Source organism: Micromonospora matsumotoense (genome assembly GCF_900091525.1).
Lineage (GTDB): Bacteria > Actinomycetota > Actinomycetes > Mycobacteriales > Micromonosporaceae > Micromonospora > Micromonospora matsumotoensis.
Genome location: NZ_FMCU01000018.1, coordinates 1 through 57,671, shown reverse-complemented (window position 1 = coordinate 57,671; position 57,671 = coordinate 1). Strand labels below are relative to the sequence as shown.

The window sequence follows — 57,671 nt, the reverse complement described above, 5'->3', positions numbered from 1 at the left end:
TCGCGGCGCAGTGTGTGGCGGAGGCCCCGCAACCTGCGGACCTGGCCGAGGCGGGTGAGGCCGTGCTGCGCCAGGTCGTGCTGCTGGTCGAACACGGCATCTCCGCCGACGATCCCCAGCTGGTGGAGCTCACCGAGCAGGAGCTGCTCTCCTCGATCCGGGCGCTGGGGCCGGACTGGCCCGGCCGGACGACCTTCCTGCACTGGTACCGCCGCCGTGGGATTCGTACCAGTTGGCGCACCGGCTCCGCGTTCGCCACCCGGATCGCCGCCGCGCTCTCCACCGCCGACGAACGGCTGGAGGACCTCCTCCTCGTGGAGCTGGGTCAGGGCACCGAGCGGCACGCCCACCTCACCCTGGTCGCCGGGCTCGCCGAGGCCGCCGCCGCCCGGATGGACTCCACCGGTCGCCGCCGGTACCGGGACCTCCTGCTCGCCCATGCCCGGGCCGAGGTCTCCACCGCGGTGCGCCAGGCCGCGGTGCGGGCCCTGGTCACCCACTTCGGTGCCGACCCCGACCTGCCGGACGTGCTGCGTGAACTCGTCGACTCCGCCGACCTCGCGGTACGCGCGCTGGCCGTACAATCCCTCGGCGGTCGCACCGGACTGTCCGACGACGTCCGCCAGATGGTGGTCCGGGCCACCATGGACCCCGCCGCCACGGTCCGCCGGGCCGCCGTCGGAGTGCTCACCGCGCGCCTGACCGAGGTGCCGGACGCCGCCGGGGCGCTCCGGCGACTGCTCGACACCGACCCCGACCCGGGGGTGGCGCAGCGGGCGCTGGAGGGCCTGCTGGCCCTGCCCGAACAGGCCGCAGCAGCCCGCGCCCGCGCGCTGCTGCGGGTGGACGGGGATGCCCCGGACGAGGTACGGCGCTGTCTGTTGACCACCCTGCTGCCGGGTCCACCGGGCCCGGACGACATGGACCTGCTGCTGAAGCTGGTCGGCTCGGACAGCTCCGCGCGACTGCGCACGGCGGCGGTGCGGCTGCTGGCCTCCGGACCTGATCCGGAGGGGCGGTGCCGGTCCCGGCTGGTCGAACTGATCGGACAGGACGAGGAGCCGTCCGTGCGGGCTGCCGCCGTGACCGCGCTGATTGACCGGGACCGGGCCGAGGAGACCGGGCGGACCGTGGTGGCGAAGGCGGCCCGGGAGGACGAGGACGCGACGGTACGCCTGGCGGCGGTGCGTGCCCTGGTCGACGCGTACCCGGACCACCGCACCGGGGAACTGCTGCTGGAAAGCGCCCGCCGCGACCCGACGGCGAGTGTCCGACTGGCCGCCGTCGACCTGCTCACCGGGCGGCTGCCGATCGGCCTCGCCACCCGTACCCTGCTGATCGGCCGGGCCTCCGAGGAGCGGGACGCGCTCGTCCGGTTGCGGGTCACCCGGAGCCTGGCCGGCCTCGCCGACCCGCCCGAGCCGGCGGTGCGGGAGTGCCTGGCCGAACAGGTCAACAGGGACCCCGATCCGACGGTGCTGCGCGCGGCGGCCGAGCCGCTCGCCCGGCACGACGGCTCCGACGGCCTGCTGGAGACGCTGTGCCGGCGGGCGCGGCGGGACAGCTACGGCGGCATCCGGCTGGCCGCCGTGCAGATGCTCGGTCGGTACGGCGGCTCCGACGCGGTGACCGACGTGCTGTTGGAGTGCATCGACCTGGACACCGACCCGGCCGTGTTCGACGCGGCGGTGTGCTGCCTGACCGGGCAGAGCCCGACGTCCATGGCGGTGACGCTGCGGCTCATGCGTCGTCTGGCGGACCCGGATCCGGCGATCCGCGCCCGGGTGGCCGCCGCGCTCGGCGAGCACTTCGGCGCCGACCCCGAGGTGCAGGTGCTGCTGGTCGGTCTCGTCCGCGACGACCCGTCCCTCGAGGTCCGGCGTCGGGCGGCCGAACAGCTGGGTGCGAGCCTGGCCGGCCGGGTGGAGGTGCCGGAACTGCTGCTGCGCCTGGTGGACGACGACGACTGGGAGATCCGCCGGACCGTGCTGCTCGCGTTGACCCGGCATCACTGGCGGGACCCACGGACCCGGGAGTTGCTCGTGCGGCTCACCCGCCGGGGGGAGGACGACAGCACCCGCCGGCTGGCCGGTCAGCTGCTGGCCACCCTGCCCGCAACCAGGCCCGACGACTTCCTGTGACCGGCCCATGGGCGGCGCTTCGCGACGGCTTCTGATCGACCTCGTCAAATACCATGGGCCCCATGACGGACCCGGTCGTCGGCTCGCCCCGCCGGGCTGGCTGGTGGCTGCGAGGGCTGTTCGGTGTCATCGGCGTGGCTGCGCTGATTCTCGGTTACGTCGGCTTCGAGAGCCTGCTGCGGACCCGGCCGGAGACCGTACACGACCGGTTCGACGTGCTCTACTACGATCTGCAGCTCTTCGTGTTCGGTGCCGAACCGTTCCAGAACCCCGGCCCCTATCCGTGGCAGTTGCAGGTCGCCCGGTTCGCCGCCCCGTTGTTCACCCTCCTCGCCGTGGCCGAGGCCAGCCGGTTGCTGCTGGCCGCCGAGAGCCGCCGCCTGCGTGCCCGACGAGCCCATGACCATGTCCTCGTCTGCGGTGATTCCCAGTTCGCCCACATGCTCGCCGATCGGCTCTTCGCCGACGGAGAACGGGTGATCGTGGTGCGTTCCACCCCGTTCGGCCCGTTGGAGTACCGCCGCCGCCGGTATCTCGGCGTCATCGGTGATCCGACCAGCGCGGAGGTGCTGCGCGGCGCCGGTCTGCCCCGGGCGCACACCATCTACGCCTGTGCCGAGGACGACGACCGCAACCACGCCATCGCCAACACCGCCAGCCGGCTCGTCCGGGGTGGACGGCAACCACCACGGGTCTACGTACTGGTCAACGACTCCGAGATGTGCCTGTCCCTACAGGCGCGGCGGCTCGGCGCGGCCGGCTCCAGCCGGCTGCGGCTGGACTACTTCCACGTCGACGACGTCGCCGCCCGCGCGCTGTACCGGCACCATCCCCTGGCCGGCGTGGCCGACCGACCCACCCGGCTGCTCATCGCCGGCACCGGCGGCTTCCGCCGCGCCCTGCTGACCGAGACCGCCCGGCACTGGCGGGCGTGCCGGGCGCAGGCACCTGCCGGTGTCGTCCTCCCACCGCTGCGGGTGGACCTCGTGGCCCCCGACGCCAGCGCGGAACTGGAGGTCGTGACGTCCCGCTACCCGTTCATGGGCACCGTCTGTGAGCTGACCGCGTACGACGGGGACCTCGACGGCGTCGCGCTCGGCCGGCTCGGCTCCGGCCGTTACGATCGGATCTACGTCTGTGCACCGGAGGAGATCAGCGGCTTGCAGTTCGTGCTGGACTCGCCCGGTCTCTGGCAGGGCGTCGAGAGCTGCGTGTTCGTGCCGGTCTACCGGCAGGCGGCGTTGGCCGCGGCCTTCCACGGTGACTCCCGCCATGACCTGCTCGACGAGGTGCACGGCAAGCTCCGCCTGTATCCGGTGCTGACCCGCGCCTGTGACGCCCGGCTGATCGGCGACGACCTCACCGAGCGGCTGGCCCGCCTGATCCACGAGCGCTACCTCGACGCGCAGCAACGAGCCGGGCTGCGTCTCGGCGACACTCCGGCGATGGTCGACTGGTCGCGACTGCCCGAGTCGCTGCGGCGGGCCAACCGGGCCCACGTCCAGGACATCGCCGCCAAGCTGCTGAACCTCGGGTGCGTGGTCGCGCCTCGGCGTGGCGGCACCGGTGACGTCTCCGCCGGGGAGGCCATCGACGACCGGATCGAGGTGCTCGCCCGGCTCGAGCACGAACGGTGGTGCCGGGAACGGCGGGGGGAGGGCTGGACGTACGGCGAGTCCCGCGACGACCTCCAGCAGCGGCATCCCGTCCTGCGACCGTGGGACGAACTCCCCGCCGAGGTCCAGGAACGCAACCGCGAGGAGATCCGGGCGCTGCCCGAGGTGCTGTCCGACAGCGGCTTCGAGCTGATCCGGCTGGTGACCGGGGTGCCCGCACCGCGGAGAGGACCGGCGGATGTCAACTGATGCCGTGCTGGAACGTATCGGCGTGACCGGGCACATCCACCTGACCCACGACACCGAGGTGCTCGTCGCCGCCGCGCTCCGTGCCGAGCTGCACCGCATCGGCGACCAACCGGTGCGTGGCGTCACCTGCCTGGCCGGTGGCACGGATCAGATCTTCGCGCGTACGGTCCTGGACCTGGGCGGCACGTACGAGGTGATCCTGCCGGCCCGGGACTACCGGGAGGCGGTCATCGCCCCGGGGCAGCGGGCGAGCTTCGACGAGTTGCTCGACCGGGCGGTGGCGGTCGTGCACACCGGTCACGACCGGTCGGGCACCGCCGCCTTCGTCGCCGCCAACCGGGAACTGGTCCGACGGGTGCAGCGGCTCGTGGCGGTCTGGGACGGCGAGCCGGGCTGCCACGCGGCGTCGACGGACCGGACCATCGACCGGGCCCGGCGTCGGGGCATCCCGATCTCGGTCCTCTGGCCCGCCGGTGCCCGTCGGACGCTCCCCGGGGCGTACTGAACCGGGGATCCACTACCTGTCCACTGGGGCGACCTACCCTGCCTGGCAGGACATCGAAGCGTTTCGAGTTTCGGCGGGTGCCGGCGGCGGCCGTCGCGTCGGTCGTGGCGCCGACGACGCCCGCCTCGGCCTCCACCATCCGTGCCGGGTGGGTGCAGCTCTGCCCCTGGGCCCGGTCCTCGACCCGGGTGCCGACTGCTGGTGGGGGCCGGTGCCGACCGGCAGCGAGACCACCCTGATCTCGGTCGTCGGGCACTTCAACACCAGCACCGACACCTTCGCGGTGATCGGCCCGAACCGGAAGTACGAGACGGTCTACAACGGCGTCACCGGGATCGGCATCGCCGCCGAGGGCACGACCGCCTCCGGTGGCCGCAAGGACGCGCACTACTACCGGTACTGACCACCCGGAACAGGGGAGACGTTCATGGTCCGCGCTGCCCGTGTACTGCTGGGGCGGTTGCTCATCTCGACGGTCGCCGTGCCCCCGCCGTCGTCGGCGCAGGCGGCGGCACGGCCGGCGGGGGTGCCGCCGTCGACAGACGGGGCGGCGTCGATCGTGGCGAGCATCCTGCTGTACGGCCTCCGACATGTCCTCGGTGACCGGTACGTGCCGTTCGACGCCGGTACCTGACAGCGCCCTGCGGCAGCGCCGGCTTGACAAGCTGCCCCGTCCGGAGTGGACGATGGGACGTGAGAATTCTTGTGGTGGGCGGCAGCGGCCTGATCGGCACCCATGTGGTCGGGGTGCTGCGCGGGCGGGGCCACCCGGTGACCACGGTGGCCCGTACCGCCCAGCCGGGCGTCGACCACCTGCTCGATCTGGAGTCCGCCGCGATCGACGACCTCCGGCCGTTGCTCGCCGGCCACGACGGGGTCGTCCTCGCCACCCGGGCGGACGAGCAGCGGGTGTTGCGCCGGCCGGCCCACCCGCTTCTGCGCCGGGAACTCGTCGAGCCGGTGGTGCGCCTGTTCACCGCCGCCCGCCAGGAGGGGCTCACCCGGGGGGTCGTCATGGGCTCCTACTACACCCACTTCGACCGGTCGCATCCCCAGTGGGGTCTCGCCGCCCGCCACTCGTACATCCGGTGTCGGTGGGAACAGGCCCGGGAGGGACGGGCCGCCGCCGGTCCGGATCTGCCGGTCGCCGTGCTGGAGTTGCCGTTCGTCTTCGGTCGGGTCGGCGACCGGCTGCCCAACTGGGCCGGTCCGCTGGACCGGTGGGCACGGTCCCGGGCACCCCTGGTCGTCCCCGCCGGCGGGACCGCCACCGTCTCGGCGCACAGCGTGGCCGACATCGCGGCCGACGCGCTCGAACAGGCGCGTGGCGGCGACATCCCGGTCGCCGACGAGAACCTGAGCTGGGTGGAGATGATGACCCGTATCGCCGAGGCGGTCGGCCGCCCCCGTCGGGTCGGTCGTCTGCCCGCCGCAGCCGTCCGGGCCTCGCTGCGCTGCGGCGGTCTGCTGCACGGTCTCGCGGGCCGGGAGGCCGGGATCAACCCCACCCACTTCGCCGACCTCCTGCTCGCCGAGTTGTTCCTCACCCCGACCACCGGCCGGTCGCTGGACCCGGCGCTGCGCGACACCTTCACCGCACCGGCGTCGGCGGTCGGCGGAACCCACCCGTGACCGTCGCCCCGCCCCGTTCGTCACTGCGCAGTCCCGTCGGGCTCGCGGCGGTGTCCCTGATGATCGCGGCGGTCATCGGCGTCGCTCCGGACCTGCCGTCCGAGCCCTCCGGTGTCTGGCAGCCACCCTCCGGCTATGTCGATGCCGCCACGGTCACCCTGGACAACGGTCGTACGCTGCGGCTCTGGACGGGATCGTCGGGTTACTACGTGGAGAGTCTCGTCGCCGGTCGTTCCGCGGCGGCGGTCGGCGTCAGCGGCGGCGGCCCGGAGTACGCGGTCAGCGAGATCCTGGGTGGCCTGGTGGGCTACCAGCCCCTTCAGGATGCGCGGACGGTCCTGGTCGGGTCGTCACCGGGTGTCCGGGCGGACGTCCACGCCCAGCAGTTCCTGGTCGCCGCCACCGCCGTCGACGTCGCCGATCAGCACGTCCGGCTGACCGTTCTGGACGGGACGGGCAGGACGCTCGCCCGCACCACGGTGGAGATCGCCGGACGCGGGTGACGCCGCTGGTCGGGTCGGCGGGCCCGGCCCCACCTCCGGTGCCGACCCGGACCGCAGCGGCGACGCGCCGCGCGGGTCGTGCCCGCAGCGGCGCGTCGCCGAGACCCGCTGTGCCGGTCGTCGGGCGGGACGGGTCAGCTGCGGCTCCACCGTTGGCTGGCGGCACCGTTGCAGTCCCAGATCTGGGTACGCGTGCCGTTGGCGGTGCCGTTGCCCACCAGGTCCAGGCAGCGGCCCGAGCCGACCGCGGTGACGGTGCCGTCGGCGTTGAAGCGCCACTTCTGGTTGGACTGGCCGTTGCAGTCCCAGATGATCACGGAGGTGCCGTTGGCGGTGCCGGCGTTGTTGACGTCCAGACACTTCGTGCCATAGACCCGCAGCTCCTGGCTGCTGGTCGACGTCCACGACTGGTTGGTCTGGCCGTGACAGTCCCAGACGATGGCGGTCGCGCCGTTGGTCTGCGCCGCGCCGTTGACGTCCAGGCACCGGCCGGCGGAGACGCTGCGCACGGCCGAGGTCGTGCCCGGCGGGGGCGTCGTCGGTGGGGGGGTGGTCGGCGGTGGGGTGGTCGGGGGCGGCGTCGTCGGGGGCGGGGTGGTGGTCGGGGGCGTGCCACCGCCGGTGACCAGGAACATCGCCGCGCCGTGCGCCGGCACCGAGGCGCTGATCGTGCCGGTCGACGTCGAGTTGCTGTGCGCCCACAGGTCCCGCACCGCGTAGGACGACGCGCTGCCGAGGCCGAGCGCGCTGGCCGTGGTGGAGACCGTGGCCGTGCCGCCGCCCCGGTTGAGCAGCACCGTGGCCACCCCGCCGGAGGACATCGGCTTGCGCCAGACCTCCAGGTCCCCGCTGTCGCTGATCTTGTAGCCCTGCCGGCCGCCCCAGTCCTGGTTGACCGCGATGACCTCGGTGTTGGTCAGGATCGTCCGGGTGGCCGCCGACATGGTGCGCAGGTCGTTGCCGGCCAGCAGCGGGGCGTTCAGCAGCGCCCAGAGGCTGAAGTGGGCCCGCGACTCGGTCTCGGTGGGGCCGTTGCCGACCTCCAGCATGTCCGGGTCGTTCCAGGCGCCGGGGCGGGCGTACGACTCCTTGCCGACCTGCTGGTCGAGGATGCCCATGATGGAGTTCCAGTTGCCACCGATGTCACCGGTGTTGCGCCAGGAGTTGCCCACCGCCGCGCCCCAGGTCCAGACGCTGTCCTGGCCCCAGTTGCACAGGCTGTAGAGGATGTTGCGGCCGGTGGCCGCCAGCGCGTCCCGCATCGCGGTGTAGCGCTGCTGCCCGCTGCGACCGAGGTGGTCGCCGCAGTTGTCGTACTTGAGGTAGTCGACGCCCCAGGACGCCCAGAGGTTGGCGTCGCGTTGCTCGTAGTTGATGCTGGCCGGGTAACCGGCACAGGTGGTGGTCCCGGCCGAGGAGTAGATGCCCAGCTTGAGACCCTTGCCGTGGACGTAGTCGGCGAGCGCCTTCATGCCGCTGGGGAACTTCGCCGGGTCGGCGACCAGGTCGCCGCTGGCGTTGCGCTGCCTGGTCGACCAGCAGTCGTCGATGTTGACGTACTCGTAGCCGGCCGCCGCCATGCCGCTGGAGACCAGGGTGTCGGCGGTCTGCCGGATGAGCGTCTCGTTGATGTTGCACCCGAACGAGTTCCAGTCGTTCCAGCCCATCTGCGGGGTCCGGGCCAGGCCGTTCTCCAACGCCTGCGCGGGCGGGGCGGTGCCGAGCACCACCGTGCCGGTGACCACCGCCGTCCCGAGGGTCGCCGCCAGCAGTACGGGGGACAGCAGGGCGACTTTTCGTCTGAACATGTGCACGCTCCTCGCCGGGGTGCAGGCTACGGGCCAAAATGCATCGACGATTGCCAACGTAATTCGTCTGACATATCGCGTCAACACGTGACGGGCGACCCGGCCGGTCCGCGCGGCCGGGGCCGGAGGGGCGGGAACGTGGCGCGCTGTCGTCGCCGGAAGCGGGGGGTCACGGCACCTCGGGGCTGCACACCTTCCAGACGCCGTCCTGCCGCGCGACGGACAGGTGCACCGTCCGGGGCGCCCGGTCCGGGTAGTCGACCTCGGCGACCACCGTACGCAGGGTCGGCGTCTCGCTCGGACGCTCGATGGTCACGTCGGTGATCCGGAACCCGGTCGGCCCGGACCCGGGCGTCGCGCGGTCCACCCAGGCCGCCCGCGACTGCCGCCGCCGGTCCGCCGCGCACAACAGGTCGTACGCGCCGCCGAAGTCACGCCGGACCACGGCGGACAGGTAGGCGTCGCCGGCCGCGCGCATGGCGGGCTCGTCCCTGCTGTCCTTGCGGTAGAGGTAGAAGCCGCTGGCCGGCACGCCGCAGCAGAGCAGCGCGGCGACGCCGAAGATCGTGATCAGGAAACCGCGGGTGGAGATGTCCGCCTCGGTGGCCACCGCACCGACGGTACGGGCCACCGGCAACCCCGGTCACCGACGCATCCTCCGGCCGGCGGGGAGGCGCGCAGACATCGACGGGGGCGTCCGGTGCGGACACCCCCGTCGACGAGCCTGCGGTCAGGAGACCGAGGCGGGGAACCGCTCCCAGACCCGGTGCGCGGCCATCAGGCGCTGCGCGTCGGCGAGCACCCCGGCCCCGGAGTCCCCGGTCACCACGCCGGGAGCGCCGGCCACCCCGGCCAGCTCCAGCACCCGTACGCCCGCGCCCCAGCCGCCGATCACCTTGGCGTGCCGCCAACACTCCTGCACCAGCAGCAGCACCCGGGGGTCCACCACGGTGGCGTCCGCCGCGCCCGCCTTGGCGTCCCGCGCCGGCAACGCGTCGGGGGCCGGCGCGGGTGCCCCGGCCAGCAACAGCGCGTCCAACTCGACCGACCGGCCGGTGGCGAAGGTCCGCTGCACCGTCAGGCCGCCCACCGTGCCGCCGTGCGCGGCGATCACCAGCGGCACCATGCCGGCGGCGGACACCTCCCGGCGTACCTGCTCGACGCCGTCGGGGTCGGTGTCCGCATCGACCACGATGCCGACCGTCCGGCCGTCGGCCGGCCAGGTGCGGCCGAGCTGGGACAGGGCCGGGCTGGGCGTGACGTCGGCGAGCGGCACGGTCGGCGCAGGCGTCGGCAGGCCCAGGCCGGTGGCCACCTCCGCGCAGAGCACCGGGTCGATGTTGGCCAGGCACTGCAACTGCCGTTCCCGGATCGCCTGGTGGTAGCACTTGCCCAGCTCGAAGGTGTAGGCCCGGATGATGTGCTCCCGCTCCACCGGCGACATGCTCCGCCAGAACAGCCGGGTCTGGCTGAAGTGGTCGTCGAAGGAGGCCGGGTTGGCCCGGACCTTGGGGGCCTCGGCCACCGTGACCGGCACGTCGACGAACGCGTTCTCGGCGTCCCCGGCCGGGAACGGGTTGCCCCCGTCGAGGGAGTTCGGTCGGTAGGGCGCCACCCCGGCGTGCACGGCGTGCTGGTGGAATCCGTCGCGGAGCATGTCGTTGACCGGCGCGTGCGGCCGGTTGATCGGGAGCTGCGAGAAGTTGGGCCCGCCCAACCGGGTGAGCTGCGTGTCGACGTACGAGAAGAGCCGCCCCTGCAGCAGCGGGTCGTTGGTGACGTCGATGCCGGGGACCAGGTGGCCGAGGTGGAAGGCGACCTGCTCGGTCTCGGCGAAGAAGTTCGTCGGCGTCCGGTTGAGCACCAACCGCCCGACCGGCTGCACCGGTGCCAGCTCCTCGGGGACGATCTTGGTGGGGTCGAGCAGGTCGATGCCGGCGAAGGTCTCCTCCGGGGTGTCCGGGAAGACCTGGAGGCCGAGTTCCCACTCCGGGTACGCGCCCGCCTCGATGGCGTCGTAGAGGTCACGGCGGTGGAAGTCGGGGTCGATGCCGCTGAGCAGTTGCGCCTCCTCCCAGTCCAGGGAGTGCACGCCCAGCTTCGGCTTCCAGTGGAACTTCGCCAGCACCGTCGCCCCGGCCTCGTCGACCAGGCGGAAGGTGTGCACCCCGAAACCCTCCATCGTCCGGTAGGAGCGCGGGATGCCCCGGTCGGACATGTTCCACATGGTGTGGTGCTGCGCCTCGGTGTGCAGCGAGACGAAGTCCCAGAAGGTGTCGTGCGCGCTCTGCGCCTGCGGGATCTCCCGGTCCGGGTGCGGCTTGCCGGCGTGGATGATGTCGGGGAACTTGATCGCGTCCTGGATGAAGAAGACCGGCATGTTGTTGCCGACCAGGTCGAAGGTGCCCTCGTCGGTGTAGAACTTGGTGGCGAACCCCCGGGTGTCCCGGACGGTGTCGGCCGAGCCCCGGGACCCCAGGACGGTGGAGAACCGGACGAAGACCGGGGTCTCCTTGCCCTTGCGCAGGAAGCCGGCCCGGGTGACCTCCTCGGCGCCGTACCCGGTGAAGACGCCGTGCGCGCCCGCGCCCCGGGCGTGCACCACCCGCTCGGGGATGCGCTCGTGGTCGAAGTGGGTGATCTTCTCGCGGAAGTGGTGGTCCTGGAGCAGCGTCGGGCCGCGCGAGCCGGCCTTCAGGGAGTGGTCGGTGTCGCGCAGCCTGGCCCCCTGCGAGGTGGTCAGGAACTCGCCCTGCTGGCCGTTGGCGCCGGTCGGCGCGCCGGTGGCCGCGCCGGTCGGGGTACGGGTCTGCGGTGCGCCCTGCTCCTTCCTGGGCGGCAGCGGACCGTGCGGGGTGGTGGGCTCCTCGACGGTCGGCGGGGCGCTGCCCGGCGCGCCGGGCACCTCGGGGGTCATCAGGTGGGACACCTTCTCGGCCGCGGCGTCCACCACGTCCTTGACGACCTCGGTCGGCTTGCGGGATTCCATCTGGGTGGCACCTCTTTGCGGAGCGGGGAACGGGTGTTCTTCCCCTACCCGGGCATCCCCCCGCAAAACGCGCCGATGTCACCCGAGGTTTCCACCGTCGGACCCAGTCGCCGTCGCCGTGTCGTGCGCCTCGGCGCACGGCGGCCGCGTGGCGCGGCGCGAGGCGGTCGCGTGGCTCAGCGCAGGGCGCGCAGGGTGACGGCGGTGACCGCGCCGTACGCCAGGTGCGGGACCAGGTCGGTGATCCAGTCGGTGGCCGACCAGGTGCGTGGATCGGTGACCCGCAGGACGGTCAGCGGGCCGTTGGACCCGATCATCGCCAGGCCGGTCAGCGCCAGGACGGACCCGACGGTGGGCAGCCGACGACCGCCCGCCGCGGCGTAGCCGGCGGCGGCGGCCACCGAGGTGACGTAGCCGAGCAGCGGCCCGAGCCCGGACCGCCGGTTCGGGGCGGTCCGCTGGTCACCGAGGTCGACGTGGGCCAGTTCGGCCAGCCGGCCGGCGCTGTCCTCGGCGGCGCTGCTGGCCGGTCGGGCCCGGATCGCCATGTCGAGGTAGGTGACGGCGTTGAGGGCGGACGCACCCGCCGCGCCGGCGATCAGGGCTCTGCTGGTCGGCGTCATCCTCGCCGGGTACCCGCCGGCGTGGCGATGACACCCGCCGGTGCCGCCGTGCCGGGGCGGGCCGACGGAGGGCCGCCCCGGCACGGGTCAGGAGATCGCCGCCGTCACCAGTTCCCGGACCCGCTTCTCCACCGTGGGGCTCCAGGTCCGCAGCGCGTACGACACCGGCCAGAGGTCACCGTCGTCGAGGTGCGCCGCCTCCTGGAAGCCCAGGGTCGAGTACCGGTAGTTGAACTTGCCGGCGTCCTGGAAGAAGACGACGATCTTGCCGTCCTCGTTCGCGTACGCGGGCATCCCGTACCAGGTCTTCGGGGACAGCTGCGGAGCCGCCGTGACCACCGTCAGGTGCACGCGCTCGGCGAGCGCCCGGTCCGCCGGGGCCATCTGGGCGATCCGGTCCAGCACCGCCTGCATCCCGTCGGCCTTCTTGGCGCCCTTCTTCCCCTCGGCGCGCACCTCGGCGGCGCGTTCCTGCATCGCGGCGCGCTCCTCGGCGCTGAACCCGCCGGCATCGGACCCGGCGGCCTCCCCGGCGCTGTCGCCGCCGGACGCGGTGGTCGGTTTCTTCGTGGACACGCGGGCTCCCTCACTGGGTGGACGAGGCGCGGCGTCCTGCCGGCCACCTGGATAGAGGCTATGACCAGGTGACGGCGGTGGCTTCTCGATTCCTGACCGGCCGGGGCCGGCCGGTCACAGGTCCTCGATCCGGTGGGTGGACGTGCCGGCGGTGTGGTGCACCAGCACCGTGATGCTGCCGATCTCCCCACCCTCCGGGCCCGGCCACCACGCGGCCCACCAGCCACCCCTGGTGCTGGTCTGGACGGTCCTGCCGTCGGCGAGGACCAGGTCGACGCCGGTGACCGACGGGCCGACCAGGCCCACGACGTTCGAGTACTGGTCATCACCGTCACCGACCGAGCTGCGCGTCTCCACGTTGACGGTGCCGGCGGCGGGCGGCGGCAGGGGACCGTCCGCCAACGCCAGCGCGGCGGGCCGACCCCCGTCCACGCTCATGCACTCGATCACGCCCGCGCCACGCTGCTGGATCAGCAGGGTGGCCGCCCCCCGCTGTTCGGCCAGGAGCACGTCGGACGGGCTGACCGGCGCCGCCGGGTCGCTGCCCACCCCGCTCTCGGCGCACCGACGGGCCTGCGGCATGACCTGCTCGCCGGTGAGCGAACCGGGCACCGGGGTCCAGGAGGCGAGGGCCCGGTCCATGGACCCCGGCAGCAGCGACGGGACCGTGACCGCCCCGACCACCGCAGCCGCCCCGGCGGCGACCAGGCCGACCGCCCAGCGCCGGGTCGCCGGCCGGCGGGCCGGCGCGGCGTGGGCGGTCGCCCCGCCCTCGACGATCCGATCGACGAGCGCGTTCGCCCGGGCCCACTCGGCCGGAGTCGGCTCGTGTCCACCGGCCGGGTCGAGCGCGGCGAGCTGTTCCAGATCCTTCATGACTGCTGCTCCTTGAGTACGGCGAGGGCATGCGGGCGAACGGCGGCGGGTTCGAGCGCGGCGCGGAGACGTTCCCGGGCCCGACTCAGCCGCATGACGAACGTCGAGCGGCGACACCCCAGCACGGTGGCAGCCTGCCCGGCGGTCAGCCCGTCGAACGCCACCAGCGCCAGCACCTCCCGGTCGTCGGGCCGCAGACTCCGCCAGGCCCGATCGAGGTCGATCCGGGCAGCGGCGTCGACCGTGCCGTCGCCGTACGCGGGCTCGTCCTGGGCCACCAGCCGTACGTCCAGCGCCTGCCGACGCAGCCAGCTGCGCGTCTGGTTCGCCATCGTCCGGCGGGCCACCGCGAACAACCAGGGCCGGGCGTCCTCGGGCACGTCGTCGAGTCGACGCCAGGCGGTGAGGAAGACCGTCGACACGATGTCCTCGGCCTCGCTGGGCGGGACCCGCCGCTGTACGAACCGCAGCAGGTCCGGGTACGTCGCGGCGTGCACGCCACGGAACCGCCGCTCCCGGGCACCGTCGTCACCACTGCTCATGTCTGCCTCTCGATCGCCGTCACACCCCCTACCTGTCCGCCTCCACCACAACTGTCACACCGGATTCCGCCGTGCCACCCGGCGGGACGGCTGACCGGCCGATTCGTCACGGCGACGACAACTGGCCCGGTGCCGTCGGCCGGCCCGGTCGTGGACACGTCACCGTCGATGCGTCTATGGTCACCGCATCCTCCGCCCTTGCACGTCGTCCGAGGAGCGCCATGGGTTTCTCCGTATCCCTCGACGACCTGCTCGGCGACGAGGTGCGCCGCGATCCGTACCCGTACTACGCCCGGCTGCACGAGCTGGGGGAGGCGGTCGCGCTCGCCCCGACGGCCCCGTACGCCGCGGTGGTGCACGGGTACGACGCCGCCCACCGGGTCCTGCGTGATCCGGTGTTCCGGGTGCTTGACGCGGACCACCTGGACCGGGCCGGCCTACGCTGGCGCGACCACGCGGTGATCCGGACCCTACAGGCCAGCATGTTCAACGCCCCGCCCGACGACCACGCCCGGGTCCGCCAGTTGTTCGGCCAGGCGCTGACCGCCCGCCGGGTCACCGCGCTGGAGCCGGCGATCCTGCGCATCGCCGACCGGCTCCTCGACGGGCTCGCCGACGCGGGCGCGGACGGTCGACCGGTGGACTTCATGGCCGAGTTCGCGTTGCCGCTGCCCAGCGACGTCGTCGGCGAGCTGCTGGGGGTGCCCGAGCGGGACCGGGGGTGGTTCCCGTCCCGGGTGCGGGCGTTCGACGCGGTGCTGGAGATCGGGCCGCGCTCGTTCCGGGAGATCCGGGCCGCCAACGTCGCCGCCGAGGAGCTGACCGCCTACTTCACCGACCTGCTGGCCGTACGCCGGGCGGAGCCCCGCGACGACCTCGTCTCGGCCCTCGCGGGCATCCGGGACGAGCGCCCCGACCAGTTGTCGGAGACCGAGCTGCTGGCCAACCTGATCGTCATGTACAACGCGGGGTTCCGGACCACCGCGAACCTGTTCGGCAACGGGCTGACCCTGCTCCTGGCCCGCCCCGACGCGTTGGCCGCGCTGCGCGCCGACCCTCGCCTCGCCCCGGCCTACGTCGAGGAGATCCTGCGGTACGAGCCGCCGGTGCACTTCGCGGTGCGGTACGCCGCGCAGGACACCGAGATCGCCGGACTGTCCATCCCTCGTGGACGGTCGGTGCTGGTGCTGACCGGCGCGGCCAACCGCGACCCCCGGCGGTTCACCGATCCGGACTCCTTCGACCCCTCCCGCCCGGACAACCGGCACCTGGCGTTCAGCGCCGGGCCGCACTACTGCGTCGGCGCAGCGCTCGGCCGGGCGGAGGGGCGGCTCGTGCTGCCCCGGCTGCTGGACCGGTTCCCGGCGCTGGCGCTCGCGGCGGAGCCCGGCGAGCGGCGTCATTTCATGCTGCGGGGCCACGACCGGCTCCCGGTGCGGCTCGCCGATCCGGACACCGATCGGTCCGCCGGCACGGTCCGGGTGGACCTTGCGAAACCGACTTGATTGAGTAAGGTCGATCCAAACGGAGCGGCTGCTCCGGTGACCAGAACGGCGACGGTCACGCAGACGTCGTACCTGGTTCCCGGCCGCGTCCCCGGCCACCTGTCACGCTTCCCGCGTCCCCACCGGCTGCCGGGCCCGCCGACGCCGACCTCCGGAAAGGAAACAACGGCCATGACCGACGAGATCCGCGAGTTCCTCTTCGCCGCGCTGACCGAGATGAAGTACGACATCGAGGGCGCCGACGACGACACCGTGTTCGGTCCGGCCGGCCTCGACGTGGACTCGCTCGGCCTCGCCGAGCTGGCGGTCCGGGTGGAGGACCGGTTCGGGGTGGCGTTCGACGACGACGAGGCCGAGGCGTTGGCGATGATGACCGTCGGTGAGTTCTGCCGCGCGGTGTCCCGGCGTATCCAGCCCGCCTCGGCGCACTGACCGTGCCCGCCGCGCCACCCGTCAGGCGGCTCGTCGACCGGTCGGCTGGCCGGGCCGGTGCTGTCGGGCCCGGAGTTGTCGTCGGTGCGGCCGGAGCGTCGCCGGGGCCGGGCGGGAGGGACGCGCGTGCGTGAGGGCGTGACGGTGACCGGGATCGGGTTGGTCAGCCCGGTCGGCAGCTCCGCCGCCGAGGTGTTCGACGCGGTCTGCGAGGGCCGCTCCGGCCTGCGCAGGCCACCCGAGGGGCACCCGGTCGACGGGGTCGTCGACGTCGCGGCGTTCAGCCCGGACATCGACCCGGCCAGTGTGCTGCCCGGCCCCGAGTCCCGGGTGGTGGACCGCTCGATCGTGATGGCCCTGCGGGCGGCCGAGGGCGCGTTGGCCGACGCCGGGGTCGAGGTGGGCCGGGACGTCGACCCGTACCGCGTCGCCGTCATCGTCTCCGGCGTCGGCGGCCTGTCGACCCTGGCGAGCCAGGTGCTCGCGCGGGCCGAGCGGGGCCGGTTCGGGGTCAGCCCGTACCTGCTGCCCGGGACGCTGCCGAACATGGGCGCGGCGCGGATCGCCATCCGGTTCGGCATCCGGGGCTACACCTCGTCGATCGGCACGGCCTGCGCGTCCGGTGCCCAGTCCCTCGGTGAGGCGCTGCGGGTCCTGCGCGCCGACGAGGCCGACATGGTGGTCTGCGGGTCCAGCGAGGCGCCGCTCTTCCCGGCCTTCGCCGACGCGTTCGGCAACGCCCGCGCGCTCGCCCACGGCTGGTCCGACCCGACGGCCGCGAGCCGCCCGTTCGACCGGCGGCGCAACGGTCTCGTCCTCGGCGAGGGGGCCGGGGTGTTCGTCCTGGAGCGCACCGCGCACGCGGCGGCGCGCGCTGCCCGACGGCACGCCGACCTGCTCGGGTGGGGGGCGAACAACGACGCCTACCATCCCACCACCCCGCGCCCCGACGGGTCCGGTGCCGCGCACTGCATGCGGGCCGCGCTGCGCGACGCCGGTCTGCACGCCGACGACATCGGCTACCTCAACGCCCACGGCACCAGCACCAAGGCCGGTGACGCGGCCGAGATCGCCGCCCTGCGCGACGTCTACGGCACGGCCACCCCGCCGGTGAGTTCCACCAAGGGGGTCACCGGGCACCTGCTCGGCGTCTCCGGGGTGATCGAGGCGGCCATCGGCATCGAGGCGCTGCGACGCGGTCTGCTGCCGCCGACCCACAACCTCGACGACCCGGACCCGGCCGACGAGGTCGACCACATCCGTAAGCAACCACGGACCGTCCCGGTGCGCACCGTCATGTCCAACTCGTTCGGGTTCGGTGGCCACAACGTGAGCCTGGTGTTCGGCCCCGCCGCAGGATGACCGCCCGGGGCCGCCCGACCTGCTGGCCCTGCCGGGCGGTCCCGCACCGGGCGGTTCAGCGGATCGTGAGCACCGTCGCGGTGTCGTGCACGCCGACCGTGACGTCGAAGTGCTGGTGCAGCATGTCGGTCAGGTAGTCGAGGTCGGCCACGAGGGGCACCGGCAGCATCGCCCGCTGGTCCGGCGCGGCGTGGGTGGCGACCAGCTCGATCCGGTCGGCCTTGAGTAGCCCCCGGGTCAGGAAGGCCGGCAGGTCCTCGGGGAGGAAGCACCGCCACAGGTCGATGTTGACGATCAGATCCAGTGCACCGGCCTTGAACTGCTGGAGCACGGTGCCGAGCAGATGCGAGTTGGTCGGGCCGGGCGGCGCGTCGTGGTCGAAGGTCTGCGAGTCGGGGCCAAGGTCCATCGTGGACACCCCGTTGCCGACGACCAGCGCCGCGCGGGTGGCCAGCTCCGCGCGCAGCGCGGCGGGCAGCGCCGCCGGCCGCCCCAACCCCTCCCGCCGGTACGCGTCGATGGCCTGGCCGTAGAGCCGGATCCGGCCCAGGTGCCGCCCGAACGTGTTGATCGAGTACAGCACCTCGACGTCGTAGCGCAGGTGCTTGCGGAGCAGGTATTTCATGTTGTCCATCGAGGCGAGCCCGTTGGACGTCTTGCGGAAGTGCGGCAGATGGTAGGACAGCGCCTCGACGTCCAGCTCGAACAGGTCGGGCCGGGCCCCGTGCAGGTGGAAGATCCGGTAGAAGAACTCCAGATCCTCGAACCCCCACTTGACCATCGTCTCGTCGAAACCACCCACCCGCAGGAACGACTTCCGGTCCACCGACGCGTTGTGGGTCAACCCGAGCACCCAGGGCGCGCTGGGGAAGTCCCGGATCCGTTGCGGATGGGAGATGTCCTCCAGCCGGGGGTCGCCACGCTCGGCGTCCAGCATCTCCGCCCCGATCGGCTCGCCCCGGCGCAGCGCGTCCGCACCGGCCCAGTCGAGGTCGTACCGCTGACCCAGCAGGACCCCGGGCCGGCCGTCGAGTGCGTCGTGGTGGGCCCGGTGCCGGGCCAGCAGGGTGGGGTGCGCCACCGTGTCGGCGTCCAGGAACAGCAGGGTGTCGGCCCGGGCACGGGCCGCCGCCGCGTTGCGGTTGGCGCTGCGCCCCCGGTTGGCTTCGCTGCGTACGCAGTCGATCCGCAGCCGGTCGGCAAAGCGCTGCGCGACGGTGGTGAGCGGCACGGCCGAGCCGTCGTCGCCGACGATGACCTCGAACTCGGCCGGCGGCAGGGTCTGCCGGGTCAGTGACGCCAGCGTCGTGTCGAGCGCCGCACCGTTGTTGTGGGCGGGGATCACCACGCTCAGCCGGGGCTGGTCCATGGTCGGCATGGGACTCCTTCGAAAACGCCGGCCAGGCCCCCGTCGCGGCCGTCAGCGGGGGGTGCAGTGCGCGGTGATGTAGTCGGCCAGATCGCTGACCGTGGTCATCTGGTCCTCGTCCAGATCCTCCACGTCGATCTGGATCTCCAGCTCGTCCTCGATCTCGAGCAGCAGCTCCAACGCGAGGGAGGAGCTGAGGCCCAGCTCGTCCATCAGCTGGGTCCGTTCGGTGACCGGCACCGGTGGCCTGAGCATCCGGGTCAGCAGCGTGGTCATGCTGTCGACGACCTGCGCGCGCAGCTGCGGCGCAATGGCCGTGTCGGGCTCTGTCACTGGACCCTGCGTTCCACCATGGAGTCATCAGAGCAAACGTGATCGGCGGGTGTCAACGGGTGCGACGATCTTCAGCCGGGGTGCCGCGACACCGGTCCGGTTTACCCCGGTTCACCCGGTGAGACCGTGCGCCGTCGCGACGTCGTACGGCGCGTCGCCGGCGAGCGCCACCGCGACCCGGTACCCGCCCGGGGTGGCGACGTCGGTGACCCGGTGCACGCCCGCCGGGTCGCCGCACCGCACCACGTCGTCCCGGTGCACCGGCAGCGCCAGGTGGGGCCAGAGCCGGCCCCCGGCGGCCTTGACCACCGCCTCCTTGCGGGCCCACAGCCGGGCGAACCGGTCGGCCCGGGTGGCGGCGTCGGCCCCCGAGGCGACCTGCCGCGCCTCCTCGGCGGCGAAGAACCGGTCGGCCAGGGCCACCGGGTCCAGCCCCGGCGTCGGATGCTGGATGTCCACCCCGACCGCCCGGTCGCCGCCCACGGCCACCGCGACGAGGTCGTCGGAGTAGGACAGGCTCGTCTGCGGCCCGCCCCGGGGACGGGTCAGCGTCGGCTTGCCGTGCCGGCCCCGACGCCAGCTCAGCCGCTCGGGTGGCACGTCCAGGGCCCGACCCACCAGCAGGCGCAGTGCGCCGTGCGCCACCGTGAACCGGTCCCGGGTGGCCGGCTGGGTGAGCGCCGCCGCGCGGGCCCGCTCGTCCGCGTCGAGCAGCGCGTGGTGCCGGGCCAGCTCGTCCGGGCCCACCCGGGTCGACACGATCCAGATCCGGACGGCGTCGCGCATGGGCCGTACCCTAACGCCGTCGTGGCCCGCAGGCGTCGTCGCGCTCTCGTCGTCCGGTGGCCGCGCCGTGGTCGCCCTGGTCCGCCGTCACCGCCCTCTCGTCGTCGCCGCCACATCGTCACCGCCGACCTCGTCGCCGCGACCTCGTCACCGTCACGCCGTCACCGCCTTCTCGTCACCGTCACGCCGTTGCCGGCCCGACCGGCGGGCGGCGATTTGTGACGTTGACACGTGCCGATCCCCGTTGCTCTGATGGACCGATGTTCCCGCAGACCGCCGAGGCGCAGGTGCTCGTCCCGTTCGCCGGTCCGGGGGCCGGCACCGCGCCGCTGACCTGGGGTCAACTGGCGATCATGCAGGACATGCGGGAGACCGGGTGGACGCACAACGTCAGCGGCGCGCACCCGGTTCCGGCCGGGGTCACCGTGGCGGAGGTGGCGGCGCAGCTCGGCGACCTGATGAGCCGGCACCCGGCGTTGCGGATGCGGCTGGGCACCGACGAGCACGGCGAACCCTGTCAGGTGGTGTCCGCCGCCGGGGAGGTCGCCCTCGACGTGCTGGACGTCCCGGACGACGCCGACCCGGCCGACGTGGCGAAGTTCGCCTACGAGCTGGGCCACGCCCGGCTGCTCGCCCCCTACGACCTCTACCGGGACTGGTCGGTGCGGATGGCGGTGATCCGGCACCGCGGTGTCCTGGTGCACCGGGTGCTGACCCTCGACCACCTGGTGGTCGACGGCACCGCGACCGCCCTGCTGATGGCCGATCTGGGGCTGGTCGACCTGGCGGCCCGGCGCGCGCCCGATCCGCGTACCGTGCAGCTGCTCGACCTCGGCCGGCGGGAGCGCACGCCGCCGCTGCGCCGGGTGAGTGACCGGGCGGTCCGGCACTGGGAGGCGCACCTGCGCACCATCGCGCCGACGACCTTCGGCGAGGTCACCAACCCGGCCGGGCGACACGGCCGGCGGTTCTGGCACGGCCGGTTCAGTTCACCCGCCGCCTACCTGGCGGTGCAGGCCATCGCCCGACGGACCAGGACGGACACCTCCCGGGTGCTGCTCGCGGTCATCGCCGTGGCGGTCGGCCGGGCCACCGGGGCCAGCCCGTTGACCGCGAAGCTCATCGTGGGCAACCGGTTCCGGCCGGGTTTCGCCGAGGCCATCGCCCCGCTGAGCCAGAACGGCGTGCTCACCGTGGACGCCACCGACACCACTGTGGACGAAGTGGTCGTCCGGGCCCGGCGGGCCTCCGTCGCCGCCGGGATGTACGCCTACTACGACCCGGTGCAGCTCGCCGAGGCCAGCGCCCGACTCGACGACGAGCGCGGTTATCCGGCCCGGGTCACCTGCCGGATCAACGACCGTCGGGTGGTGACCCGGCAGGCGGCGGAGGACGGCGCGCGGGCCGAGGAGGTGACCCCGGAGCAGATCCGGCGGAAGGCGGCCGAGACGTTCCTGGTCTGGGACGGCACCCTCGACCACCTGCCCGAGCAGGCGTTCATCACCGTCGAGGACCAGCCGGAGACGATCTTCCTCCAGGTGATCTTCGACCTGGGCTGTTTCACCGAGGCCCAGGCGGAGGCGCTGCTGCGCGGGGTGGAGGAGGTGGCCGTCGAGGCGGCCTTCGACCCGGCGGCCCCGACCCGGATCGCCGGCTGACCGCCCGCGCGACGACCGCCGGTGACCCGCCCGCGTGGCGGTCAGCGGCCGACCGCCCGCGTGCGGTCAGCGGCGGACGGTCCGGGCGGCGTTCAGCGGCTGACGGTTCGGGGGCAGGTCACCGGTCGACCCGGTCCCAGGTCACCGGAAGCTCCTCCAGGCTGCGTACCACCAGGCCGGGCTTGAAGCGCAGCTCCTCCTCGGGCACGGCCAGGCGCAGGCCGGGCAGCCGGCGCAACAACGCGCCCAGCGCCTCCTGCAACTCCATCCGGGCCAGCGCCGCGCCGAGGCAGTGGTGCGGGCCGGCGCCGAACGCCAGGTGCGGATTGTCGACCCGGGTCAGGTCGAGGGTGTCCGCCCCGGCGAACACCGACGCGTCCCGGTTGGCCGAGGCGATCGCCGGGAGCACCGGGGTGCCCGCCGGCAGACACACCCCGCCGAGCTCCACCTCCTCGGTGGTCACCCGGGGCAGCAGCACCCCGTTGTCCCCGAGCTGGATGAAGCGGGACAGCTCCTCGACCGCGCGGGCCACCGCGACCGGGTCGTCGCCGCGCAGCCCGGCCAACTGCTCGGGGTGCCGGGCCAGCACCAGCAGGAACAGGTTGAGCTGGTTGGTGGTGGTCTCGTGGCCGCCGACGAAGATGCCGGCGGTGACCGAGACGAGTTCCCGTTCGGTGAGGTCGTCGTGGGCGTCCCAGGCGTTGATCAGGGCGCTCATCAGGTCGTCGCCGGGCTCGCGACGACGCTCGACGATCATCTCGCCGAACGCGTCCAGGGCGGCCTGCGGGGCCGCCGGGTCGGCGTCCCAGTCACCGACGAGCGCGTCGGACCACTGCCGTACCCGCTCCTGGTCCTGCTCCGGGATGCCGAACAGCTTGCTGATCACGTAGATCGGCAGCGGCGCGGACAGGTGGGGGATCAGGTCGGCCGGCGGACCCGCCGCCACCATGGCATCGATCCCCCGGTCGACGAGCGCGGCCACCGTCGGGCGCAGCGCCTCCACCCGGCGGACGGTGAACGCGTGCGACACCGCCCGCCGCATCTTGGTGTGCCGGGGTGGGTCCATCCCGATCAGCGAGTCCTCGGCGAGCGAACCCAGCTCCCGGGTCGGGCGGTCGGGCCCGGCCGCGGCGGCCCGGCTGAACCGGTGGTCGGTGAAGACCCGGCGGACGTCCGCGTGCCGGGTGGCCAGATAGGCCGACGCCCCGTCGGGCAGCGCGATGGGCGCCACCGGGCAGGTCTCCCGCAGCCGGGTGTAGTCCGGCGACGGGTGATAGATGGTGGGAGCCGGAGCGAGCGGGTACGGAATGGGCTCTTGCGTCATCGACGACTCCTAGGGTGGTCCGACAGGCCGGTGGTTCAGCTGCGGGGGCACGCGGCGAGAGACACCAGCGCCGGCACCACCTCGGCGGGGGTGGGCATCGCGCGGACCCGGTCGCGCATCAACGCCGCGGACCCGCGCCAGGGGCCGTCACCGACCAGTTGGCCGACCAGCCCGCGGAGCGTGTCGTCGTCGACCCGCGCGGTGGGCAACCAGGTCCCGGCGCCGGTGAGCGCCAACCGCTCGCCGTTGAAGTGCTGGTCGCTGACCTGCGGCAGGATCAGCTGGGGCACCCCGAGGCCGAGTGCCGTCATCGTGGTCCCCGCGCCGCCCTGCTGCACCAGCGCGGCACAGGTCGGCAGCACCAGCCGCAGGGCCAGCGGGCCGTCGACCAGCCGGACGTTGCCCGGCAACCCGCCCCACCCGGCCTGCTGGGCCCGTTCGACAAGCACGACGACCTCGACGTCCAGCCCGGCCACCGCCCGGATGACCCGGGGGAGGTCCAGCCGGTCGCTGAGCCCGGCACCGGCCATCATGGTGCCCGCGGTGACGCAGACCCGGGGCCGCTGCGGCGGACGGTGCAGCCAGGACGGCAGCACGGCCGGGCCGTTGTACGGCACGTACCGGATCGGTTGTCCCGGGCGGGTCGCCGGCACCTGCATCGGTGGTGGCACCGGATCGAGCGTCAGCACGCCGGTGAGGTCCACATCGGTGGCGGCGAGCCCGAACCGGCCGGCGAGCGGGCCGAGCACCTCCTCCGGGTCGAGCCGGAGGGTGACCGAGGAGTCCGGCCCCCACAGGTGCTGCACGCCGGGCACGTCCAGCGCGGCTGCGGCCACCGCGGCGGCGAGGTTGAACGGCTCCCAGACCATCAGGTCCGGCTGCCAGGCCCGACCGAAGGCGACCAGGTCGTCGAGGAGGGCGTCGGCGAACCGGACCACACCGCCGTCGGCGGTGATCGCCGGCTCCACCGCGTCGACCGGCTCGGCGGCGCGGATGGCCCCGTCCAGGGCGCCCACCGCACCGATCCGGCCCGCGAACGCCTCGGCGAAGTCGAGATCCGCACCCAGCGGCACCGCCGCCAGGCCGGCCGCGGTGATCGCCGGCACCAGCGCGGGATGGCTGGCCACCCGTACCTCGTGGCCGGCCGCCTGGAGGGCCCAACCGAGGGGGACGAGGCCGTAGAAGTGCGACCGCCAGCCCCACGTCGACATCAGAATCCGCAAAGCCGCAGTCAAGTCCGACCCATCCGCGCGCGTCACCGGGCTGTCCTGGTGCACAGATGCTAGGCGATGGATGTCGGTACCCGGAAGATCGCCGGGCGTACCAATGGATATTGACGCCGGCCGCACCGATGGCCGAGTCTTACCGGTGCCCGATGTGGACCGCCGACCGACAGGTGGGTAGCTCGTCATGACCGTCGTCTCCGAGCTGCGGGACTATCCGTTCGCGCCGTTCACCGGTGACCTGCCGGCCGAGTTGCTCGACATGGTGGTGTCCGACCCGGTCAGCCGGGTACGGCTGCCCGACGGCCGGCCGGCCTGGCTGGTGCTCGGCTACCAGGACTGCTGCACGGTCCTGGCCGATCCCCGGTTCTCCCGGCTTCCGCCGGGTGCGACCGCGACCCCCGGCGGGGTCGGCCCGCGCGAGCTGAACATGGACGGTCCGGCGCACGCGGTGGTCCGCCGGGTGGCCAGCCGGGCGTTCACCGCCCGCCGCATCGACACCTTCCGCCCCCGGGTGCGCCGGCTGGTGGACGCGCTGATCGACGACCTGCTCGCCGGCCCCCGCCCCGCCGACCTGGTGGCCGCGCTGGTGGCGCCGCTGCCCGTGTACGTGGTCTGCGACGTGCTGGGGGTGCCGGTCGCCGACCGGCCCCGGTTCTACGGGTGGATCGAGGGCCTCAACTCGGTCACCGCGTACGGCTCGGCCGACGCCGCCACCGCGCAGGCGGAGCTACGGGCCTACCTGGCCGGGCAGTTGGCCGACAAGCGGGTGAGCCCCGGCGACGACCTGCTCTCGGCCTGGGTGCTCGGCCGGGACGCGCACGAGCTGGTCGACGCCGAGCTGGTGGAGCTGGCGATGGGGGTGCTGCTCGGCGGGCTGGAGATCAACTCCACCAGCGCCGGGGTCCGCGCGCTGTTCCAGCACCCCGAGCAGCTGGCGAAGCTGCGGGCCCACCCGGACAAGCTCTCCTCGGCGACCGACGAGATCCTGCGCTACACGTCGGTGAGCAGCATGTTTCGGGTCCAGGTGGTGCAGGAGGACCTGACCCTCGGCGGGGTGGCGATGCGTGCCGGGGACTGCGTGATGGCGATCCCGTGGGCGGGCAACCGTGACCCGCGCGTCTTCCCCGACCCCAACGTCTTCGACATCGACCGGGCGTCGACCACCCCGCACCTCACCTTCGGCTTCGGGCCGCACTTCTGCCTGGGCACCGCGCTGGGCCGGATGCAGGTGGAGCTGTCGATCGGCGAGCTGCTGCGACGGTTGCCGGGGCTGACACCCGCGGTGCCGATCGAGGAGATCCCGTGGCGGCACGACCGGATGAACGGCGGCATCGCGTCGTTCCCGGTCACCTGGTGACCGGGACCGACACCCACCCGGCGGTCGGTGAGCCGGACCGGGCGGTCAGTAGTTGTCCACCGCGTTGACCCGGTCCGGCCAGTAGCGCTGGCCGGGCGCGGCGACGTAGTGGTCCCACCGGGGCGCGTCACCGGTCGGGTGGTCGCCGAGCACGGTGATCCGCTGCCCGCGCCGCAGGCCGTCGTAGTCGTTGATCGCGTAGTGCTGGGTGACCCGGTTGTCCCAGATCGCCACGTCGCCGACCCGCCAGCGGTAACGGCAGGTGAACTGCGGGCCCTCGGAGAACGCGAACAGGTACTCCAGCAGCGCGTCGCTCTCGTTGCGGCTCAACTGCGGGATGTGCGAGGTGAACAGCCGGTTGACGTACAACGAGCGGCGGCCGGTCTCGGGGTGCACCCGGACCACCGGGTGCTCGGCCCGGCTGGTGAACTCGGTGCCGATCCGGATGACGTGGACGGCGGTCAACCCGTCGAGCAGGTCGCGCAGCGGCGCGGAGAGGGCCTCGTAGACCCGGCACTGGTTGGTCCACATGGTGTCGCCGCCGGTCTCCGGCAGCTGGACCAGGTGCAGGATGGAGGCGATCGGCGGGCTCTGGTGGAAGGTCATGTCGGTGTGCCAGACGTCGACCTTGCCACCGTGCTCGGAGTCGATCAGGACGATCTCCGGGTGCCCCTCCAACCGGGGCAGGTACGGGTGCAGCTCGACCTCGCCGAAGCGCCGGCCGAAGGCGATGTGCGCCTGCGGCGTCAACCCGGTCTGGCCGGCGACGAAGACCACCTGGTGCGCGAGCAGCAGCCGGTGCAGGTGGGCGAACCCCTCGTCGGTCAGGGTGTTCAGGTCGATGCCGTGGACCTCGGCGCCCAGGGCGCCCGCGACGAGCCGTACCTCCGGCACGAGGGAAGTGGTCATCGGTGCTTCCTCCGGTCTTGGGCGTGGGGGCCCGTCGGCGCATTCTTCCACGGGCGTGAATGGGTTCTCCACCGTCGATGTTGACTCCGTCGCACCGCCCTTGAGAACATTCGGGGCCGCCGGACGACGGCCACGGCCATCGTGGACGCGTGGCGTGACGGGGAGGCTGTCCGGGTGACGATCGAGACCTCGACCGATGACGACGCGGCGGCACGGCTCGGCCGGCTGACGGACCTGGCGACCCCGTTCGCGGTGCGCACGGCGGTGACCCTGCGGGTGCCGGAGCGGATCGCGGCCGGCACCACCCGCCTCGCCGAGCTGGCCGCCGGGTGCGACGCCGACCCGGACGCCCTGGGTCGGTTGCTGCGCTACCTGGTGCACCGGGGCGTGTTCGTCGAGCCGTCGCCGGGCGAGTTCGCGCTGACCGACGTCGGTGAACTGCTCCGCGACCGTGACGGCGGCGGGCACGGCGGCTACCTGGACCTCGACGGTCTCGGCGCGCGGATGGACCTCGCCTACACCGGGCTGCCGCACGCGATCCGCACCGGCGGGCCGGGCTACCAGGCGGTGCACGGGCGGGACTTCTGGGCGGACCTGGACGCACACCCGTCCTACCGGGCCTACTTCGACGCGCTGATGCTCAGTCAGCAGCGGTTCACCGCACCCCAGGTGGCGGCGCTCTATCCGTGGGACCAGGTGGGTCACGTCGTCGACGTCGCCGGGGGCGCCGGCGGGTTGCTGCGGGAGCTGCTCGGCACCCACCCGCACCTGCGGGGCACCCTGGTCGACCGGAGCGAGCCGGTGGCGACGGCGGCCCGGACGTTCGCCGCGCACGGGCTGACCGACCGGGTCGACACCGTCGTCGGGGACTTCTTCGCCGAGCTGCCGGCCGGCGCCGACGTCTACGTGGTGTCCCGGGCGTTGACCGACTGGAGCGACACCCACGCGACGGCGATCCTGCGCCGGTGTGCCGAGGCGGCCGGGAAGACCGGTCGGGTGCTGGTGGTGGAGGTGCTGCCGACCGACCCGTACGTGCCGCACCGGTCCCCGTACGACCTGCAGATGCTGGTGCTGGTGGGTGGCCGGGAGCGGGGTGTGGCCGACCATGTGGCGCTGGCCTCGGCGGCGGGTCTGGCACCGGTCGGGACCTATCGCGGCACCGACGGACTGACCCTGTTGGAGTTCGCGGCGGACGCCTGATCCGGCGGCCGGTGATCCGACGTTCGTACCGAATCCCGTCGATCGGTGTGACGCACGGTGAGCAGGTCAGCGGATTTCTCTGGGCATCAACCGATTTGATGGTGAATTGATTCGTGACATTCGTGTTTCTCCATCGGCAGGGCGGTTTTCCGATGGTTGTTCAGGGCGGGACCGGCAGGTAACGTCTCGCGTGGCGGCTGGGCCGAGCCTTTGCGAAAGGGTCGACACGCTATGACGGTTACTGGCTTTACTCGATTTCCGCCCTTTATCGACGACCTTGCCCGTAGTGAATCGGGGCGGCTGCTGCACGCGGAGTTCGCGCGTCGGTGGCCGGAGACGGCCGACCAGTTGGTCGGGATCGCCCGGTACGCCCTGCTGCCGGCGGGCAAGCTGCTCCGTCCGATGATGACGCTGCACGCGGCGGAGGCGGTGGGCGGGTCGCCGTCCGACGTCCTGCCCGCCGCGCTGGGGATGGAGTACCTCCACGTCGCGACGCTCGTGCACGACGACATCATCGACGCCGACACGCTGCGGCGGGGCCGCCCGGCGGTGCCGGTCGCCTTCGGTATCCCCAGTGCCATCGTGGTGGGCGACCACCTCATCTTCACGGCCTTTCAGTCCATTGTGGAATGCGGTGCGGCGGTGCCCCCCGGACACGTCGCCGCCGCCGTCGCGGCCCTGGCCGAGGCGGGCCGGGACCTGTGCCGGGGCCAGATGCTCGAAACGCAACTGGTCGGCGACCTGGACGCGGGCGCCCGGCACTACCGGGAGATGATCCGGTTGAAGACCGGCGCGCTGTTCCGCGCCGTGTGCCACGTCGGCGCGCTGCTCGGCGGCGCCGACCCGCAGCTCGCCGCCGGCCTGGCCCGCTACGGCGAACACCTCGGCATCGCCTTCCAGATCCGCGACGACCTGCTGTCCTACGTGGCCACTCCGGAACAGACCGGCAAGCCGGCGACCAGCGACCTCAACAACGGCCGACCGACCCTGCCGCTGCTGCTCGCCTACGACGCGGCCACCGACACCTCCAGAGTGGAGCTGATGGCGGTGCTGCACCGGCGCGGCGCCGGCCCGGGGGACGTCGAGTGGGTCGCCGGCCTGCTCGACGAGGTCGACGCGGTGCAGGGCGCCCGGCGGCAGATGGCGGGGCACGCCGAGCGGGCCCTGGCGGAGCTGACCGCGCTCGCCCCCTCCGCCAGCGCCGACGTGCTCACCGGCATCGCGCACTGGATGACGAGCGAGACGGCGTGAGCACAGCCGGCGCCGTACGCGCGCTGCGGGCCCACGTCGAGACCTGGCGGCCGTACACCCTCTGGTATGTCGGGCTGGTCGGGCTCGCCGGAGCGGCCCTGGCCGACGGCCCGCACCACCCCTGGTTGCTCGCGTCGGCCTGGGCCGCTCCGACCGCCGGCTGGCTCGGCGGCCACTACCTCGGCGACTACTTCGACCGGGAACTCGACGCCGGCAGCAAGCCGCACCGGCCGATCCCGTCCGGCCGGCTGGGCGCCCGCACGGCGTCGTGGTGCGGCGGCATCTGCTTCGCGGTCCTCGCGCTGCTGGCGGTGCTCGGCGGGTGGGGCACCACCTCGGCCGCGGTGCTCGCCGCGTTCGGCATCGTCGCCTACAGCCGCTGGTGCAAGGCGCGCGGTATCGCCGGGAACCTGGTCCGGGGCGCGCTCGGCGCGATCGCCCTGCTCTACGGGGCGCTGACCGTCGGGCTCTCCGCGGACCCCGGGTCGACGGTGCCGGTGCTGCTCGCGGCGATGGTCGCGTTCTGGTCGCACGACACGATGTCCAACCTGGTCGGTGCGCTGCGCGACATCGACGGGGACCGGGCCGGTGGCTACCGCACGCTGCCGGTACGCCGGGGTGCGCCGTTCGCGGTCCGCACGGTGCTGGCGCTCTACGCCGTGACCGTCGTCGCCGCGCTCACCGCCGGGCTGCTGGCCGGGCCGGACGGCCGGGTCGGCTACCTGGCCACGCTGCTGGTCGTCCTGGTCCTGGGGGTCGTCGCGTTGACGCCGCTCGTGGCGCACCGCGCGGACATGCCCGTCGTGGTGGCGTTGCGGGCGCACTCCGTCCTGGTCGTCGAGCGGGTGGTGCTGGCCTCGGCCCTGGTCGGGCTGCGGCTCGGCATCGGCATGCAACTGCTGCTGGTGCTGCCGATGGTCGGGTTGACCTGGTGGGCCCAGCACCTGATGCGCGCCCGGCACGAACTCGGCACCGGGCGACCGGCGCTGGCCCTGGCCACCCCCCGTCGCGCCGCCCTGGAGGACGTGTCATGACCACTGTGTCCACCGAGGCCCTCGACGGGGCCATCAGCAACGGCGCCGAGGCACTGCTGCGCCGGCAGCGCCCCGACGGGGTCTTCGGCGACGACCCGCCGGCCTCGGTGCTGGGCACCGCGGGCACGGTCGCCGCCCTGCACGCCGCCGACCCGGTGGGCAGCGCCGACCTCGTCGACGCCGGCACCGGATGGCTGCGCCGGCAGCAGCACGACGACGGCGGCTGGGGTGGCGTGGTGGGGGCCGACAGCGAGGTCGTCGCCACCGCCGTCGCGGTTGCGGCACTGGCCCTGACCGCGCCGGAGGCCAGCGCCGAGGCGATCGCCGCCGGCCGGGCCCGGCTGGCCGCGATGGGTGGCGTCGACACGGTGACCGACCCGGCCATCTCGCTGCTCTGCCGCCAACTGCTCACCCTGGCCGGGATGACCGCCGAGGCCGGTCCGCTGCGTCGGCTGCCGTTGGAGATCGTGCTGTTCGACCGGGTCCGCCGGCAGCGCCTGTCGTTCCGTACCGCGCCGTTCATCGGGCTGGCCCTGATGCAGGCGGACCTACTGCCCACCGGCCGGCTGCGCCGGGCCACCCTGCGTCGGGCCCGCCCGGCGGCGCTGCGGCTGCTGCGCGCGATCTACGACCACGAGGGCCGTACCGGCGCGTTGAGCGAGGACCCGTGGCCCGCCGCCCTGGTGCTGCTCGGCCTGGCCCGCTCGGGCGAGGCCCCGGACATCGCGGCGGCCGTCGTCGGCTGGCTGCGTCGCGCGGTCCGCCCCGACGGCGCCTGGGACGCGGTGACCAACCTGGACCTGACCCGCTCCGGGTATGCGGTGACCGGGCTGATCGCCGCCGGCTACGCCGCCGACCCCCGGCTGGGCCCGACCCGGGAATTCTTCCACGCCACCCGGAAGCCGGCCGCGTTCACGGTGCTGGACGTGCCGCCGGGCGGGTGGAGCTACTCCAACGTGGGCGGCTGGCCGGTGACCCTGGAGTCCGCCGAGATCCTCGCGGCGCTCGCCGGCTACCCCGACGCCGCCGCCGACCCGGTGCTGCGCAGCGGCCTGGCCTGGCTCGTCGGCCGGCAGGACACCCGGGGCTCGTGGAGCCTGTGGGTGCGCGACACCAAGCTCGCCAACGACGGGCCCTGCCCCGCCATCACCAGCCAGGCCGTGCTCGCCCTGCACGAGGCCGGCCGCCCCGACGACGACCCGGCGGTGGCGTCCGCCGCGGCCTGGCTGCTGACCGCCCAGCGGCCCGACGGCACGTTCGAGAACCTCTGGTACCGCGACCACACCTCGGGCACGGCCGTGGTGGTGGCGGCGCTGTCCCGGGTCGGGCACGCCCGGCACGACGTGGTCCGTCGGGCGGCCGGCTGGCTGCGCGACACCCAACTGCCGGACGGGTCGTGGGGGCCGGGCGACGGCACCGCCGGGTCGGTCGAGGAGACCGGCTGGGCCGTCCAGGGGTTGTTGGCCACCGGTGACCCCGGGCACGCCGACGCGGTCGACCGGGGAGTCGGCTGGCTGCTGGCCTCGGTCGGGCCGGACGGCGGCTGGCCACCCACCCGGGTCTGCAACTACATCCGTCACCACCTGCGCTACCCCAACGCGGTGATCACCCAGGCGGTCGCGCTGCGGGCGCTCGGTGAATACCGGCGTGCCATCGCCGGGCGGGCCGGCGTCGCGCCCGGCGCGGTCGCCCGATGAGCGCCGACGTCGTCGTGGTGGGGGCCGGAGCCGGTGGCCTGGCCGCCGCCCGGGCGCTCGGCGCACGCGGGCTGCGGGTGCTCGTGCTCGACCGGCAACGCACCCCCGCGTCGATCGCGAAGGGCGAGATCCTCCAACCCGAGACGGTACGCATCCTCGACGGCTGGGGCGTGCTCGACGCCCTGCGGGCCACCGGCGCGTGCCCGGTCGACCAACTGGCCATCCGCGACCCGCACGGCAGCCCGTTGCTCGCCCTCGACTACCGCACCCTGCCGGGGCGGCACCGGCAGATCCTCTGCGCCGACTACGGCGACCTGCGCGGCGTGCTCGCCGACGGGCTGCCCGCCGCCGTCGAGATCCGTTGGGGGCAACGGGTCACCGGCCCGCTGCGCGCCGCCGACGGCCGGGTCACCGGGGTCCGGGTCACCGGCCGCGACGGCGAGCAGGAGATCCGGGCGGCGCTGGTGGTCGCCGCCGACGGGATGTCCTCGCCGCTGCGAAGGGCCGTCGGCATCGACGTCGAGCGGCGGGAGTACCCGCACGGCCTGGTGGCCTTCGACGTGACCGGGGTGGAGGTGGCCGACGAGGTGTCGGCCTACCGCACCGACCGGGGGCTCTGCCTGGTCTATCCGCTGCCCCGTGGGCGTTGCCGGCTCTATGTCCAGGTGACCCCGGACGAGTTCCGGGGCCGCAGCGCGGCCGACCTGGCCGACTGGTGTGACCGGCTGCTCGCCGAGGTGCCCGCGATCCGGCCGCTGGGGACGGCGCTGCGGGCCAACCTGCACCGGCGGCAGCTCCTCGCGGTCTACCGGCTGCGGGCGGCGCGGTTGACCGTACCGGGGCTCGCCCTCGTCGGCGAGGCCGCCCACGCGGTGCACCCGATGGCGGCCCAGGGCGTCAACAGCTCCCTCACCGATGCCGAGACCCTGGCAGCCACCCTCACCGCCACCGGTGACCGCCCGGACGACGCCGGGGTGGACCGGGCGCTGCGGGACTTCGACACCGCCCGCCGCCCCCACCTCGACCACGTCGCCACGGTCAGCCACAACGCCGCCCGCATGATCACCAGCGTGTCGGGGCTGCCCCGGCTGCTCGGGGCGCGGATGATGCGGCGCACCGCGGCGAACCCCCGGCTGCTCGGGCTGACCGCCGGCAACCTGTCCGGCACGAACGTCCGGCCGCTGTCCCTGGTCGACCGGATGTACCAGCTCGGCGTGCTCGCCGACCGGCACGCCCATTCGCCCGTCCCGGCCCCGCAACGAAGTGAGCGACGATGAGCACTGCGACCACGGTCGGCACCCAGCCGCCGGCCGACCTGTCGATGAACGAGACGCCCTACCCGCCGCTGCCGAGCATCCGGCGGATCGTCGAGAACGGGGCCGGCGCGCTCCAGCGGTATCCGGACCGTACCTCGTCGGCCCTGGTGGGCGCGTTGTCGGCGCGGCTGGGCGTGGGGCCGGAGGCGATCCTCGTCGGGCCCGGCTCGGCCGGGCTGTGCCAGCACCTCGTGCAGGCCCTCGGGCCGAAACCGGAGGTGGTCCACCCGGCGCTGTCCTTCGAGGGCTACCCGCTGATCATCCGCAACGTCGGGGCCCGGGGCGTGCCCGTGCCGATGGACGGCTACCGCCACGACCTGCCCGCGATGGCCGCCGCCGTGACCGACCAGACCCGGTGTGTGCTGCTGTGCAACCCCAACAACCCGACCGGGGCGGTGCTGCACCGCGACGAGATCGAGGACTTCCTGGCCCGGGTCCCGGCCGACGTGCCGGTCATCATCGACGAGGCGTACCGGGAGTTCGTCACCGATCCGCAGGTGCCCGACGGGATGGACCTCTACCGCGCCCACGGTAACGTCTGCGTCCTGCGGACCTTCTCCAAGGCGTACGGGCTGGCCGCGCTGCGCGTCGGGTACGCGGTGGTGCCACCCCGGGTGACGCCGCTGGCCGCGATGACGGGCGCGGTGTTCTTCCCGAACAGCCTGGCCCAGGCGGCGGCGGTGGCGAGCCTGGACGAGGCGGTCACCCCCGAGCTGACCCGGCGCTGCGCCGAGCTGGCGGTGTCGCGTAGCCGGCTGATCGACGACCTGCGCGGCCTCGGCCTCACCGTGGCCCCCAGCGAGGCGAACTTCGTCTGGCTGCCGCTGGGGGAGCGGGCGACGCCGTTCGCCGACCGGGCCCGCGAGGCCGGCATCCTGGTGATGGCGATCCCCGGCGCGGGGGTGCGGATCACCGTCGGCACGGGCGAGGCGAACGCCCGGCTGTGTGCCTTCGTCCGGACCGCCCTGGCCGCCGGGCTCTGACCAGCCGGCGCGGGGTGGTCACCGGTCGGGTCGCCCGTCGCCTGTCGGGCCGGAGTCGTCACCGGTCGGGTCGCCCGTCGCCTGTCGGGCCGGAGTCGTCACCCGTCGTCCGCGGTGGCGGCGTCCTCCCAGGTGACCAGGCAGAGGTAGCGCAGGTCGGGGTCGTAGTCGGCGGCCACCACCGGCCGGGACCGGCCCGGCTGGTCGGTCAGCCGGCCCAGCAGGGTCCACCACAGGCCGGTGGTCGGCTGTCCCGGCGGCGTGACGGTCACCCCCTCGACGGGGTGCGCCGGCCAGGCCGCGGCGAGGTCGGCGCTCAGCACCACCCGGACGTCGGGACGCCCGGCCGCCAGCGCGGCCAGTTCGGACGCGGCCAGCGCGGCGACCTCGTCAGCCGCCACGTCCGGGTGCTGGCGGACGACGCCCACCCGGGCCGAAGCGCCCACGACGTCCCCGGTGGACCCCGCCGGACCGGCGGAGTCGGTGCCCTGCCCCACCGGGAGGCCCGCCGGCTCCGCTGCGGTGGCAGCGTCGGGCGGCACCGGGTGCGCGCCCGGTGCGGCAGTGTCCTGCCCGGTGGTGCGGAACAGCAGGGCGACTCCCTGGTGCCGGGCCGGGCCGGGGGTCGACGTGGCGTAGGGCAGGACGGTCTGCTCGACGACGATCAGCAGGAACCGCCGGCAACCGCCGGACGCCGCGTACGCGTGTGCCAGCCGCAGCGCGCTGAAGGCCGCCGCCGGGCCCTGGTCGCAGAGGGCGAACGACAGCGGGGTCCCCGGGCAGACGTGGCTCAGGTAGGTGGCGGTGGCCCGGCCGGGCAGCATGTCGTGTCGGGAGAACGCCAGGACGAGCAGGTCCACCGGTTCGTCCGGCGCGAGGAGCGCCCCGATCAACGCCTCGGCCATCTCCGCGTAGGACTGACCCAGCGACTCGGACGCCGTGTCGAACAGGCCGGCCGGCACCTCCCGCCCGTCCTGCCGGGCCAGGTCCGTCAGGTAGCGCCGGGACTGGTCCCGGTGGACCGGGTCGTGCAGCAGCGCGGCCGGTCCGGTGAAGGGCCGCCGGGCGGCCCGGATCAGGTGCAGGTCGGTCGACGGGGCTGCCGGCACGGCTCTCCTTCCTCACACCGGTCGGCGCGCACCGACCGGGTCCCTGCGGCACGTGGTCAGTGGGCGAAGACCATCGCGGCGAAGGTCGCGCCGTCGCCGGCCCCGACGGCGGCGACCAGGTAGCGGTCACCCGGGTTCAGCAGGCCGCGCTCGCGTGCCGTCAGGTAGTTGGCGAACGCGTCCGCGCAGAAGACGTGGCCGGTCTCCCGGACGTTGTCCAGCAGCACCCGGTCGCGGGGGAGCCCGATCAGCCGACACAGCCGGTGCCAGGTCACGACGTTGACGTTGTGCGGCAGGACCAGCCGGATGTCGTCGAGGGCCACCCCGGCCACGGTCAGGGCCCGCGCGATCACCTCGGCCAGCGCCGGCCGGTACTCGCGCTGGAACTGGGCGCCGGACGCGCCACCGGCGACGTCGAACTCGCCCCGTTGCGCGCACGCGTAGCCGAGCAGCCGGTCCCGGGGCCCGTCGGCGCTGACCAGGCACGCGGACGCCCCCTCGCTGAAGACCGAGGTCTCCGGGATGAACTGGGCGTCCCGGGTGAACGCCTTCTCCCCGGTGAGGACCAGCGCCAACGGACCGTCGTCCGGCCCGTGCCGCCCGGGTGGTTCGGCGGCCAGGAGCCGGCCGGCCATCTCGATCGCGAGCAACGCGCTGGCACAGGACTGCTGGGTCAGGGTGAAGGCGACCGCATGACCGAGCCCCAGCGCGCGGCAGACGTCGTGCAGCGGGTTGACCGGGTACGGCGTGACGACGGGGAACGCCCGCCCGTACAGGACGAACCGGACCCGGTGCTCCTGCCCGTGCAGGGCGGTGAGCCCGGTCGCGGCGTGCCGCAGCAGGTCGTGCAGCGACAGGTCGGGATCGCGGCGCACCTGGTCCAGACCGTGGAACCGGCGGAACAGCCGGACCTGCATGTCGGTCAGTTCCAGCGGGCCGGCCAGACTCTCGATCGGGACCCGGCGTTGGGGAAGGTGGACCGAGACCGCGTCGAGCGCCGTCATCCGGGTGGGGCCGGCGTCGACCGGACCCCACCCACAGTGGACGGTGTCACCCGCATTCGTCCGTCGTCGACCGCCACGCGCTGAATCCCATCAGCGGCATCCGCCGGTGTCAACGCGTACGTGCCACAATATCGACGTGGCCCGCTTCCTGATCGTCGTGCTGCCGGTGGCGTCCCACCTCAACGCGCCGCTCGCCATCGGCCAGGCGCTCCAGGCCGCCGGGCACGAGGTGGCCTGGTGCGGGCCCCGCAGCGACCTACGGCCGCTGATCGGCCCCGACGCGACGCTCTACCCGACCGGCAAGCGGTACTTCCGCAACGGCGGTGACACCGGCATGGCCTCGGTGCGCAGCCTCTGGGAGGGGCACGTGCTGCCGGTCAACCGGTTCATCCGCGACGCCGCCGACCAGGCCGTCGCGCACTACCGGCCGGACGTCGCCGTCGTCGACCAGTACGCGATGGCCGGTGCGCTGGCCGCGCACCGGCACGGGGTGCCGTGGGCCACCTTCTGCGTCGGCACCCTGGAACTCACCCCGCCGGCCCGGGAACTACCCGAGTTCGACGAGTGGGTACGCAGCCAGCTCACCCGGGTCTGGGCGCTGACCGACCTGCCGGTCGACGAGACGATCGACCTGCGCTTCTCGCCGTACCTGGTGATCGGCCTGACCAGCACGGCGTTGACCGGCACGACGCCGCTGCCGGCGCGGTGCGTGCTGACCGGCCCGGCCCTGGGCCACCGTCCCGACGCGCCGGCCTTCGCCTGGGACGCCTGGGACCCGGCCCGCCGGCACGTCCTGGTGACCGTCGGGACGATGGCCGAGCACCTGGCGCGGGACTTCTTCCAGCGGATACTTGCGGCCACGGCGCCGCTCGCCGACCGGGTGCAGGTGGTGCTCACCGCCTCGGCCGACGTGCTGCCCGACCCGCCCGCGCACGTGCTGGTCGCCCCCCGGGTGCCGGTGCTGGAGCTGATGCCCCACCTCGACGCGGTGGTCTCCCACGGCGGGCTGGGGACGGTGACCGAGGCGCTGGCCCACGGCGTCCCGGTGGTCGTCGCGCCGATCCGGCACGACCACCCGATGGTGGCCCGGCAGGTGACCGACGCGGGCGCCGGCATCGAGGTCTCGTTCGGGTCGGCCACCCCGGCGGAGCTCACCGCCGCGCTCACCGCCGTGCTCGACGAACCGGGCCACCGGGCGCAGGCCCGTCGGGTCGGCGAGTCGTTCGCCGCCGCCGGCGGTGCGGTCGCGGCGGCCCGGCACCTCGCCGCCCTGGCCGGTGGACACATCGACCATTGTCCTACGGGTACGGCCACACTAGCCTGACCTGACGCACCCGCGCGGGGGTCGCCGTCCATGGACGACACCGACGTGGCCCGGCGTCGTCGCCGCACGAGGAGGCTCGATGATCGAGGCCACCGGCCTCCGTAAGTCCTACCGGGTCGGGCGTGGTCGCAGCGCCAGCACCGTCGAGGCGGTGCGGGGGGTCGACTTCGCGGTGGGGCGCGGCGAGATCGTCGGCTTCCTCGGGCCCAACGGCGCGGGCAAGTCCACCACCATGAGGATGCTGGCCACGCTGATCCGGCCCGACGGGGGCCGGGCCACGATCGCGGGTGTCGACCTGTTGCGGACCCCCGCCCAGGTCCGCCGGCAGATCGGCTTCGTGGCCCAGGCCAGCGGCACCTACGAGGACTCGACCGCCCGCCGTGACCTGGTGCTCCAGGCCCGGTTGTACGGCTTCGGCAAGGCCGAGGCGCAGCGCCGGGCCGAGGCGGCGATCGGAGCGTTCCAGCTCGACGACTTCGCCGACCGCCGGATCAGGACGTACTCCGGTGGGCAGCGGCGGCGGCTCGACGTCGCGCTCGGGGTCATCCACTCACCCCAGGTCATCTTCCTCGACGAGCCGACCGCCGGGCTGGACCCGCCGAGCCGGGTCCGGATGTGGCAGGAGGTCCGGCGGTTGCGTGCGGAGGGGATGACCGTCTTCCTCACCACGCACTACCTCGACGAGGCCGACACCCTGTGTGACCGGGTGTCCATCATCGACGGTGGCCTGATCGTCGCCGAGGGCACCCCGTCGGATCTCAAGCGGGAGATCTCCGGGGACGTGGTGGCGGTCGACCTCACCCGGGCCGACGTCGTGGACGACGCCGTCGACACCGATCTCCCGGTGGCCACGAAGCTGCTGGCCGAGCAGCCGTACGTGCGCTCGTCGGAGGCCGTCGACGGGACCCTGCGGCTCTATGTGGACAGTGCCGCGACGGCCATCCCGCAGATCATGCGCACCCTGTTGGGCCGGGGGATCGAGCCCGGGGCGATCGAGGCCCGCCGCCCCAGCCTCGACGACGTCTTCCTGGCCAAGACCGGCCGCTCGCTCGAGGAGTGACCGCCGGTGCGAGAGGAGCCGCAGTGAAACTGGTCCGCGACACCTGGCTGATCTTCCAGCAGGAGGTCGGCCTGATGGTGCGCAACCCGGTGATGGTGGCGTTCAGTCTGGCCCAGCCGATCACCTACCTGGTCCTGTTCGCCCCGTTCCTCAAGGTGGTGATGGTCGACCAGGGCGCCTCCTCGTACGCGGACGCCTACCGCATCTACGTGCCCGGACTGTTCGTGGCGATGGGCCTGTTCGGTGGGCTGTTCGCCGGTTACGGGCTGCTGAGCGCCCTGCGCGCCGGCATCATCGACCGGTGCCGGGTGACCCCGGTCAGCCGTACCGCGCTGCTGCTGGGCCGGGCCCTGATGCACGTCTGCCTGAACGTGGTGCAGGCGGTGATCATCACGCTGGTGGCGCTGCCGTTCGGGCTGCGGGTGCACCTGGGCAACCTGCTCATCTCGTATGCCCTGCTGTCGGTGATGGTGCTGCTGAGCACCTCGATCTCGTACGACATCGCGCTGTTGGTGCGCAACGAGAACAGCCTCGGCGTGCTGGTCAACACCGTCGGTCAGCCGATCTCGCTGCTCGCCGGGGTGCTCATCCCGCTCGTGCTGGCACCACTGTGGATCCAGCAGGTCGCGTTCTGGAATCCGTTCGCCTGGGCGACAAACGGCATGCGGGCGCTGTTCAACGGTCAGATCGGCCAACCCGTGGTGTGGCAGGGCGCGCTCATCATGATCGGGCTGGCGGCGGTCAGTCTGGTCTGGTCGTCGCACCTGTTCAACCGCGAGGTCTCCTGACGGCTGCGGTTCGCGGTCCGACGCCTGCGGATCGCGAACTGACGGCTGCGGTTCGCGGTCCGATGGCTGCGGTTCGCGATCTGACGGCTTCGGTTCGCGATCCGACGGCTGCGGTTCGCGGCCCTGCCGGGGCGGATCGTGGCCTGCGACGGGCGGATACCGGGCCGGCGTACCCAGGATTGATGTTGGCCATTGTCTGCCGGTGGTCCGCGCTCTAGCCTGAGCGTGTCCCAGATCGGCCGTCGCGCCGGGGTGCGGCGACCGTGAGCGTGTCAGGTGAGGAGACAACTCGTTGGGTGCCGACAACTTCCGGGCGACGCTGGCGGCCGACATGGAGCTGGGGGCCGGCAACGTCCTGCTCCGGCTGGCCGAGCACGGTGCCGACCCGGACATGCCGCGGGTGACCTTCGACGTCGACGTGGACGGGATTCCGGCCTGGACGCCGTTGTCACTGGCCACCCTGACCGCCCGGGTGGCCGCCCGGGCGGACTGGTTCCGGCGACGGGGCATCGGCCGGCGCGACCCGGTCGCGGTCTATGTGACGTCCGCGCCCGACGTGTTCCTCAACTTCCTGGCCCTCAACTGGCTCGGTGCGATCCCGGCCCTGATGAACGGCAACATGCCGATCGAGTTGGCGGCCGAGTTCATCCGACGGCTGCGCGGCGTCGGGGTCGTCATCGACGCCGACCACGCCGCGCTGCGCGAGCACGACCTCGGGGTGCCGATCCTGGGCGACGCCGCGGAGACCGGCACCGGCGATCCCGACCAGGCCCCACCGCACTACCGCCACCACCCCGAGGACCCGGTCGCCATCACCCACTCGTCGGGCACCACCCGGGTGCCGGCCGCGATCGCCCACTCGCACCACGGGCTGTTCGCCGCCATCCGGGCGGTCCGGCTCACCGAGTCCCGCCCGTACGGCGAGGTGCGGGAACTCTCCGTCCTGCCGGCCGCGCACACCGCCGGCATCATCACCGTCAACCAGGCGCTCTGCAACGGTTACCAGCTGCTCTACCTGTCTGCGCAGGGTGGCCCGTTCGCACGCAGCGCCGAGACGATCATCGACGCCATCGAACGTTGGCGGCCGACCGGCGTCTTCGGCTTCGCGGTGACCTGGTCGGAGCTGGCCCGGTACGACCTGACCACCCGTGACCTGAGCTCGGTGCGCAACTGGTTCAACACCGGGGACTGCGCCCACGAGTCACATGTCCGGCGGCTGGTCGCCGTCGGCAGTCACCCGGCGTACACCCGGGACGGCATGGTCGACGTGCCCGGTTCCAAGTTCGTCGACATGCTCGGCTCCACCGAGATGGGCCACGGCGCGTTCCGGATCAGCCACCGCCTCGGCAGCGACCGCTACGACCGCTGCGTCGGCAAGCCGTACCCGTTCGCGCAGATCGCCCTGCTCGACGTGACGACGGGCCAGGAGGTCGCCGAGGGGGAGGTGGGCCACGTCGGGCTCAAGTCACCGACGCTGGCGATCGGGTACTGGAACGACTCGGTCAACACCTACCGCACCCGGCTCAACGGCTACTACCTGACCGGCGACCTGATGTACCGCGACCCGGAGGGCAACTACCACCATGTCGACCGGGCCAGCGACGCGGTCGACCTGGGTGACGGCAACTGGCTTTACACGGCGCTGTCCGAGGAGCGCATCCTGAAGCACTGCCCGGACGTGCGTGACTGCACCGTCATCGCGGTTCAGGAGGCCGACGAGGGCACCGTGACCGAGGTGCTGCTCCTGCTCGCCGGGGACGCCGATCCGGCGCTCGACCGCGCCGACCAGGTCCGCGCCGCGCTCGGACCGGTGGTCGGCGGGACGCTCCGGCGGGTGGTCACGGTGCCCGACGACGGCGTGGTGATGGGTCCGACGGGCAAGGTCCGCAAGTTCCTGATGCGCCAGCGGCTGCTGGCCGACGCCGGGGCGTCCGCGACGGGCTGACGGCTGCGCACCGGTCGCTCGGCGGCCGGCTGCGCCCTGATCGGTTCTGCCGGGCTGCGCTCCGACCGGTCCCGGCGGGCTGTCTGGGTGCCGGCGCTCCGGCGGCCGGTCCGGGCGCTGCCTCCGGCGCCAGGTGTCCCCGGCAGCCGGCTGCTCTGCTGCCTGCCGCTCCTCACTGCGGCGGCCGTCCCGTGCCGACCCGACCCGACCCGACGTCAGGATGCGCAGACAGCGTTATGCCGCAGCGTCATGAATATGACGGTGCGGCATAACGCTGTCCACGACAACCACTCCCAGGCCGGTCGGCTCCGGCAGTTCGGGCCGCAGTTGCGGCCCGTCGGTAGGCCCGCCGGACTGGCGACCGTCACCCCGCCGGGTCGACCAGCGACAGCCATACCGGACTGGCGACGTCACCCGGGCGGGTCGGTCAGCGACCGTCACCCCGCCGGGTCGGCCGACCGGTCAGCCGGTCGTCCCGGCGGGTCAGTCGACCGGCGGGGCCTACCGGACCCCGCCGGCCGGCGTCACCGCAGTCGGGACTCGATCGCCTCGATGATGCGGGGGCGGAGTTCGGCGGCCCGGATCACCGCGTCGACCGAGCCGACCTCCACCGCCCGCTGGATGTTGTGCACCCGGTCGAACTCCGCTGCCACCTCGCCGAGCTTCTCCGCGCGTACCGCCGAGCGGATCTCGTCGAGTTCCGCGGTCAACGCGGCCCGCTCGGTGCCGGTGGCCGCCGCCACCCGGGCCTCCAGGCCACGCACCCGAAGGTCGGCAGCGGTACGGGCGTTGACGTCACCGGAGAACACCACCGCCGCCGCCGGGGCGCCGCCGAGCACCGAGGCGAACGAGCCCTCCAGCGCCAGCACGGTCATGTTCGGGTTCAACGCCTTGGAGAAGACCACGAACGCCCCGCCGTGGTACCGGGAGATCACGCAGAACACGATGGGCCCACGGAAGTTGACGATCGCCCGGCCGATCTCGGCGCCGTACTCCAGTTGCAGCTTGCGCATCGACTCGGGCGAGCCGTCGAAGCCCGACAGGTTGGCCAGCACCACCAGCGGCCGGTTGCCGCTGGACGCGTTGATCGCCCGCGCGGCCTTCTTGGAGGAGCGGGGGAACAGCGTGCCCGCGGTGTAGGTGTCCGGGCCGTCGGTGGGCGGGAAGCCCCGCCGGGGAACCGACCGCGACTCGATGCCGAGCAGGCAGACCGGGAGGCCGCCGAGGTGGACGTCCTGCACCACCGCGGTCTCCGCGTCGGCCATGCCCGCCCACCGCTCCAGCACCGGGTGGTCCTGGTCGGCGAGCGCCCGCATCACCGTACGGATGTCGAACGGCTTCTTGCGGTCCGGGTTCGCCGTGGCCGAGAAGATCTCGCCGACGGTGGTGAAGTCGCTGCCGGCCACGGTGTGCGGGAAGGTGGAGACGTCCCGGTCGGCCGGGTCGGCGGTGGTCGCCCGGCGCGGCGCGTCCTCTCCGGGCGCGACGTACGTGTGGTCGTAGTACGACATCAGCACGTCCCGCGCGGCCGTCAGGTTGGGCGCCCAGTACTGCGCCTGCCCGTTCGGGCCCATCACCCGGTCGTAGCCGCCGATGCCGAAGTTGTCCTCGGCGGAGACCCCACCGGAGAAGTCGAGCGACTGCTTGCCGGTGAGCACCATCGCGGACTCCGGCGTCATCACCAGGATGCCCCGGGTGTGCATGAGCATCGTCGCCTCGGCGTTCCAGTACGGCTGGGCGCCCACGTTGATCCCCGCGACGACGATGTTGATCTCGCCGCCGTCCTGGGTGAACTCGACGATCCGCTTGAGCGCCGCCGCCACCCAGTCCATGTTCTCGGTGCCGGAACTCATCGAGATCCGCGCGCCGGCCGACAGGGCGTACCACTCCAGCGGCACCTGGAGCCGCTCGGCCAGGTCCAGGGCGGCGATCACCCGCCGGCACTCGGCCTCGGAGAGCGCGCCGAGCGACTTGGTCGGGTCGCCGAGCAGCACCACCCGGGTGACGCCCTGCGGGTGCCTCGGGGTCGGCGTGGTGACCACCCCCGCGACGATCGCCGCCGTGTTGCGCCCCCGGGGCCGGTCCACCGGCACCAGCGCGTGGTCGCCGTCGAGGTCGTGCTCGACGAACTGGCCGAGCAACCCGGTCAGCTCGTACGGGTAGACCGTGTTGCGGCTGCTCGCGCGCAGCACCTTCAGCCGGTAGTCGTCGAGCGGCTCGACCGGGTCGACCGGCGGCTCGCCCATGGTCAGTTCGGCCCCGCCGGTGGCGTCGAAGGAGATCCGCACCGCGACCTTGGTCAGCTCGCCGGTGCGGCGGTCGCGCTGCCGCGCGATGAACAGGATCTCCTCCAGCCCGGCGCCCACGGTCGTCGGGCGGACCCGCCCGGCGATCATCTCCATCTCCTCGCGGGTCAGGTCGCTCGGCGGCCAGACGTAGATCACGATCCGGTTGGTGTGGAAGCGGGTCTTGGACGGGCGGCGGGTCTGCGCCCGGCGGATCGAGTCCAGGCAGGTGGCGACGATGTCCTCGGCCGTCGGCAGGGCGACCAGCCGTCCGTCCTGCTCGCGCAGCGCGGTCAGGTCACGCACCTGCGCGAACGCGACGAGCCGCTCGTCCGACGGGTTCTCCCGCGCCACGGCCTGGAAGAGGTAGACCTCCTCGTCCGACGACGGCAGCCGGGTCAGGTCGAACTTGCGCAGCCGCTCCAACTGCATCCGCTGCGCGATGTACGGGTGCAGGCCCCGGATCAGCCGCTCCTCGCTCATCCCCGTGCTCGACGGGCGGAACGTGAAGTGGTGGTGCATCACCGCGCCGCCGCGCCCGGCGACGGTGGTGGTGAGCCGACGGACCTGGGCCGGCAGCGGGTGCGCGTTGATGACCTCCAGCAGGGCGGCGGCCATCGCCTCGAAGTCCTCCGGCTGGTTCTCCCAGCCGAGGTAGATGTCGGCGTCGACGGCGGACCCGTCACCGGCCAGCTCGCCGAGCCCGCGCAGCGCGTCGCCCAGGGCGTCGAACCGTACGGCTGCGGAGAGCAGGCTGGAGTCGGCCCGTTCGGCGACCACGAACGTGCAGTCGGCGACCTGGCGGGTGCGTACGTCGGCGAGGCCCTTGTTGCCGTAGTACCGCCGGGTCAGCACCTCCAGCATCACCGCGTTGTCGAGGTGGTCCCGGACGAGCCGCTGGCCGAGCACCCGCACCAGTGGCTCGGTGCTGCGGACCATCTCGGCGACCCGCTCGGCGCGGTCCGCCGCGTCCGGTTGCGCGTCCAGGTGGCGCAGGTGGCGGCGGACCGAGGCGTACAGCCGGGCGCGGTTGCGCAGCAGCAGCGGCTGGGCGAACCAGGCGAACACCACGCCGCGTGCCAGGTCCGCGACGACCGGGAAGCGGACCTGCGTCGCCGCCACCAGCCGCTCCAACGCGAGACCGGCGGGCTCGCGCAGCACCGCGTCCGGCGGCGGCTCCCGCAGCCAGGCGCGCAGCAGCGTCGCGACGACCGTGGCGTCGGCGGTGGCCCGCTGCTGGGCCAGGAAGATGCGGAACACGGCCGCCTCGAGCCCGGGGGAGCGCTCCAGGTCGGTGACGCCGTAGTGCCCGAGCGTCTTGGCCAGTTTGGCCTGGAAGGGCGCCGGCAGCCCGGCCCGCTCGACGTCGAGGCTCTGCAGGTAGGTGTGGAAGTACTCGCGGGCGCTGGGGACGTGCCGGTCGCCGGTGCCGTCCTCACCGGTCAGCCGGTTGCGGGAAAGCTCCGCGAGGTCGGCGAAGATGTCGACGAGGTCGATCTCCTCGGCCAGCGGCCGGTGACCGTCCTCGATGGCGGCCCGCCGCGCGGCGAGGTACTCGTCGAGCACCCGGCCGTCGTCGTGCGGGTCCACGTCGAAGCCCAGCAGCAGGCCACGGAGATCCTCCTGGCCGCGCCGGGACCGCTCGACCGCCGGGGCCAGGTCGGGCGCGACGGGCAGGTCCAGGGTGACCGGTGCGGTGGCGGGGGCGTCCGTGGGCTCGTCGGTGTCGTCGGCGAGCGGCTCCAGCCGCAGCAGCGCCGCGCCGGCCTCCACCTGGCTGCCGACGGAGACGTCGCACTCCTTGAGCCGGGCCCGGAACGGTGCCCGCAGCACCGTCTCCATCTTCATCGCCTCCAGCACCAGCACCGGTGCGCCCGCCTCGACCTCGGCGCCCACCTCGACGGGCGTCGCGACGACCAGCGCGGGCATCGGCGAGCGGACCACGCCACCCTCGTCGCGGCCGACCCGGTGCGTGACGCCGTCCACCTCGACCAGGTGGATCGCCCCGTGGGTCCCGGTGAGCAGCCGGTACCGCGCGCCGTTGACGGCGATCTGCCCGGTGTGCCGGTCGAAGCGGTCCAACTCCACGTCGGCGGTGCGGACGTCGCCGCCGACCTCGATGCCGACCCGGAAGCGGTGCGCGCCGACCCGGGCCACCCGCATCCGGTAGCCCACGCCGCGCAGCTTGAGGTCCAACGGCCGGCCGCTGGCGTGCTGCACCTGCGGACGCCCGCCGAACGCCGTCGACAGCAGCCGCTGCTGCTCGGCGCGCTCCTCCTCCTCGTACGCCTCGATCGCGGCGGCGGCGAGCGCGACGGCGGAGTGCCGGTGCGAGACGAGCCGGCCCTCGCCGCGTACCCGGTCGATCCAGCCGGTGTCGGCACTGGCGTCGATCACCTCGGGCTGGTCGAGCAGGTCGAGCACGAAGCTCTTGTTCGTCGCGCCGCCCTCGATGATCACCGTGGTGTTGGCCATCGCCCGGCGCAGTCGGCCGAGCGCCTCGTCACGGTCCCGACCGTAGGCGATGATCTTCGCGATCATCGAGTCGAAGTCGGCCGGGATGGTGTCGCCCTGGCTCACCCCGGTGTCCACCCGGATGCCCGGCCCGGCCGGCAGGTCCAGCCGGGCGATCCGGCCGGGGGCGGGTGCGAAGTCGCGGTCGGGGTCCTCGGCGTTGAGCCGGGCCTCGATGGCGTGCCCGCGCTCCAGCGGCGGCACGCCGTCGAGCCGGCCGCCCGACGCGACGTGCAGTTGGGCCTTGACCAGGTCGAACCCGGTGGTCAGCTCGGTGATCGGGTGCTCCACCTGGAGTCGGGTGTTGACCTCCAGGAAGGCGAACAGCCGATCGCCGGGGTGGTAGAGGAACTCGACGGTCGCCGCGCCGCAGTAGCCGACCGCGACGGCCAGCCGCTCGGCCGACGACTTGAGCTCGGCGGTCTGCTCCGGGCCGAGCACCGGCGATGCGGACTCCTCGATGACCTTCTGGTTGCGCCGCTGCACCGAGCAGTCCCGTACGCCGAGCGCCCAGGCGGTGCCCTGACCGTCCGCGATCACCTGGACCTCGACGTGCCGGGCACCGGTGACCAGTCGTTCCAGGAAGACGATTCCGCTGCCGAAGGCGCGGGCCGCCTCCTGGCTGGTGCGCTGGTAGGCGTCGGCCAGTTCGGCGTCGCTGGTGACGACGCGGATGCCCCGCCCACCGCCGCCCGCGGTCGCCTTGAGCATCAGCGGGTAGCCGATCTCGGCGGCGGCGGCGATCGCGGCCTCCAGGGTCTCCACCGCGCCCCGGCTCCACGGCGCGACCGGCACGCCGACCTCCTCGGCGATCAGCTTCGCGCCGATCTTGTCACCGAGTTTGCGCATCGCGTCCGGGCTCGGCCCGACGAAGGTGACCCCGATCTTCTCGCACAGCTCCGCGAAGGCCGGGTCCTCGGCGACGAAGCCCCACCCGACCCACGCGGCGTCGGCCCCGGTCTCGACCAGGGCGTGCTCCAGCTTCTTCAGGTCGAGGTACGGTCGGGCGGAGGCGGGACCGAGGTCGTAGGCGATGTCGGCCTCGCGGACGAACGTCGCGGTGCGATCGACGTCGGTATAGAGGGCCACGGTTTCGATCCGGGTGTCGGTCTGCGCGGCCAACTCTCGGACCGCGTGAATGAGGCGCATCGCGGCCTCACCCCGGTTGACGATGGCGACACGGCTGAACACCCGACCGACTCCTCCGGTAGATCCACGAGTACGCGCCGCAAGGCATCGACCCCCGACAGCGATCACCCTTCCGGGTGCCGGCCGGTAGCGCCATGTCGTAATCACCGAACCCTGAGCGGTGACCGTTGTAGGAACCCCACAAGAGTTTTTGGTCCTCCCCGCCCGGGGTGGCCGGCTCCACGCCACCCGCTCCAGGTTGAGGGGTCAGGCGTCCGCCCGCATGTGCTCCTGCGCCCAGGTGTCGAAGCTGGTGAGTGGGAGGCCGAGTTCCCGCGCGTACCGTGGGCGGCCCGGTTGGGGCACCGCGTTGAGCCACTCGTGGTGGGCGCCCATCGCCGGCATGCCGGCGGCGAGGGCCTCCCGCTCGGTCATCTGCGGCGCGGACAGCCGGACGCCCAGCGCCCGGGAGAGCACCTCGGCGATCTCGGCCATCGACAGGTGGTCGCTCGCCAGCTCCAGCTCGATCCGGTCGAACCGCTGCGGGTCGGCGATGGCGGCAGCGGCGGCCCGGCCGATGTCCTCCACCGCGACCAGCGACAACCGGGTCTCCGGGCGCAGGACGCTGACCAGGCCGCCCTCGACGCCGCGCGGGAACAGGAACGCCATGGAGGGCAGGAGGTTCTCCATGAAGAAGCCCGGCTTGAGCAGCGTCCAGTGCGGGAAGCCGGCCGCCCGTACCCGGTCCTGGATCGCGCTCTTGGCGTTCAGGGTGGGCGCGATCGACGCCCACCGCCCGTCGGCCCAACCGGGCGCCTCGACGTGCTGTCCGGCACCGGTGACGGAGGTGTGCACGAACTGCGGCACCCCGGCGGCCCGCGCCCCCTCCACCAGGTTGACGCCCTGGGTCACCTCGCCGGCGAAGTCGAAGCCCGCCGGGCCCAGCGGGGGCATCTGCACGGAGAAGACGGCGCGGACGCCCTCGGCGGCCCGGACCACCGAATCGCGGTCGCCCAGATCGCCGGTGACCAGCTCGACGCCGAGCGCGGCGACGGCCCGGGCCCGGTCGGTGGCCGGGTCGCGGACCAGGGCGCGGACGGGAACACCGGCCGCACGCAGGGCGCGGACGGTGGCGCCACCCTGGCGGCCGGTGGCACCGGTGACCAGGACGGGGGCGGGGATCGTGGACATGGCACTCCTTCGGTTAAACGGCGGGGCCCGCCGTTTACTGTCGGGGTACGATACGGCGGGGCCCGCCACTTATCAAGCTCGGAGGGGACGCCATGCCCGAAGGCCAGCGCGCCGACGCCCGGCGCAACTACGCGCGCATCCTCACCGTGGCCGAGCGGGAGGTCGCGGTGCACGGCGCCGGCGCGTCCCTGGAACAGATCGCCCGTACCGCAGGAGTCGGCTCGGCGACCGTGCGCCGCCACTTCCCCACCCGTCGGGCCCTGTTGGAGGCGGTCTCCCGGGAACGGGTCGAGGCCCTGCGGGTCCGCGCCGAGGAGTTGAGCGGTCAGGGGGACAGCCGGACGGCGCTCCTGGAATGGCTCGACGGCGTGCTCAGCTACTCCATCGCCGCCCGGGGGCTGGCCGCCGCGTTGGCCTACGACGGCGCCCCGGCCGACCCGGTGCACGAGAACAGCTGCTCGGCGACGATGGAGGAGGCGGCCGGTCCACTGCTGCGCCGGGCCGTCCGCGACGGCGCGATCGCGGCGGACGTCACGGTCGGGGATCTGATCACGCTGATCGTCGGCATCGTCCTGGCCACCGAGCACCATCCCGACCCCGCCGCGCGGGCGAACCGGCTGTTCCGGATGGCCGTGGCGGGACTCAGCCCGCCGGCCTGAACCCCGACCGCGGTGGGCCGGGCCGGCGCGCGTGGAGGCGGCGGGCCGGCGCGTGTGGTGGTGGGCCAGTACATGTCGGGGCGGGCCGGTGGCCGGGTGCGGGCCGTCAGCGCGTGGTGGCGGGCCGGCGCGTGGTGGGTGCCGGGGTCAGGGACCGGTGGGGGCCGCCCCGCCCGGCATCGACGCTGCGGCGACCTCGCGGTGGCGGATCACCGCGATCAACGCCGTGCCGACCGTCAACAGCACACCGGCCACGACCAACGCCACCGCCCCGTTCACCCGCAACGTCAGCACCGCCGAGACGAACGCGCCCAGCCCCATCGCGATGATCGCCGCGAACCGTCGGAGCCACGCCGTGCCGGGACCACCGGCGGCCCGGCTGTCGGTGGAGAGGTTCACCATGGTCATCGTCACCACCACCGTGGACAGGTCCCGGATGCCGATGTGCTTGACCGCCGCGGCCTGCGCGCCGAGCACCAGGGCGAGTAGCCCGGTGACGACCAGCATCGTGCCGTGCGCGGGCGGGCCGGTGGCGAGCCAGATCCCGGCCAGGACGAGCGACAGCACACTGCCGCCGACCAGGATGGCCAGGCCGGCGGCGGGCAGCTTCGCCGGCCCCGACGCATCCCGGGTCAACCGGGCGGCGAGCACCGCACCGAGCATGAACGCCAGCAGCGCCACCAGGTTGTTGAGCACCGGCAGGCCGGACACCCCGGCCAGCCCGAAGCCGATGAAGAGCACGTTGCCGGTCATGTTGCCGGTGAAGACCCGGTCCAGGGCGAGGTAGCTGACGCCGTCGACTGCGCCGGTCGCCGCGGTCAGCACCAGCAGCGGCAGTTCGTAGCTCTTCGTCATGGCCCTTCCGATGATCGTTTCGGCGGGAAGTCTACCCATGACCTGCGGGAACGTCCCGGGCGGCCGGGACGCCGGTCCCTGGTGGGCGGGACGTGGCAGCCCGTTGACTGGGCCCATGACCAACCTTCCGGACCACTTCCCCGCCCACGTCAAGGGCTCCTACGTCAACTGCGAGGAGTACGCCCGCGAAGTGCGGCTCACCCCGCCGCCGGACCACATCCCGGCCCACGTCAAGAACTCCTACGTCAACTGCCAGGAGTACGCCCGCGAGGTGCGGCTCACCCCGCCGCCGGCCGCCGGGCACCTCCCCGAGCACGTGAAGAACTCGTACCCGACCTGCCAGGAGGCGGCGCGACCGGCCCGGCTCACCGTCGTACCGGCGGCCCTGGCATGACCACACTCGCCCCGCCCCGACTCGACCCCGCCTGGCGGGAGTGGCTCGTCGAGAACCTCGCCATGGGCGCGTCGGTTGCCGAGGCGCGGGACGCCGCCGTCGCCGGGTCCGCCGACCCGGCCGCCGTCGACGCCGAGCTGCGGGAACTGGCCGACCATCCGTACCTCGCGGTGTGCCGCCGGCTCGCGTTGCGCTACGACTGGCTGGAGTCGGTGCTCGACACGTACCGGATGCTGCGCAACAGCGACGGCGGTCGGACCCTGGAGCGGCGCGCGGACCTCACGCCCGACGAGTTCTTCTCCCGCTACTACTTCGGCAACCGGCCGGTCGTGCTGGACGGCCTGATGGCCGACTGGCCCGCCCTCGGCTGGACGCTGGACGGCTTGGCCGCGGCCTGCGGCGACGCCGTGGTCGAGGTGATGACCGGGCGGAACGCCAACCCGGACCACGCCTGGCAGTACGACCGGCACCGCACCAGCATGACGTTCCGCGACTACCTGGCGCTGCTGGGCTCGGGCACCCGTACCAACGACTACTACATGGTGCCGCGCAACGAGAACTGGTCCGGCGCGCTGCGCCCGCTCGCCGCCGACATCCGTACGCCGGAGGGCATCGTGGACCCGTCGGGGCTCGGGCACCTGCTGCTCGGGCCGGCCGGCACGGTGACCCCGCTGCACGTCGACAACAGCTCGGTGCTGCTCGGCCAGGTGCTGGGCCGCAAACGCGTCCGGCTGGTCCCGTCGTACGAGCGGCACCTGGTCTATCCGCGCGGCGGCACGTTCAGCGCGGTCGACGCGGCGAGCCCGGATCTGACCCGGCACCCCCGGTACGCCGAGGCGACGGTGCTCGACACCGTCCTGGAGCCGGGTCAGCTGTTGTTCGTCCCGGTGGGCTGGTGGCACTGGGTGGAGGCGTTGGAGGTCAGCGCCACGGTCAGTTTCCACCACTTCCGTGTCCCGGGGCAGAACCACAAGATGGCCACGCCACCGGCCGCCGGCCCGGACCGGTGACCCCGCCGGACCGGGCCCGGTTCACCCCGCCGGACCGGCCCGGCTGATACCGGGGCGGTCCGGTCGTCCGGAGCCGGCGACCCGGCCGTCCGTGACCGGCCGAGCATCGGGCGACCCTGTCGGCGGTGATCGCCTGCGCATCGGGCGACCCTGTCGGCGGTGATCGCTTCAGCGTCGGGCGACCCTGCCGCCTATTGCTGATATGCATTATCGTCGATCATATTGTGGGGTGATCCGGCGAGCCGGGTCTGAGTGTGAAGGTGGCCGTTTTGCGTTATGCCGATGGACCGGGCGTGACCTACGAGGTCTACGTCGAGGCGAATCCGTCCCGGGTCTGGGAACTGGTGACCGACATCCACCTGCCGGCCCGGCTGAGCCCTGAGTTGCAGCGGGTGGAGTGGCTCGACGGCACCGACGAACTGACCAAGGGGGCCGGCTTCCTCGGGTACAACAGCCACCCGCGCATCGGTGACTGGCGGACCGCGTCGTACGTCACCGAGCTGGACCAGCAACGGGTCTTCGGGTGGGTCGTCACCGACGTGGACGGCGCATTCGCCGGCCCCGACGGCGCCGGACGGGCCGACGTCGCCTCGCCGGCCGCCACCTGGCGGTTCGAACTGGAGCCGGAGGAGAACGGCACGCGGCTGCGGCAGACCGTGCGGGTCGGTCCGGGCCGGTCCGGGCTCAGCCTCGTGATCGACCAGGCTCCCGAGCACGAGGAGCAGATCGTCGAGTCCCGCCTCGGCCAGCTCCGCTCCCACATCGAGTCCGTCCTCGACGGCATCAAGGCCCTGGCCGAAAACCGAACCCCCTAACCCCACCCCACCCCCCACCCTCCCCTCCCCTCCGGGAGAAGCCCGGTGATCAAGAGAAATGCGTCAGGATCCGTTCCGCGGGTGACCTTTTTCTCTTGATCACCGGACGGTAATCGGGGTGCTGCGACGTGGCGGGGTGGTGGGGGGAGGGGGCGGGATTAGGGTGGTGGGGTGGATCAAGAGGATCGGATCGCGCTGTTTCTCGACTACGAGAACCTGGCGCTGGGTGCACGGGACCACCATGGTGGGCGGGCTTTCGACTTCCGTCCGATCGCCGACGCCCTGGCGGAGCGGGGTCGGGTGGTGGTGCGGCGGGCGTACGCCGACTGGTCGTACTTCGACGAGGACCGCCGGATGCTCACCCGCTCGCACGTCGAGTTGATCGAGATTCCACAGCGGATGGGCGCGTCCCGCAAGAACGCCGCCGACATCAAGATGGCGGTCGACGCGGTGGAGTTGGCCTTCGAGCGCGGCTACATCTCCACCTTCGTGATCTGCACGGGGGACAGCGACTTCACCCCCCTGGTGCACAAACTTCGTGAACTCAACAAACGGGTCATCGGGGTCGGAGTGGAGAAGTCCACCTCGGCGCTGCTCCCGCCCGCCTGTGACGAGTTCCTCTACTACGACCGGCTGGAGGGCGTGGACGTCCTGCCCGTCCGGGGTCGGCGGGGTCGCCCGGCCCGGGCGGCGGAGCCGCAGCAGGCGGAAGCGGTGGAGCAGGAGCAGGTGGAGCCGGAGCGCCCGCCAGCGGCCGAGGAGCCGGTACGCGACGCCGACGCCCTTGCCGTGCTGGTCGCACAGACCGTGGCCGGCCTCCAGGGTAGCTCCGACGGCGAGGTGACCGCCTCCCGGCTCAAGCGCACCCTGCTGCGCAAGGACCCGACCTTCAGTGAGTCCGACTATGGTTTCCGCACCTTCGGCGAGCTGCTGCGCCACCTCGCCGGGCTCAACGTCGTCGAGTTGGCGGAGGGGCCGGCCAAGGGTGACCCCGAGGTGTCCCTGCCCGAGCACGGCGACCAGGAGGTGGCCTTCGCGTTGCTCCGCAGCGTGGTGGCGGACCTGGCCGGGTCCGGCGGCCCGGTGGCGCTCTCCGGCCTCAAGAACCAGCTCCGCCGGGCCCGCCCCGAGTTCAGTGAGAAGAAGCTCGGCTACCGCAGTTTCCTCCAGTTCTGCAAGGCTGCCGCCACCGCGAACGAGGTCGCGTTGGCCTGGAGCGCGGACGCCGACGACTACCTGCTCACCCCCCGGCAGGGGTGACCGGGCCGGGCCGGTGGGGGACCTCCACGAATTCGTGACTCACGTCCTGAGGCCGATTTGCTATACGGTCGGCAAATGATGGTCGAGGAGCACTGGTGGAACGGTGACCCGAGCCCGCGCGGGCGGCGGGACGTGTACATCCGTACCGACGGGGAGGCCTGGGAGGTCCAGGCGCAGATCGGCGGGGCGTCGGGTCGCTCCCGCGTGCAGCAGTGCCCGAGCCGGGCGGCGGCGGTAATCCTCGCCGACGCCTGGCGTGGCAGCAACCCCTCCTGGCGCGGGCTGCATCACTGATCGGCCGAGCCGGCCGGCGGGCGGTCCGCACCGCGTCCCGCCCGCATCCGGCCCCCGGTGGGAGCGTCCCGGGCCCGGTCGAAGGTCATCGGCCCCCGCGTCCGCCTCCGGTTGAGCGCCCCCTTCGGGGAGGCCCGCCGCGGCGGAGCTACCGCACAACAATCCTGATTACGGAGAGTGAATTTTCCGTTACCAGGGTGCCCTGAGCTGCCCATGGGCACCCGAGTTCAATTGGCAACATTCTTGACAGAAGCGTGGTGTATCGACATCCTTCGTGGAGAGCGCTCTCCCTCGGCGCGTGCAGCCCACCCGCCCCCGATGTCGTCCCAAGGAGCATCTCGTGCTCACCACCCGACCCGTCCCACGATCCCTCGTACGCGCGGCGGTCGCCCTGGTCACCCTCGCCGCCGCCCTCGTCCTGCCGGCCCAGGCCGAGCCCGCCTCGGCCGCCATCGGCGGCATCACCTGGCAGGACGAGTTCAACTCCTCCGCCGGCACCCCCGTCGACCAGAACAGGTGGCGCTTCGACACCGGCGGTGGTGGCTGGGGCAACAACGAGCGGCAGTACTACACCAACAGCACCAGCAACGCCGTCCACGACGGACAGGGCAACCTGGTGATCACCGCCCGCAAGGAGAACCCGGCCAACTACCAGTGCCACTATGGCCGGTGCGAGTACACCTCCGCCCGGCTGCTCACCGCCGCCACCTTCACCCAGGCGTACGGCCGGTTCGAGGCGCGCATCAAGATCCCGCGTGGTCAGGGCATCTGGCCGGCGTTCTGGATGCTCGGCAACGACATGGGCAGCGCCGGCTGGCCCGCCGCCGGTGAGATCGACATCATGGAGAACATCGGCCGGGAGCCGAACACCGTCTACGGCACCGTGCACGGCCCCGGTTACTCCGGCGGAGGCGGCATCACCGGCAGCCGCACCATCGGCCAGCCCCTCGCCGACACCTTCCACACCTACCGGGTGGACTGGGAGCCGAACCTGATCGTCTGGTACCTCGACGGCGTCGAGTACCACCGCGTCGACCCGGCCCGGCTCGGCGGCAACCGCTGGGTCTACGACCACCCGTTCTTCATGATCCTCAACGTGGCGGTGGGCGGCAACTGGCCCGGCTACCCCGACGGCTCCACCCAGTTCCCCCAGCAGATGCTCGTGGACTACGTCCGGGTCTCCGGCTACGTGCCCGGTGGGGGCAACCCGCCGTCCGGCACCACCCGACTCCGGGGCGCGCAGAGCGGCCGGTGCATCGACATCCCGAGCGCCAACCCGGTGGACGGCGCCAAGCTCCAGATCTGGGACTGCAACACCAGTGCCGCCCAGGCATGGACCTTCGCCAGTGACGGCACCGTCCGGGCGATGGGCAAGTGCATGGATCCGGCCTGGGCCGGCACCGCCAACGGCACCGAGGTCAACCTGGTCACCTGCAACGGCAACCCGGCCCAACGGTTCACCCTGAGCGGTGCCGGGGACCTGGTCAACATCAGCGCCAACCGGTGCGTCGACGTCCGCGACCAGAACCCCAACAACGGCGGCAAACTGCATCTGTGGGACTGCCTCGGGGTGAGCAGCCAGAAGTGGTCCCGCTTCTGACCTGAGCCGACCTCGTCCCGATCTGCCGGCCGGGGCCCCCGCGCGACCCTCTGCGGCGACGTCCGCTGGTGGTGTCGCCCGGAGGACAGCATCCCCGGGTGAGGGTATGACGGCGCGGCATATTCATGCCGCGCCGTCATACGGCTCGATGGTGTGTCAGGCCCGCCGGGTGTCATGTCCGGCACCGCACTGATGCGGACGCACCGTGCCGTGTGGGTGGTGCATCCCGTGAGGGGGGCGCGGCGAAACATGACGGATGGCTTCTCGGCGCGCGCCGAGAAGCCATCCGTCATGTCCGGACTCACGTCCGCCGCGACGGCGGGAAGCCGGAGCCACCCCGACGGCTCACCCCAGCCGCCGCCGGGGGGAGCCGGGGAGTGGCTGCCCACGGTCGAGGTCGGACGGTCGCGGGCTAGGGGGCGCTCTGGGGGCGGTAGGGGGTTAAGGGTGCGCCAGGCGGCCGTAGGGTCATCGCGAACAACCAACAATGCCTGAAGAAGCTCTCTGTTTCGACAATTGCCACCGTGCTGACCCGTGCGTCGATATTGGCCCGGGTCTGCCCGGCTGGGCTAGTGGCGGGAGGCGTAGATGGAGAACGAAGAGAAGCTTCTCGGGTATCTGAAGCGGGCCACCACCGATCTGCGGGAGGCCCGCCGGCAGCTGCGCCAGGCCGAGCGTCGGGAGTACGACCCGATCGCCATCGTCGGTATGAGCTGCCGTTTCCCCGGTGGGGTGGACAATCCGGCGGCGCTGTGGCAACTCCTCGCCGACGGGACCGACGCGGTCTCCGACTTCCCCGACGACCGGGGCTGGAACGTCGAGGACATCTACGACCCCGACGATTCCAAGGCCGGCAAGACGTACGCGAGGACCGGCGGGTTCCTTTCCGACGCCGCACTTTTCGATCCCGACTTCTTCGGCATTTCCCCGCGCGAGGCGATCGCCATGGACCCGCAGCAACGGCTGTTGCTGGAGGCGTCCTGGGAGGCGTTCGAATCGGCCGGCATCGACCCGACGTCGGTGCGCGGCAGTCGTACCGGGGTGTTCGCCGGGCTGATGTACCTCGACTATTCGAGCCGGCTGCCGGTGGTGCCCGCCGAGCTGGAGGGCTTCATCGGCAACGGCAACACCGGCAGCATCTTCACCGGCCGGGTCGCCTACGTGCTGGGCCTCGAAGGCCCGGCGATCACCGTGGACACCGCCTGCTCGTCGTCGCTGGTCGCGCTGCACCTGGCGATTCAGGCGCTGCGCCGCGAGGAGTGCACCATGGCGTTGGCCGGCGGTGTGACGGTGATGGCCACCCCGGAGACCTTCGTCGACTTCAGCCGCCAGCGGGGGCTGGCCGTCGACGGCCGGTGCAAGCCGTTCGCCGCCGCCGCCGACGGCACCGGCTGGGCCGAGGGCGTCGGGGTGCTCCTGGTCGAGCGGCTCAGCGACGCCCAACGCCTCGGCCACCGGGTGCTGGCCGTGGTACGCGGCTCCGCGGTCAACCAGGACGGCGCGAGCAGCGGCCTCACCGCCCCCAATGGTCCGTCGCAACGCCGGGTCATCGCCGACGCCCTGGCCAACGCGCGGCTCACCGCCGACCAGGTGGACGTCGTCGAGGCACACGGCACCGGCACCCGACTCGGTGACCCGATCGAGGCCCAGGCGATCCTCGCCACCTACGGCCGGGAGCGGGAGCAGCCGCTCTGGCTGGGTTCGGTGAAGTCGAACATCGGGCACACCCAGGCCGCCGCCGGGGCCGCCGGGGTGATCAAGATGGTGCTGGCGATGCAGCACGGCGTGCTGCCCCGCACCCTGCACATCGACCGGCCCACCCCGCACGTCGACTGGACGGCCGGCGACGTCCGGTTGCTCACCGACGCGGTCGCCTGGCCGGAAACCGGGCGACCCCGCCGGGCGGCCGTGTCGTCGTTCGGGCTCAGCGGCACCAATTCGCACGTGGTGCTGGAGCAGGCCCCACCGGTCGAGTCCGCCGAGCCGGTCGAGGTCCCCGCGCCGCCGGTGCTGCTCTGGCCGCTGTCGGCCAGGTCGGCGGACGCGTTGGCCGGGCAGGCTACCCGGCTGGGCGGGTTCCTGACCGACGCGCGTCCGGTGGATGTCGGGTTCTCGTTGGGTGCGGGCCGGGCCGGGTTGGAGTTCCGGGGCGTGGCGGTCGGTCGGGAGACGGCTGACCTCGCCGCCGGCCTGGTGGCACTGGCCGCCGGGTCGGGTGTGTCGGGTCGGGTCACCACCGGTCGGACGGCGGTGTTGTTCACCGGTCAGGGTGCGCAGCGGGTGGGGATGGGTCGTGAGTTGGCGGCGGCGTTCCCGGTGTTCGCGTCGGCGTTGGACGAGGTGTGTGCCGCGTTCGGGCCGTTGCTCGGTGGTGATCTGCGGGAGGTGGTGTTCGCCGATCCGGACGGGGTTCTCGACCAGACGGGGTGGACGCAGCCGGCGTTGTTCGCGGTGGAGGTGGCGTTGTTCCGCCTCGCGCAGTCGTGGGGTTTGAAGCCGGATTTCGTGGCGGGTCACTCGATCGGTGAGTTGGCTGCGGCGCATGTGGCGGGGGTGTGGTCGCTTGAAGATGCGTGTCGGGTGGTGGCGGCCAGGGGTGGGTTGATGCAGGCGTTGCCCGCCGGTGGGGCGATG

Annotated in this window: 48 protein-coding genes (1 of these 48 running past the window's edge); 30 read left to right on the top strand and 18 right to left on the bottom strand. The window is 73.1% G+C overall.

Annotation, left to right across the window (positions count from 1 at the left end; translation table 11 throughout):
- The 7 genes from GA0070216_RS26760 to GA0070216_RS26730 form a co-directional block, all read left to right on the top strand.
- A protein-coding gene (locus GA0070216_RS26760) for a HEAT repeat domain-containing protein (protein WP_091251834.1) crosses the window boundary here: on the top strand, positions 1 to 2,141 show its 3' portion. Its footprint begins 2,068 nt before the window's first position; 2,141 of the gene's 4,209 nt are visible here — the last part of the coding sequence; the start codon falls outside the window, past its left edge; it ends in the stop codon at positions 2,139 to 2,141.
- 62 nt (positions 2,142 to 2,203) lie between these two features.
- On the top strand, positions 2,204 to 4,006 hold the full coding sequence (locus tag GA0070216_RS26755) for a RyR domain-containing protein (RefSeq protein ID WP_176739144.1): 1,803 nt from the start codon (positions 2,204 to 2,206) through the stop codon (positions 4,004 to 4,006).
- On the top strand, positions 3,996 to 4,511 hold the full coding sequence (locus GA0070216_RS26750) for a hypothetical protein (protein WP_091251830.1): 516 nt from the start codon (positions 3,996 to 3,998) through the stop codon (positions 4,509 to 4,511). Before GA0070216_RS26755 ends, GA0070216_RS26750 begins: the two co-directional genes overlap by 11 nt.
- A gap of 148 nt (positions 4,512 to 4,659) precedes the next feature.
- Complete coding sequence (locus GA0070216_RS26745; protein ID WP_091251829.1) at positions 4,660 to 4,914, top strand: hypothetical protein; 255 nt, start codon at positions 4,660 to 4,662, stop codon at positions 4,912 to 4,914.
- A gap of 24 nt (positions 4,915 to 4,938) precedes the next feature.
- Positions 4,939 to 5,145: a hypothetical protein gene (locus tag GA0070216_RS26740; protein ID WP_091251827.1), complete on the top strand. Its 207-nt coding sequence runs from the start codon at positions 4,939 to 4,941 to the stop codon at positions 5,143 to 5,145.
- Positions 5,146 to 5,204: 59 nt separating this feature from the next.
- A complete protein-coding gene (locus GA0070216_RS26735) occupies positions 5,205 to 6,143 on the top strand; it encodes an NAD-dependent epimerase/dehydratase family protein (RefSeq protein ID WP_091251825.1) in 939 nt (312 codons plus the stop codon).
- Complete coding sequence (locus tag GA0070216_RS26730; protein WP_091251822.1) at positions 6,140 to 6,646, top strand: hypothetical protein; 507 nt, start codon at positions 6,140 to 6,142, stop codon at positions 6,644 to 6,646. The genes GA0070216_RS26735 and GA0070216_RS26730 overlap by 4 nt, the downstream gene beginning before the upstream one ends.
- Positions 6,647 to 6,780: 134 nt before the next feature.
- Here GA0070216_RS26730 and GA0070216_RS26725 read toward each other — a convergent pair whose 3' ends face one another.
- From GA0070216_RS26725 to GA0070216_RS26695, 7 genes are all read right to left on the bottom strand, one after another.
- Complete coding sequence (locus GA0070216_RS26725; RefSeq protein WP_091251820.1) at positions 6,781 to 8,454, bottom strand: lectin; 1,674 nt, start codon at positions 8,452 to 8,454, stop codon at positions 6,781 to 6,783.
- A gap of 169 nt (positions 8,455 to 8,623) precedes the next feature.
- On the bottom strand, positions 8,624 to 9,064 hold the full coding sequence (locus tag GA0070216_RS26720) for an Rv0361 family membrane protein (protein WP_141723212.1): 441 nt from the start codon (positions 9,062 to 9,064) through the stop codon (positions 8,624 to 8,626).
- Between the two features lie 120 nt (positions 9,065 to 9,184).
- Positions 9,185 to 11,443, bottom strand: a complete 2,259-nt coding sequence (locus tag GA0070216_RS26715; protein WP_091251794.1) for a catalase — start codon at positions 11,441 to 11,443, stop codon at positions 9,185 to 9,187.
- A 176-nt stretch (positions 11,444 to 11,619) separates the two neighbouring features.
- The gene (locus tag GA0070216_RS26710) at positions 11,620 to 12,066 is read right to left on the bottom strand and encodes a hypothetical protein (RefSeq protein ID WP_091251791.1); all 447 of its coding nucleotides are present in this window, start codon (positions 12,064 to 12,066) and stop codon (positions 11,620 to 11,622) included.
- A gap of 87 nt (positions 12,067 to 12,153) precedes the next feature.
- On the bottom strand, positions 12,154 to 12,642 hold the full coding sequence (locus GA0070216_RS26705) for an iron chaperone (RefSeq protein WP_245722751.1): 489 nt from the start codon (positions 12,640 to 12,642) through the stop codon (positions 12,154 to 12,156).
- Positions 12,643 to 12,756: 114 nt separating this feature from the next.
- Positions 12,757 to 13,518, bottom strand: a complete 762-nt coding sequence (locus GA0070216_RS26700) for a hypothetical protein (RefSeq protein ID WP_091251788.1) — start codon at positions 13,516 to 13,518, stop codon at positions 12,757 to 12,759.
- Positions 13,515 to 14,060: an RNA polymerase sigma factor gene (locus GA0070216_RS26695; RefSeq protein ID WP_091251786.1), complete on the bottom strand. Its 546-nt coding sequence runs from the start codon at positions 14,058 to 14,060 to the stop codon at positions 13,515 to 13,517. Before GA0070216_RS26695 ends, GA0070216_RS26700 begins: the two co-directional genes overlap by 4 nt.
- A gap of 221 nt (positions 14,061 to 14,281) precedes the next feature.
- Between GA0070216_RS26695 and GA0070216_RS26690 the strand changes: the two genes are divergently transcribed.
- The 3 genes from GA0070216_RS26690 to GA0070216_RS26680 all read left to right on the top strand — a co-directional run bounded on the left by GA0070216_RS26690 (position 14,282) and on the right by GA0070216_RS26680 (position 17,359).
- The gene (locus tag GA0070216_RS26690) at positions 14,282 to 15,565 is read left to right on the top strand and encodes a cytochrome P450 (protein ID WP_091251783.1); all 1,284 of its coding nucleotides are present in this window, start codon (positions 14,282 to 14,284) and stop codon (positions 15,563 to 15,565) included.
- 171 nt (positions 15,566 to 15,736) lie between these two features.
- On the top strand, positions 15,737 to 15,997 hold the full coding sequence (locus GA0070216_RS26685; protein WP_091251781.1) for an acyl carrier protein: 261 nt from the start codon (positions 15,737 to 15,739) through the stop codon (positions 15,995 to 15,997).
- Positions 15,998 to 16,123: 126 nt separating this feature from the next.
- Entirely contained in the window at positions 16,124 to 17,359 is a 1,236-nt protein-coding gene (locus GA0070216_RS26680) for a beta-ketoacyl-[acyl-carrier-protein] synthase family protein (RefSeq protein ID WP_091251779.1), read from the top strand.
- A gap of 55 nt (positions 17,360 to 17,414) precedes the next feature.
- Here GA0070216_RS26680 and GA0070216_RS26675 read toward each other — a convergent pair whose 3' ends face one another.
- The 3 genes from GA0070216_RS26675 to GA0070216_RS26665 form a co-directional block, all read right to left on the bottom strand.
- Complete coding sequence (locus GA0070216_RS26675) at positions 17,415 to 18,737, bottom strand: glycosyltransferase family 2 protein (protein ID WP_245722750.1); 1,323 nt, start codon at positions 18,735 to 18,737, stop codon at positions 17,415 to 17,417.
- Between the two features lie 42 nt (positions 18,738 to 18,779).
- Positions 18,780 to 19,061 (bottom strand): phosphopantetheine-binding protein, encoded by a 282-nt coding sequence (locus tag GA0070216_RS26670; protein ID WP_245722749.1) that lies wholly within the window; start codon positions 19,059 to 19,061, stop codon positions 18,780 to 18,782.
- Between the two features lie 111 nt (positions 19,062 to 19,172).
- Complete coding sequence (locus tag GA0070216_RS26665) at positions 19,173 to 19,847, bottom strand: 4'-phosphopantetheinyl transferase family protein (RefSeq protein ID WP_091251777.1); 675 nt, start codon at positions 19,845 to 19,847, stop codon at positions 19,173 to 19,175.
- Positions 19,848 to 20,107: 260 nt separating this feature from the next.
- Between GA0070216_RS26665 and GA0070216_RS26660 the strand changes: the two genes are divergently transcribed.
- Positions 20,108 to 21,505: a condensation domain-containing protein gene (locus GA0070216_RS26660; protein ID WP_091251776.1), complete on the top strand. Its 1,398-nt coding sequence runs from the start codon at positions 20,108 to 20,110 to the stop codon at positions 21,503 to 21,505.
- Between the two features lie 118 nt (positions 21,506 to 21,623).
- Here the strand turns inward: GA0070216_RS26660 and GA0070216_RS26655 are convergent, their stop codons facing one another.
- Both GA0070216_RS26655 and GA0070216_RS26650 read right to left on the bottom strand, forming a co-directional pair.
- Positions 21,624 to 22,829, bottom strand: coding sequence for a cytochrome P450 (locus GA0070216_RS26655; RefSeq protein WP_091251773.1), 1,206 nt, complete (start codon positions 22,827 to 22,829; stop codon positions 21,624 to 21,626).
- A 35-nt stretch (positions 22,830 to 22,864) separates the two neighbouring features.
- Entirely contained in the window at positions 22,865 to 24,040 is a 1,176-nt protein-coding gene (locus tag GA0070216_RS26650; protein ID WP_091251770.1) for a nucleotide disphospho-sugar-binding domain-containing protein, read from the bottom strand.
- 199 nt (positions 24,041 to 24,239) lie between these two features.
- Between GA0070216_RS26650 and GA0070216_RS26645 the strand changes: the two genes are divergently transcribed.
- Positions 24,240 to 25,412: a cytochrome P450 gene (locus tag GA0070216_RS26645; protein ID WP_091251768.1), complete on the top strand. Its 1,173-nt coding sequence runs from the start codon at positions 24,240 to 24,242 to the stop codon at positions 25,410 to 25,412.
- A gap of 45 nt (positions 25,413 to 25,457) precedes the next feature.
- Here the strand turns inward: GA0070216_RS26645 and GA0070216_RS26640 are convergent, their stop codons facing one another.
- Positions 25,458 to 26,321, bottom strand: a complete 864-nt coding sequence (locus GA0070216_RS26640) for a TauD/TfdA dioxygenase family protein (RefSeq protein ID WP_091251766.1) — start codon at positions 26,319 to 26,321, stop codon at positions 25,458 to 25,460.
- A gap of 174 nt (positions 26,322 to 26,495) precedes the next feature.
- Between GA0070216_RS26640 and GA0070216_RS26635 the strand changes: the two genes are divergently transcribed.
- From GA0070216_RS26635 to GA0070216_RS26610, 6 genes are all read left to right on the top strand, one after another.
- Positions 26,496 to 27,521 (top strand): methyltransferase, encoded by a 1,026-nt coding sequence (locus tag GA0070216_RS26635; protein ID WP_091251972.1) that lies wholly within the window; start codon positions 26,496 to 26,498, stop codon positions 27,519 to 27,521.
- A gap of 231 nt (positions 27,522 to 27,752) precedes the next feature.
- Entirely contained in the window at positions 27,753 to 28,772 is a 1,020-nt protein-coding gene (locus GA0070216_RS26630) for a polyprenyl synthetase family protein (RefSeq protein ID WP_091251764.1), read from the top strand.
- On the top strand, positions 28,769 to 29,806 hold the full coding sequence (locus GA0070216_RS26625; RefSeq protein ID WP_091251762.1) for a UbiA family prenyltransferase: 1,038 nt from the start codon (positions 28,769 to 28,771) through the stop codon (positions 29,804 to 29,806). The genes GA0070216_RS26630 and GA0070216_RS26625 overlap by 4 nt, the downstream gene beginning before the upstream one ends.
- On the top strand, positions 29,803 to 31,503 hold the full coding sequence (locus tag GA0070216_RS26620) for a prenyltransferase/squalene oxidase repeat-containing protein (protein WP_091251759.1): 1,701 nt from the start codon (positions 29,803 to 29,805) through the stop codon (positions 31,501 to 31,503). Before GA0070216_RS26625 ends, GA0070216_RS26620 begins: the two co-directional genes overlap by 4 nt.
- The gene (locus GA0070216_RS26615) at positions 31,500 to 32,780 is read left to right on the top strand and encodes an FAD-dependent oxidoreductase (RefSeq protein ID WP_091251757.1); all 1,281 of its coding nucleotides are present in this window, start codon (positions 31,500 to 31,502) and stop codon (positions 32,778 to 32,780) included. Before GA0070216_RS26620 ends, GA0070216_RS26615 begins: the two co-directional genes overlap by 4 nt.
- Positions 32,777 to 33,802, top strand: coding sequence for an aminotransferase class I/II-fold pyridoxal phosphate-dependent enzyme (locus GA0070216_RS26610; protein WP_091251755.1), 1,026 nt, complete (start codon positions 32,777 to 32,779; stop codon positions 33,800 to 33,802). Before GA0070216_RS26615 ends, GA0070216_RS26610 begins: the two co-directional genes overlap by 4 nt.
- A gap of 98 nt (positions 33,803 to 33,900) precedes the next feature.
- Here GA0070216_RS26610 and GA0070216_RS26605 read toward each other — a convergent pair whose 3' ends face one another.
- Together GA0070216_RS26605 and GA0070216_RS26600 are read right to left on the bottom strand one after the other, a co-directional pair.
- Positions 33,901 to 34,911 carry a 2-hydroxy-acid oxidase gene (locus tag GA0070216_RS26605; RefSeq protein WP_176739143.1) on the bottom strand — a complete coding sequence of 337 codons (1,011 nt, stop codon included), beginning with the start codon at positions 34,909 to 34,911 and terminating at the stop codon, positions 33,901 to 33,903.
- A 56-nt stretch (positions 34,912 to 34,967) separates the two neighbouring features.
- Positions 34,968 to 35,915 carry a 3-oxoacyl-[acyl-carrier-protein] synthase III C-terminal domain-containing protein gene (locus tag GA0070216_RS26600; RefSeq protein ID WP_091251753.1) on the bottom strand — a complete coding sequence of 316 codons (948 nt, stop codon included), beginning with the start codon at positions 35,913 to 35,915 and terminating at the stop codon, positions 34,968 to 34,970.
- Positions 35,916 to 36,051: 136 nt separating this feature from the next.
- Between GA0070216_RS26600 and GA0070216_RS26595 the strand changes: the two genes are divergently transcribed.
- From GA0070216_RS26595 to GA0070216_RS26580, 4 genes are all read left to right on the top strand, one after another.
- Positions 36,052 to 37,239 carry a glycosyltransferase gene (locus tag GA0070216_RS26595; protein ID WP_091251751.1) on the top strand — a complete coding sequence of 396 codons (1,188 nt, stop codon included), beginning with the start codon at positions 36,052 to 36,054 and terminating at the stop codon, positions 37,237 to 37,239.
- 79 nt (positions 37,240 to 37,318) lie between these two features.
- Positions 37,319 to 38,299: an ATP-binding cassette domain-containing protein gene (locus tag GA0070216_RS26590; RefSeq protein WP_091251749.1), complete on the top strand. Its 981-nt coding sequence runs from the start codon at positions 37,319 to 37,321 to the stop codon at positions 38,297 to 38,299.
- A gap of 23 nt (positions 38,300 to 38,322) precedes the next feature.
- Positions 38,323 to 39,087, top strand: coding sequence for an ABC transporter permease (locus tag GA0070216_RS26585; protein WP_091251747.1), 765 nt, complete (start codon positions 38,323 to 38,325; stop codon positions 39,085 to 39,087).
- A gap of 292 nt (positions 39,088 to 39,379) precedes the next feature.
- Positions 39,380 to 41,032, top strand: coding sequence for a class I adenylate-forming enzyme family protein (locus tag GA0070216_RS26580; RefSeq protein WP_091251745.1), 1,653 nt, complete (start codon positions 39,380 to 39,382; stop codon positions 41,030 to 41,032).
- 524 nt (positions 41,033 to 41,556) lie between these two features.
- Here the strand turns inward: GA0070216_RS26580 and GA0070216_RS26575 are convergent.
- Together GA0070216_RS26575 and GA0070216_RS26570 are read right to left on the bottom strand one after the other, a co-directional pair.
- Positions 41,557 to 47,022 (bottom strand): ATP-binding protein, encoded by a 5,466-nt coding sequence (locus GA0070216_RS26575; RefSeq protein WP_091251743.1) that lies wholly within the window; start codon positions 47,020 to 47,022, stop codon positions 41,557 to 41,559.
- A 204-nt stretch (positions 47,023 to 47,226) separates the two neighbouring features.
- Positions 47,227 to 48,150 (bottom strand): NmrA family NAD(P)-binding protein, encoded by a 924-nt coding sequence (locus GA0070216_RS26570; RefSeq protein ID WP_091251741.1) that lies wholly within the window; start codon positions 48,148 to 48,150, stop codon positions 47,227 to 47,229.
- 92 nt (positions 48,151 to 48,242) lie between these two features.
- On the opposite strand from GA0070216_RS26570, the gene GA0070216_RS26565 reads away from it, so the two are divergent.
- A complete protein-coding gene (locus GA0070216_RS26565) occupies positions 48,243 to 48,809 on the top strand; it encodes a TetR/AcrR family transcriptional regulator (protein ID WP_091251739.1) in 567 nt (188 codons plus the stop codon).
- A gap of 147 nt (positions 48,810 to 48,956) precedes the next feature.
- Here GA0070216_RS26565 and GA0070216_RS26560 read toward each other — a convergent pair whose 3' ends face one another.
- Positions 48,957 to 49,664 carry a YoaK family protein gene (locus GA0070216_RS26560; protein WP_091251737.1) on the bottom strand — a complete coding sequence of 236 codons (708 nt, stop codon included), beginning with the start codon at positions 49,662 to 49,664 and terminating at the stop codon, positions 48,957 to 48,959.
- A gap of 115 nt (positions 49,665 to 49,779) precedes the next feature.
- On the opposite strand from GA0070216_RS26560, the gene GA0070216_RS26555 reads away from it, so the two are divergent.
- The 7 genes from GA0070216_RS26555 to GA0070216_RS26525 form a co-directional block, all read left to right on the top strand.
- Positions 49,780 to 50,058, top strand: a complete 279-nt coding sequence (locus tag GA0070216_RS26555) for a hypothetical protein (protein ID WP_091251735.1) — start codon at positions 49,780 to 49,782, stop codon at positions 50,056 to 50,058.
- Complete coding sequence (locus GA0070216_RS26550) at positions 50,055 to 51,068, top strand: cupin-like domain-containing protein (RefSeq protein WP_091251733.1); 1,014 nt, start codon at positions 50,055 to 50,057, stop codon at positions 51,066 to 51,068. The genes GA0070216_RS26555 and GA0070216_RS26550 overlap by 4 nt, the downstream gene beginning before the upstream one ends.
- A 293-nt stretch (positions 51,069 to 51,361) precedes the next feature.
- Positions 51,362 to 51,883: an SRPBCC family protein gene (locus GA0070216_RS26545; RefSeq protein WP_218108283.1), complete on the top strand. Its 522-nt coding sequence runs from the start codon at positions 51,362 to 51,364 to the stop codon at positions 51,881 to 51,883.
- 171 nt (positions 51,884 to 52,054) lie between these two features.
- A complete protein-coding gene (locus GA0070216_RS26540; RefSeq protein WP_091251728.1) occupies positions 52,055 to 53,143 on the top strand; it encodes an NYN domain-containing protein in 1,089 nt (362 codons plus the stop codon).
- Positions 53,144 to 53,218: 75 nt separating this feature from the next.
- Entirely contained in the window at positions 53,219 to 53,437 is a 219-nt protein-coding gene (locus tag GA0070216_RS26535) for a hypothetical protein (protein ID WP_091251726.1), read from the top strand.
- A gap of 340 nt (positions 53,438 to 53,777) precedes the next feature.
- Positions 53,778 to 55,037 (top strand): glycoside hydrolase family 16 protein, encoded by a 1,260-nt coding sequence (locus GA0070216_RS26530; RefSeq protein WP_091251722.1) that lies wholly within the window; start codon positions 53,778 to 53,780, stop codon positions 55,035 to 55,037.
- Positions 55,038 to 55,625: 588 nt separating this feature from the next.
- Positions 55,626 to 57,671: type I polyketide synthase (locus GA0070216_RS26525; protein WP_141723211.1), on the top strand; the 2,046-nt coding region annotated here is incomplete at its 3' end.

What these genes read in the sequence shown, in the direction of transcription:
- GA0070216_RS26600 (WP_091251753.1), bottom strand. Translation starts at nt 35,915, where the DNA reads ATGACGGCGCTCGACGCGGTCTCGGTCCACCTTCCCCAACGCCGGGTC.
- GA0070216_RS26700 (WP_091251788.1), bottom strand. Translation starts at nt 13,518, where the DNA reads ATGAAGGATCTGGAACAGCTCGCCGCGCTCGACCCGGCCGGTGGACAC.
- GA0070216_RS26535 (WP_091251726.1), top strand. Translation starts at nt 53,219, where the DNA reads ATGATGGTCGAGGAGCACTGGTGGAACGGTGACCCGAGCCCGCGCGGG.
- GA0070216_RS26660 (WP_091251776.1), top strand. Translation starts at nt 20,108, where the DNA reads ATGTTCCCGCAGACCGCCGAGGCGCAGGTGCTCGTCCCGTTCGCCGGT.
- GA0070216_RS26620 (WP_091251759.1), top strand. Translation starts at nt 29,803, where the DNA reads ATGACCACTGTGTCCACCGAGGCCCTCGACGGGGCCATCAGCAACGGC.
- GA0070216_RS26740 (WP_091251827.1), top strand. Translation starts at nt 4,939, where the DNA reads ATGGTCCGCGCTGCCCGTGTACTGCTGGGGCGGTTGCTCATCTCGACG.
- GA0070216_RS26650 (WP_091251770.1), bottom strand. Translation starts at nt 24,040, where the DNA reads ATGTCGACGTGGGGCTGGCGGTCGCACTTCTACGGCCTCGTCCCCCTC.
- GA0070216_RS26630 (WP_091251764.1), top strand. Translation starts at nt 27,753, where the DNA reads ATGACGGTTACTGGCTTTACTCGATTTCCGCCCTTTATCGACGACCTT.
- GA0070216_RS26560 (WP_091251737.1), bottom strand. Translation starts at nt 49,664, where the DNA reads ATGACGAAGAGCTACGAACTGCCGCTGCTGGTGCTGACCGCGGCGACC.
- GA0070216_RS26640 (WP_091251766.1), bottom strand. Translation starts at nt 26,321, where the DNA reads ATGACCACTTCCCTCGTGCCGGAGGTACGGCTCGTCGCGGGCGCCCTG.
- GA0070216_RS26550 (WP_091251733.1), top strand. Translation starts at nt 50,055, where the DNA reads ATGACCACACTCGCCCCGCCCCGACTCGACCCCGCCTGGCGGGAGTGG.
- GA0070216_RS26655 (WP_091251773.1), bottom strand. Translation starts at nt 22,829, where the DNA reads ATGACGCAAGAGCCCATTCCGTACCCGCTCGCTCCGGCTCCCACCATC.
- GA0070216_RS26610 (WP_091251755.1), top strand. Translation starts at nt 32,777, where the DNA reads ATGAGCACTGCGACCACGGTCGGCACCCAGCCGCCGGCCGACCTGTCG.
- GA0070216_RS26685 (WP_091251781.1), top strand. Translation starts at nt 15,737, where the DNA reads ATGACCGACGAGATCCGCGAGTTCCTCTTCGCCGCGCTGACCGAGATG.
- GA0070216_RS26750 (WP_091251830.1), top strand. Translation starts at nt 3,996, where the DNA reads ATGTCAACTGATGCCGTGCTGGAACGTATCGGCGTGACCGGGCACATC.
- GA0070216_RS26665 (WP_091251777.1), bottom strand. Translation starts at nt 19,847, where the DNA reads ATGCGCGACGCCGTCCGGATCTGGATCGTGTCGACCCGGGTGGGCCCG.
- GA0070216_RS26725 (WP_091251820.1), bottom strand. Translation starts at nt 8,454, where the DNA reads ATGTTCAGACGAAAAGTCGCCCTGCTGTCCCCCGTACTGCTGGCGGCG.
- GA0070216_RS26565 (WP_091251739.1), top strand. Translation starts at nt 48,243, where the DNA reads ATGCCCGAAGGCCAGCGCGCCGACGCCCGGCGCAACTACGCGCGCATC.
- GA0070216_RS26615 (WP_091251757.1), top strand. Translation starts at nt 31,500, where the DNA reads ATGAGCGCCGACGTCGTCGTGGTGGGGGCCGGAGCCGGTGGCCTGGCC.
- GA0070216_RS26645 (WP_091251768.1), top strand. Translation starts at nt 24,240, where the DNA reads ATGACCGTCGTCTCCGAGCTGCGGGACTATCCGTTCGCGCCGTTCACC.
- GA0070216_RS26555 (WP_091251735.1), top strand. Translation starts at nt 49,780, where the DNA reads ATGACCAACCTTCCGGACCACTTCCCCGCCCACGTCAAGGGCTCCTAC.
- GA0070216_RS26675 (WP_245722750.1), bottom strand. Translation starts at nt 18,737, where the DNA reads ATGCCGACCATGGACCAGCCCCGGCTGAGCGTGGTGATCCCCGCCCAC.
- GA0070216_RS26590 (WP_091251749.1), top strand. Translation starts at nt 37,319, where the DNA reads ATGATCGAGGCCACCGGCCTCCGTAAGTCCTACCGGGTCGGGCGTGGT.
- GA0070216_RS26690 (WP_091251783.1), top strand. Translation starts at nt 14,282, where the DNA reads ATGGGTTTCTCCGTATCCCTCGACGACCTGCTCGGCGACGAGGTGCGC.
- GA0070216_RS26755 (WP_176739144.1), top strand. Translation starts at nt 2,204, where the DNA reads ATGACGGACCCGGTCGTCGGCTCGCCCCGCCGGGCTGGCTGGTGGCTG.
- GA0070216_RS26710 (WP_091251791.1), bottom strand. Translation starts at nt 12,066, where the DNA reads ATGACGCCGACCAGCAGAGCCCTGATCGCCGGCGCGGCGGGTGCGTCC.
- GA0070216_RS26715 (WP_091251794.1), bottom strand. Translation starts at nt 11,443, where the DNA reads ATGGAATCCCGCAAGCCGACCGAGGTCGTCAAGGACGTGGTGGACGCC.
- GA0070216_RS26570 (WP_091251741.1), bottom strand. Translation starts at nt 48,150, where the DNA reads ATGTCCACGATCCCCGCCCCCGTCCTGGTCACCGGTGCCACCGGCCGC.
- GA0070216_RS26695 (WP_091251786.1), bottom strand. Translation starts at nt 14,060, where the DNA reads ATGAGCAGTGGTGACGACGGTGCCCGGGAGCGGCGGTTCCGTGGCGTG.